48 protein-coding genes and 1 tRNA gene (2 of these 49 running past the window's edge) are annotated in these 57671 nt (G+C 61.9%); 28 read left to right on the plus strand and 21 right to left on the minus strand.

All coding sequences use genetic code 11. The features are described 5' to 3' along the window. On the minus strand, window positions 1-220 hold the start of the coding sequence (locus tag GV829_RS06775; RefSeq protein ID WP_169945167.1) for a DUF2975 domain-containing protein. It extends 296 nt beyond the left edge of the window; the window shows 220 of its 516 coding nt (coding positions 1-220); its start codon is at window positions 218-220; its stop codon lies off the left edge, out of view. A gap of 209 nt (window positions 221-429) precedes the next feature. Here GV829_RS06775 and GV829_RS06780 point away from each other — a divergent pair, with 209 nt between their 5' ends. The 4 genes from GV829_RS06780 to rpoC all read left to right on the plus strand — a co-directional run bounded on the left by GV829_RS06780 (window position 430) and on the right by rpoC (window position 10140). Then, the gene (locus GV829_RS06780) at window positions 430-780 is read left to right on the plus strand and encodes a hypothetical protein (RefSeq protein WP_169945170.1); all 351 of its coding nucleotides are present in this window, start codon (window positions 430-432) and stop codon (window positions 778-780) included. After that, complete coding sequence (locus tag GV829_RS06785; RefSeq protein WP_169945172.1) at window positions 777-1334, plus strand: hypothetical protein; 558 nt, start codon at window positions 777-779, stop codon at window positions 1332-1334. Before GV829_RS06780 ends, GV829_RS06785 begins: the two co-directional genes overlap by 4 nt. 270 nt (window positions 1335-1604) lie before the next feature. Then, complete coding sequence (rpoB, locus tag GV829_RS06790) at window positions 1605-5762, plus strand: DNA-directed RNA polymerase subunit beta (protein WP_169945175.1); 4158 nt, start codon at window positions 1605-1607, stop codon at window positions 5760-5762. Window positions 5763-5847: 85 nt separating this feature from the next. Then, the gene (rpoC, locus tag GV829_RS06795) at window positions 5848-10140 is read left to right on the plus strand and encodes a DNA-directed RNA polymerase subunit beta' (RefSeq protein ID WP_169945177.1); all 4293 of its coding nucleotides are present in this window, start codon (window positions 5848-5850) and stop codon (window positions 10138-10140) included. Window positions 10141-10266: 126 nt separating this feature from the next. Here the strand turns inward: rpoC and GV829_RS06800 are convergent, their stop codons facing one another. Next, window positions 10267-10443 carry a PspC domain-containing protein gene (locus tag GV829_RS06800; RefSeq protein ID WP_169945180.1) on the minus strand — a complete coding sequence of 59 codons (177 nt, stop codon included), beginning with the start codon at window positions 10441-10443 and terminating at the stop codon, window positions 10267-10269. Window positions 10444-10483: 40 nt separating this feature from the next. Next, the gene (locus tag GV829_RS14375) at window positions 10484-10618 is read right to left on the minus strand and encodes a hypothetical protein (protein WP_281356192.1); all 135 of its coding nucleotides are present in this window, start codon (window positions 10616-10618) and stop codon (window positions 10484-10486) included. A 226-nt stretch (window positions 10619-10844) separates the two neighbouring features. On the opposite strand from GV829_RS14375, the gene recF reads away from it, so the two are divergent. Continuing rightward, entirely contained in the window at window positions 10845-11954 is a 1110-nt protein-coding gene (gene recF, locus GV829_RS06805) for a DNA replication/repair protein RecF (RefSeq protein WP_169945182.1), read from the plus strand. 72 nt (window positions 11955-12026) lie between these two features. Then, complete coding sequence (locus GV829_RS06810; protein WP_169945185.1) at window positions 12027-14192, plus strand: TonB-dependent receptor; 2166 nt, start codon at window positions 12027-12029, stop codon at window positions 14190-14192. Between the two features lie 67 nt (window positions 14193-14259). Here GV829_RS06810 and GV829_RS06815 read toward each other — a convergent pair whose 3' ends face one another. The 6 genes from GV829_RS06815 to GV829_RS06840 form a co-directional block, all read right to left on the minus strand. Beyond that, window positions 14260-14604 carry an arsenate reductase family protein gene (locus tag GV829_RS06815; protein ID WP_169945187.1) on the minus strand — a complete coding sequence of 115 codons (345 nt, stop codon included), beginning with the start codon at window positions 14602-14604 and terminating at the stop codon, window positions 14260-14262. A gap of 5 nt (window positions 14605-14609) precedes the next feature. After that, window positions 14610-15176, minus strand: coding sequence for a gamma carbonic anhydrase family protein (locus tag GV829_RS06820; RefSeq protein ID WP_169948048.1), 567 nt, complete (start codon window positions 15174-15176; stop codon window positions 14610-14612). A 2-nt stretch (window positions 15177-15178) separates the two neighbouring features. After that, window positions 15179-17455 carry a spermidine synthase gene (locus GV829_RS06825; RefSeq protein ID WP_169945189.1) on the minus strand — a complete coding sequence of 759 codons (2277 nt, stop codon included), beginning with the start codon at window positions 17453-17455 and terminating at the stop codon, window positions 15179-15181. After that, entirely contained in the window at window positions 17452-18078 is a 627-nt protein-coding gene (locus GV829_RS06830; RefSeq protein WP_246203099.1) for a GNAT family N-acetyltransferase, read from the minus strand. The genes GV829_RS06825 and GV829_RS06830 overlap by 4 nt, the downstream gene beginning before the upstream one ends. Further along, window positions 18053-19042, minus strand: coding sequence for a porphobilinogen synthase (gene hemB, locus GV829_RS06835; RefSeq protein WP_169945191.1), 990 nt, complete (start codon window positions 19040-19042; stop codon window positions 18053-18055). The genes GV829_RS06830 and hemB overlap by 26 nt, the downstream gene beginning before the upstream one ends. 89 nt (window positions 19043-19131) lie before the next feature. After that, entirely contained in the window at window positions 19132-20670 is a 1539-nt protein-coding gene (locus tag GV829_RS06840) for a M23 family metallopeptidase (RefSeq protein WP_169945193.1), read from the minus strand. A gap of 367 nt (window positions 20671-21037) precedes the next feature. On the opposite strand from GV829_RS06840, the gene GV829_RS06845 reads away from it, so the two are divergent. From GV829_RS06845 to GV829_RS06870, 6 genes are all read left to right on the plus strand, one after another. Continuing rightward, entirely contained in the window at window positions 21038-24151 is a 3114-nt protein-coding gene (locus GV829_RS06845) for a helicase-related protein (protein ID WP_212612154.1), read from the plus strand. Window positions 24152-24189: 38 nt separating this feature from the next. Continuing rightward, complete coding sequence (locus tag GV829_RS06850; protein ID WP_425505444.1) at window positions 24190-24543, plus strand: S4 domain-containing protein; 354 nt, start codon at window positions 24190-24192, stop codon at window positions 24541-24543. Between the two features lie 92 nt (window positions 24544-24635). Continuing rightward, complete coding sequence (gene fdxA, locus GV829_RS06855) at window positions 24636-24974, plus strand: ferredoxin FdxA (RefSeq protein ID WP_169945195.1); 339 nt, start codon at window positions 24636-24638, stop codon at window positions 24972-24974. A 445-nt stretch (window positions 24975-25419) separates the two neighbouring features. Further along, window positions 25420-25950: a CarD family transcriptional regulator gene (locus GV829_RS06860; RefSeq protein WP_169945196.1), complete on the plus strand. Its 531-nt coding sequence runs from the start codon at window positions 25420-25422 to the stop codon at window positions 25948-25950. Between the two features lie 137 nt (window positions 25951-26087). Further along, window positions 26088-26834: a head GIN domain-containing protein gene (locus GV829_RS06865; protein WP_169945198.1), complete on the plus strand. Its 747-nt coding sequence runs from the start codon at window positions 26088-26090 to the stop codon at window positions 26832-26834. 70 nt (window positions 26835-26904) lie between these two features. Continuing rightward, on the plus strand, window positions 26905-27669 hold the full coding sequence (locus GV829_RS06870; RefSeq protein ID WP_169945200.1) for a GIN domain-containing protein: 765 nt from the start codon (window positions 26905-26907) through the stop codon (window positions 27667-27669). Between the two features lie 8 nt (window positions 27670-27677). Here GV829_RS06870 and GV829_RS06875 read toward each other — a convergent pair whose 3' ends face one another. Both GV829_RS06875 and GV829_RS06880 read right to left on the minus strand, forming a co-directional pair. After that, window positions 27678-29783, minus strand: coding sequence for a RelA/SpoT family protein (locus GV829_RS06875; RefSeq protein ID WP_169945202.1), 2106 nt, complete (start codon window positions 29781-29783; stop codon window positions 27678-27680). Between the two features lie 215 nt (window positions 29784-29998). Then, complete coding sequence (locus tag GV829_RS06880) at window positions 29999-30340, minus strand: CC_3452 family protein (protein ID WP_169945204.1); 342 nt, start codon at window positions 30338-30340, stop codon at window positions 29999-30001. A gap of 181 nt (window positions 30341-30521) precedes the next feature. On the opposite strand from GV829_RS06880, the gene GV829_RS06885 reads away from it, so the two are divergent. From GV829_RS06885 to GV829_RS06905, 5 genes are read left to right on the plus strand one after another with little or no spacing between them, the layout of a single operon-like run. After that, a complete protein-coding gene (locus tag GV829_RS06885; RefSeq protein ID WP_169945206.1) occupies window positions 30522-31091 on the plus strand; it encodes a winged helix-turn-helix transcriptional regulator in 570 nt (189 codons plus the stop codon). A gap of 13 nt (window positions 31092-31104) precedes the next feature. Further along, window positions 31105-32238, plus strand: coding sequence for a sensor histidine kinase (locus GV829_RS06890; protein ID WP_169945209.1), 1134 nt, complete (start codon window positions 31105-31107; stop codon window positions 32236-32238). Further along, a complete protein-coding gene (locus GV829_RS06895; RefSeq protein ID WP_169945211.1) occupies window positions 32235-33038 on the plus strand; it encodes a LytR/AlgR family response regulator transcription factor in 804 nt (267 codons plus the stop codon). The genes GV829_RS06890 and GV829_RS06895 overlap by 4 nt, the downstream gene beginning before the upstream one ends. A 57-nt stretch (window positions 33039-33095) precedes the next feature. Further along, window positions 33096-33842 (plus strand): hypothetical protein, encoded by a 747-nt coding sequence (locus tag GV829_RS06900; protein WP_169945213.1) that lies wholly within the window; start codon window positions 33096-33098, stop codon window positions 33840-33842. Between the two features lie 48 nt (window positions 33843-33890). After that, complete coding sequence (locus GV829_RS06905; RefSeq protein WP_169945215.1) at window positions 33891-34271, plus strand: YkvA family protein; 381 nt, start codon at window positions 33891-33893, stop codon at window positions 34269-34271. A 15-nt stretch (window positions 34272-34286) separates the two neighbouring features. On the opposite strand, the gene tadA is transcribed toward GV829_RS06905, so the two are convergent. Further along, window positions 34287-34742 carry a tRNA adenosine(34) deaminase TadA gene (gene tadA, locus GV829_RS06910; protein WP_169945217.1) on the minus strand — a complete coding sequence of 152 codons (456 nt, stop codon included), beginning with the start codon at window positions 34740-34742 and terminating at the stop codon, window positions 34287-34289. A gap of 111 nt (window positions 34743-34853) precedes the next feature. On the opposite strand from tadA, the gene rpmB reads away from it, so the two are divergent. Then, window positions 34854-35144, plus strand: a complete 291-nt coding sequence (gene rpmB, locus GV829_RS06915; RefSeq protein WP_169945219.1) for a 50S ribosomal protein L28 — start codon at window positions 34854-34856, stop codon at window positions 35142-35144. A gap of 136 nt (window positions 35145-35280) precedes the next feature. On the opposite strand, the gene GV829_RS06920 is transcribed toward rpmB, so the two are convergent. Further along, window positions 35281-36243 carry an esterase-like activity of phytase family protein gene (locus tag GV829_RS06920; protein ID WP_169945221.1) on the minus strand — a complete coding sequence of 321 codons (963 nt, stop codon included), beginning with the start codon at window positions 36241-36243 and terminating at the stop codon, window positions 35281-35283. 279 nt (window positions 36244-36522) lie between these two features. On the opposite strand from GV829_RS06920, the gene GV829_RS06925 reads away from it, so the two are divergent. The 3 genes from GV829_RS06925 to GV829_RS06935 all read left to right on the plus strand — a co-directional run bounded on the left by GV829_RS06925 (window position 36523) and on the right by GV829_RS06935 (window position 39029). Next, the gene (locus GV829_RS06925; RefSeq protein WP_169945223.1) at window positions 36523-36954 is read left to right on the plus strand and encodes a glycine zipper 2TM domain-containing protein; all 432 of its coding nucleotides are present in this window, start codon (window positions 36523-36525) and stop codon (window positions 36952-36954) included. 351 nt (window positions 36955-37305) lie between these two features. Then, window positions 37306-38343 (plus strand): Ppx/GppA phosphatase family protein, encoded by a 1038-nt coding sequence (locus tag GV829_RS06930; protein ID WP_246203100.1) that lies wholly within the window; start codon window positions 37306-37308, stop codon window positions 38341-38343. Beyond that, window positions 38340-39029, plus strand: coding sequence for an RlmE family RNA methyltransferase (locus GV829_RS06935; RefSeq protein WP_169945228.1), 690 nt, complete (start codon window positions 38340-38342; stop codon window positions 39027-39029). The genes GV829_RS06930 and GV829_RS06935 overlap by 4 nt, the downstream gene beginning before the upstream one ends. A gap of 690 nt (window positions 39030-39719) precedes the next feature. Here the strand turns inward: GV829_RS06935 and GV829_RS06940 are convergent. Continuing rightward, window positions 39720-39796: transfer RNA gene (locus GV829_RS06940), tRNA-Arg, on the minus strand. Between the two features lie 56 nt (window positions 39797-39852). Here GV829_RS06940 and GV829_RS06945 point away from each other — a divergent pair. Both GV829_RS06945 and GV829_RS06950 read left to right on the plus strand, forming a co-directional pair. Continuing rightward, complete coding sequence (locus GV829_RS06945) at window positions 39853-40584, plus strand: queuosine precursor transporter (protein ID WP_169945232.1); 732 nt, start codon at window positions 39853-39855, stop codon at window positions 40582-40584. A gap of 24 nt (window positions 40585-40608) precedes the next feature. After that, window positions 40609-41007 carry a hypothetical protein gene (locus tag GV829_RS06950; RefSeq protein ID WP_212612155.1) on the plus strand — a complete coding sequence of 133 codons (399 nt, stop codon included), beginning with the start codon at window positions 40609-40611 and terminating at the stop codon, window positions 41005-41007. Between the two features lie 30 nt (window positions 41008-41037). Here GV829_RS06950 and purQ read toward each other — a convergent pair whose 3' ends face one another. The 3 genes from purQ to purC are packed head-to-tail and all read right to left on the minus strand — an operon-like array spanning window position 41038 to window position 42745. Then, window positions 41038-41703 carry a phosphoribosylformylglycinamidine synthase subunit PurQ gene (purQ, locus tag GV829_RS06955; protein ID WP_169945235.1) on the minus strand — a complete coding sequence of 222 codons (666 nt, stop codon included), beginning with the start codon at window positions 41701-41703 and terminating at the stop codon, window positions 41038-41040. A 25-nt stretch (window positions 41704-41728) separates the two neighbouring features. Continuing rightward, complete coding sequence (gene purS / locus GV829_RS06960; RefSeq protein WP_169945248.1) at window positions 41729-41962, minus strand: phosphoribosylformylglycinamidine synthase subunit PurS; 234 nt, start codon at window positions 41960-41962, stop codon at window positions 41729-41731. Window positions 41963-41965: 3 nt separating this feature from the next. Further along, window positions 41966-42745 carry a phosphoribosylaminoimidazolesuccinocarboxamide synthase gene (gene purC, locus GV829_RS06965; protein WP_169945251.1) on the minus strand — a complete coding sequence of 260 codons (780 nt, stop codon included), beginning with the start codon at window positions 42743-42745 and terminating at the stop codon, window positions 41966-41968. Between the two features lie 216 nt (window positions 42746-42961). On the opposite strand from purC, the gene GV829_RS06970 reads away from it, so the two are divergent. Next, window positions 42962-43861 carry a crotonase/enoyl-CoA hydratase family protein gene (locus GV829_RS06970; RefSeq protein ID WP_169945253.1) on the plus strand — a complete coding sequence of 300 codons (900 nt, stop codon included), beginning with the start codon at window positions 42962-42964 and terminating at the stop codon, window positions 43859-43861. Between the two features lie 204 nt (window positions 43862-44065). On the opposite strand, the gene GV829_RS06975 is transcribed toward GV829_RS06970, so the two are convergent. The 4 genes from GV829_RS06975 to GV829_RS06990 form a co-directional block, all read right to left on the minus strand. After that, complete coding sequence (locus tag GV829_RS06975; RefSeq protein WP_169945255.1) at window positions 44066-44782, minus strand: class I SAM-dependent methyltransferase; 717 nt, start codon at window positions 44780-44782, stop codon at window positions 44066-44068. A gap of 92 nt (window positions 44783-44874) precedes the next feature. After that, on the minus strand, window positions 44875-46002 hold the full coding sequence (gene prfB, locus GV829_RS06980; RefSeq protein ID WP_169945257.1) for a peptide chain release factor 2: 1128 nt from the start codon (window positions 46000-46002) through the stop codon (window positions 44875-44877). Window positions 46003-46119: 117 nt separating this feature from the next. Beyond that, window positions 46120-48729, minus strand: coding sequence for a penicillin-binding protein 1A (locus GV829_RS06985; RefSeq protein ID WP_169945259.1), 2610 nt, complete (start codon window positions 48727-48729; stop codon window positions 46120-46122). A gap of 94 nt (window positions 48730-48823) precedes the next feature. After that, on the minus strand, window positions 48824-50086 hold the full coding sequence (locus tag GV829_RS06990) for an N-acetylmuramoyl-L-alanine amidase (RefSeq protein WP_246203101.1): 1263 nt from the start codon (window positions 50084-50086) through the stop codon (window positions 48824-48826). Between the two features lie 630 nt (window positions 50087-50716). On the opposite strand from GV829_RS06990, the gene GV829_RS06995 reads away from it, so the two are divergent. From GV829_RS06995 to GV829_RS07010, 4 genes are all read left to right on the plus strand, one after another. Continuing rightward, window positions 50717-53521 (plus strand): Rne/Rng family ribonuclease, encoded by a 2805-nt coding sequence (locus tag GV829_RS06995; RefSeq protein ID WP_169945263.1) that lies wholly within the window; start codon window positions 50717-50719, stop codon window positions 53519-53521. Window positions 53522-53659: 138 nt separating this feature from the next. Continuing rightward, window positions 53660-55075, plus strand: coding sequence for a M48 family metalloprotease (locus GV829_RS07000; RefSeq protein ID WP_484592838.1), 1416 nt, complete (start codon window positions 53660-53662; stop codon window positions 55073-55075). 70 nt (window positions 55076-55145) lie between these two features. Beyond that, entirely contained in the window at window positions 55146-56918 is a 1773-nt protein-coding gene (locus GV829_RS07005) for a DsbA family protein (RefSeq protein WP_169945266.1), read from the plus strand. A gap of 128 nt (window positions 56919-57046) precedes the next feature. Next, window positions 57047-57671: the 5' end (the start) of a TonB-dependent receptor gene (locus GV829_RS07010; protein WP_169945268.1), read on the plus strand. The gene runs 1586 nt beyond the window's last position; only the first 625 of its 2211 coding nucleotides appear in the window; it begins with the start codon at window positions 57047-57049; its stop codon lies beyond the right edge, outside the window.

Here is a 57671-nt window from a genome sequence, read left to right on the forward strand (position 1 = left end):
TATGGACCAGCAGGATGATGGGCGCCGTAATGATGACCACCCAACGCAGCGCAACCAGGAGAGTCTCGGCAGACAGGGCGGGATCAGAGCGGCTCAGTGAGTCTGCCATTTGGCTCGGGAAGACAAAGGCAAGAGCGCCCAAAGCGAGGAGGATAGCAATGCCCGCTATCCAGTTCAGCATATTCATGATCCGCAGGATCCAGCGGCTGGTCGTCAACATGGTCCATCTCCTTTTCTGATATGCAATATATGACATATTGAAAAACAATATGCAATACAATGAAAAACGATGTTTGCGTAGGCCTTGCGATGCAAGCAACCAATTGAACGTCAATACGAAAATCCGCGATCGGGGTTCTTCCCTTTGATTGCGGTCAATGCGCGCTGGCTGGGAACCGGCTCAAAAGCAGGTCGCAGAGGAGAGGTGGAATGAAGGCGATTCTCGGGGTTATGGCGGCTGGACTTGCGCTGTTTGCAGCGGCCGAAGGTGCATCTGCCCAGTCGGCCGACAGCTGTGTCAGCAATTGTCTGGCACGCATGCGGCAATGCGGCGCGACGGAAGAGTGTGCGGCAGAAGCACGCAGCTGCTCGCAACGCTGCACTGGCGATACGGCAGCTCGCACCTTCTATTGCCGGGCGGAGGGGCATAATGCCTATAATGATGGCATGTGCCTTGGCGACGCCGGAGACACTCTGGAAGAGCAGCGCCGCGCATGTGTCCGCCGGTTCACCAGCCAGACAGGAGGGTCGCCATCGAGCGTGACCTGCACACCACAATGAGCGCGCGCAGGCTTTTTGCCTTGGTGGGCTGCAGCCTTGCCTCCACAGCCTGCGCCCACGCGCAGGTACCGGAACCGGTGCAAGGCGAGCGAACTGTCTATGAGTTGCGGGTCACCGGCTATGGCTCACGCAGTCAGGGCGTCCGTGGCGTCCTGTTTGACGCCGCCGGGCAGGAAATCGCTGAAGATGGGGCTGGCCAGTCTGTCGATACGCCGGTCGGCCGTTTCCGCTATGTAGAATGCCGTCATCTGTGGTCGGTTTGCGGTTACTTCCGCGAGGCGGCAACTGTACCAGCCTATCCCGGACCGCCTGTCGACCCGCAAAAACATGAGGTCGTGGTCTGGCGGCTGACGGTGACGGGAATGCCCGCGCCGAACCGCTGGCAAGCCTATCTGTTCGATGATCGCATGGTTGCCGTCGGGGCACCGGAGGGCGGCATCGTTCTTGAGACACCGCTCGGCCTGTTCCGGACTCAATCAGTGTCCTTTGGCGCGGTCGGTGGCGCCGGGCCGTTGCCCGAAGAGTGGGTCAACGGGGCTCCCGCGCAACCTTGACTGTCGATTGCGCCGGTGAGCAATCGGATATGGGTCAAGCCGCTCCATGTTTGACATGAAGGGCGGTTTTCCCTAACAGCTAGCCCGTCCAGCCTGATCGGGACAGGGGTGCCGTCGCGCAGCATCCTCTCGCATGGATCAGGAAACACAGGACTTTCGCGACCGTTGATGAGCCGGGCTGATCCGAAAGGGTGAGCTGTGCGGCCCGTTTGCGCGTCGCGTTTTTGCGTTGGCGAACGACGATTTTTCAACGGGAAGGCACTCCTCCTCATGGCAACCAAGGCTCCGGCGAGCACCACGACAGCCAAGCGTATCCGCAAGCTGTTCGGCAACATCCACGAAGCGATCAGCATGCCGAATCTCATCGAGGTTCAGCGCGAAAGCTATGAGCAGTTCCTGCGCTCCGATCCGTCGATCGGCTATGTGTCGGGCCTCGAAAAAACGCTGCGCAGCGTTTTCCCGATCCGTGACTTCGCCGGCACTGCCGAGCTCGACTTTGTGCATTATGTGCTCGAAGATCCGAAGTATGACACCGAGGAATGCCGCCAGCGCGGGCTGACCTATGCCGCCCCGATGAAGGTGACGCTGCGCCTGATCGTGTTCGAAGTGGACAGCGAGACGGAAACCCGCTCGGTCCTCGATATCAAGGAACAGGACGTCTACATGGGCGACATGCCCCTGATGACGGACAATGGCACCTTCATTGTCAATGGCACCGAACGCGTCATCGTCAGCCAGATGCACCGCTCGCCGGGTGTGCTGTTCGACCATGACCGGGGCAAGACGCACGCTTCGGGCAAGTTCCTGTTCGCCGCACGCGTTATTCCTTACCGCGGCTCGTGGCTCGATTTCGAATTTGACGCCAAGGACATTGTCAATGTCCGCATTGACCGCAAGCGCAAGCTGCCGGTCACCAGCCTGCTTTATGCGCTGGGTCTGAACAGCGAGGAAATCCTCAACCACTTCTACACCACGCACACCTTTGAACGTGCGTCGGATGGCTGGAAGATTCCCTATAACGCCGAAGCATGGCGCGGTGTGAAGCCGTCGTTCGACGTCGTCGATGCCAGCACTGGAGAGGTCGTGTTCCCGACCGGCGCCAAGATCAGCCCGCGGCTCGCCAACAAGGCGGGCAAGGACGGCCTGACCACGCTGCTGATCCCGACTGAAGAAATTTTCGGCCGCTACTCGGCGTTTGACCTGATCAATGAATCGACCGGTGAGATCTACATCGAAGCCGGCGACGAAGTGACGGCTGAGAATCTCGAAAAGCTCGATAAGGCCGGCATTGACCGCCTCGAATTGCTCGACATCGACCATGTCTCGACCGGCCCGTGGATCCGCAACACGCTCAAGGTCGACAAGGCCGAGGATCGCGACCATGCGCTGAGCGACATTTACCGCGTCATGCGTCCTGGTGAACCGCCGACCCGCGAAACCGCCGAAGCGCTGTTCGAAGGCCTGTTCTTCGATGCTGACCGCTATGACCTGTCGGCGGTTGGCCGCGTCAAGCTCAACATGCGTCTTGGCCTCGATGCCGCCGACGATCACACCACGCTGCGCCGCGAGGACATCCTCGCCGTGGTCAAGGAACTGGTCGACCTCAAGGACGGCAAGGGCGAAATCGACGACATCGACAATCTCGGCAACCGCCGCGTGCGTTCTGTCGGCGAACTGCTTGAAAACCAGTATCGCGTCGGCCTGCTGCGCATGGAACGCGCGGTCAAGGAGCGCATGAGCTCGGTCGATGTCTCGACCGTCATGCCGAACGATCTGATCAACGCCAAGCCGGCGGTCGCCGCGGTGCGTGAATTCTTCGGCTCGTCGCAGCTGTCGCAGTTCATGGACCAGACCAACCCGCTGTCCGAAGTGACCCACAAGCGCCGCGTCTCGGCGCTCGGCCCGGGTGGTCTGACCCGTGAGCGCGCTGGCTTCGAAGTCCGCGACGTTCACCCGACCCACTATGGCCGCATCTGCCCGATTGAAACGCCGGAAGGCCCGAACATCGGCCTGATCAACTCGCTGTCGACCTTTGCCCGCGTCAATAAGTACGGTTTCATCGAAACGCCGTATCGCAAGGTCATCGACGGCAAAGTGACCGACGAGGTTGTCTATCTGTCCGCCATGGAAGAGCAGAAGCACACCGTCGCGCAGGCATCGGCCGAAACCAATGCCGACGGCAGCTTTGTTGAGGAATTGGTCTCCGCCCGTGAAGCAGGCGAATTTGTCATGGCGCCGCGCAACACGGTGACGCTGATGGACGTGTCGCCGAAGCAGCTGGTCTCAGTTGCTGCCTCGCTGATCCCGTTCCTCGAAAATGACGACGCCAACCGTGCGCTCATGGGCTCGAACATGCAGCGTCAGGCCGTGCCGCTGGTGCGCGCCGAGGCGCCGTTCGTCGGCACCGGCATGGAAGCGACTGTCGCCCGCGATTCGGGTGCCGCCATCGCCGCCCGCCGCGCCGGCATCGTCGACCAGGTGGACGCAACGCGTATCGTTGTCCGCGCCACCGGCGAAGTCGAAGCCGGCAAGTCGGGCGTCGACATCTATCGCCTGATGAAGTTCCAGCGGTCGAACCAGTCGACCTGCATCAACCAGCGCCCGCTGGTGAAGGTCGGCGATCTGGTCAACGCCGGTGACATCATCGCCGACGGTCCGTCGACTGAAATGGGTGAACTCGCACTTGGTCGCAACGTTCTCGTCGCCTTCATGCCTTGGAATGGCTACAACTACGAAGACTCGATCCTGATCAGCGAACGCATCGTCAAGGACGACGTCTTCACCTCGATCCATATCGAGGAATTTGAAGTCATGGCCCGCGATACCAAGCTCGGGCCGGAAGACATCACCCGCGACATTCCGAACGTCGGTGAAGAAGCGCTGCGCAACCTCGACGAGGCGGGCATCGTTTACATCGGCGCGGAAGTCGAGCCGGGCGACATCCTCGTCGGCAAGATCACACCGAAGGGCGAAAGCCCGATGACGCCGGAAGAAAAGCTGCTGCGCGCCATCTTTGGCGAAAAGGCGAGCGACGTCCGCGACACCTCACTGCGTCTGCCCCCGGGCGTTGCCGGCACTGTCGTTGAAGTCCGGGTATTCAACCGTCATGGCATCGACAAGGATGAGCGTGCCATGGCCATCGAACGCGAGGAAATCGAGCGTCTGCAAAAGGACGCCGACGACGAGCGCGGCATCCTCAACCGCGCCAGCTATGCCCGCCTGAGGGAAATGCTGGTCGGCCAGGTCGCCGCCGGTGCGCCCAAGGGCGTCAAGAAGGGCAGCGAAATCACCACCGACCTGCTCGACGAAGTCGAAAAGGCTGACTGGTGGAAGTTCGCCGTCGCCGACGACAAGGTGCAGGGCGATCTCGAGGCCGTGCGCGCCCAGTATGACGACGCGGTCAAGCTGATCAACGACAGGTTCGAGGACCGGGTTGAAAAGCTGCAGCGTGGTGACGAACTGGCGCCGGGCGTGCTCAAGATGGTCAAGGTGTTCGTCGCGGTGAAGCGCAAGCTGCAGCCAGGCGACAAAATGGCTGGCCGTCACGGTAACAAGGGCATCATCAGCCGCATCCTGCCGCAGGAAGACATGCCGTTCCTTGAAGACGGGACTCCGGTCGACTTCGTGCTCAACCCGCTCGGCGTGCCGAGCCGCATGAACGTCGGTCAGATCTTTGAAACGCACCTTGGCTGGGCCGCGCGCGGTCTCGGCAAGAAGATCGGCGAGGCACTCGATAGCTGGCGGGCGGAAAATCCGAACCCGGTCGCCGGTCAGGCGCCGGAAGCGGTTCGCGAGATCCTGCGTTCGGTCTATGGCGAGTCCTATACTGACGAGATCGACGGCCGTTCGGCCGAGCAGATTGTTGAGCTGGCTGAAAATGTCCGCGCTGGTGTGCCGATGGGCTCCCCGGTGTTCGACGGCGCGGTCGAAGCCGATGTCACCAACATGCTCAAGCTGGCCGGTCTCGATGAATCGGGTCAGGTCGACCTGTATGACGGCCGAACCGGTGACCGGTTCGACCGCAAGGTGACCGTTGGCCAGAAATATGTGCTGAAACTGCACCACCTTGTCGACGACAAGATCCACGCCCGTTCGATCGGCCCGTACAGCCTCGTCACCCAACAGCCGCTGGGCGGCAAGGCCCAGTTCGGCGGTCAGCGCTTCGGGGAAATGGAGGTCTGGGCCCTTCAGGCCTATGGCGCAGCCTACACCCTGCAGGAAATGCTCACGGTCAAGTCGGACGACGTGGTCGGCCGTACCAAGGTCTATGAGGCGATCGTCAAGGGTGACGACACGTTCGACGCCGGCATTCCGGAAAGCTTCAACGTTCTGGTCAAGGAAATGCGCTCGCTCGGCCTCAATGTTGAGCTCAAGAGCATCGACGAGATCGAGGACGGGAGCGATTCCCTGCCCGAGGCTGCCGAATAAGTGACAGTTACGCGGGTGCCGGACTCATCCGGTGCCCGCCACTGCCGCCGCTGACAGAATTTTCCCTCGACTGTGAGGACAAGACATGAACCAGATCACCAACTTCATGAACCCGGTCGCCAAGCCGGAGACGTTTGACCAGATCAAGATCGGCATCGCCTCACCTGACCGTATCCGCAGCTGGTCTTTCGGCGAGATCAAGAAGCCCGAAACGATCAATTACCGCACGTTCAAGCCCGAACGTGACGGCCTGTTCTGCGCTCGCATTTTTGGTCCGATCAAGGATTATGAGTGCCTGTGCGGCAAGTACAAGCGGATGAAGTATAAGGGCATCGTCTGCGAAAAGTGCGGTGTCGAAGTCACCGTGACCAAGGTGCGCCGTGAGCGCATGGGCCATATCGAACTGGCCGCGCCGGTTGCGCACATCTGGTTCCTGAAGTCGCTGCCGAGCCGCATCGGCCTGCTGCTTGACATGCAGCTCAAGCAACTCGAGCGCGTCCTCTATTTCGAGCAGTATATCGTTCTTGAGCCGGGCCTGACCCCACTCGAAAAGATGCAGTTGCTGACCGAAGACGAGTTGCTCGACGCGCAGGATGAATATGGCGAAGACGCTTTCTCGGCCGGCATCGGCGCCGAGGCGATCCGCGTGCTGCTCGAAAATCTCGATCTCGAGGGCGAACGGCTGGCGCTGATGGAAGAGTTGGCGACGACCAAGTCGGAGCTCAAGCCCAAGAAGATCATCAAGCGTCTGAAGGTTGTCGAGAGCTTCATTGAATCGGGCAACCGCCCCGAATGGATGATCCTCCAGGTTGTGCCGGTCATTCCGCCCGAACTGCGCCCGCTTGTGCCACTCGACGGTGGCCGCTTCGCGACGTCGGATCTGAACGATCTCTACCGCCGCGTCATCAACCGCAACAACCGCCTGAAGCGGCTGATGGAACTGCGCGCGCCGGACATTATCGTCCGCAACGAAAAGCGCATGCTGCAGGAAGCCGTTGACGCCCTGTTCGACAATGGCCGCCGTGGCCGTGTGATCACCGGCGCCAACAAGCGCCCGCTGAAGTCGCTGTCTGACATGCTCAAGGGCAAGCAGGGCCGTTTCCGCCAGAACCTGCTCGGCAAACGCGTCGACTATTCGGGCCGTTCGGTCATCGTCACCGGTCCTGAGCTCAAGCTGCACCAGTGCGGCCTGCCCAAGAAGATGGCGCTCGAGCTGTTCAAGCCGTTCATCTACGCGCGTCTCGATGCCAAGGGTCTTTCTATGACCCTGAAGCAGGCGAAGAAGTGGGTTGAAAAGGAACGCCGAGAAGTCTGGGACATCCTCGATGAGGTGATCCGCGAGCATCCGGTCATGCTCAACCGCGCCCCGACGCTGCACCGTCTCGGCATCCAGGCTTTCGAGCCGGTGCTGATCGAAGGCAAGGCGATCCAGCTGCACCCGCTTGTCTGCTCGGCCTTCAACGCCGACTTCGACGGTGACCAGATGGCCGTCCACGTGCCGCTTTCGCTGGAAGCCCAGCTCGAAGCCCGCGTGTTGATGATGTCGACCAACAACATCCTGTCACCGGCCAACGGCAAGCCGATCATCGTTCCGTCGCAGGACATGGTTCTGGGTCTCTATTATCTCAGCCTCGAGCGTGAGGGTGAGCCCGGTGAAGGCATGCTGCTCGCCGACATGGCCGAAGTGCATCATGCGCTCGACGCCGGCGCGGTTACGCTGCACAGCAAGGTCATCACCCGCGTGCCGCAGACCGACGAAGCGGGTCAGACCTATCTGAAGCGCTTTGAAACGACGCCGGGCCGCATGCTGATCGGCGAATGCCTGCCCAAGTCGCACAAGGTGCCGTTCGAAATCGTCAACCGCCTTCTCACCAAGAAGGAAATCGGTGACGTCATCGATCAGGTCTATCGCCACACCGGCCAGAAGGAGACGGTGCTGTTCGCCGACGCCATCATGGCGCTGGGCTTCCGCCACGCGTTCAAGGCCGGCATCTCGTTCGGCAAGGACGACATGATCATCCCCGACGCCAAGATTGAAATGGTCGATGAGACCAAGGCGCTGGTGAAGGATTATGAACAGCAATATCAGGACGGCCTGATCACCCAGCAGGAAAAGTACAACAAGGTGATCGACGCCTGGAGCCGTTGCGGTGACCAGGTCGCCAACGCCATGATGGACGAGATCAAGGCGACGCCGAAGGGCGACGACGGCCGTCTCGCGCCGATCAACTCGGTGTATATGATGGCGCACTCCGGTGCCCGTGGTTCGCAGACCCAGATGAAGCAGCTCGCCGGCATGCGCGGCCTGATGGCCAAGCCGTCGGGTGAGATCATCGAAACGCCGATCATCTCGAACTTCAAGGAAGGTCTGACCGTTCTTGAATATTTCAACTCGACCCACGGCGCCCGCAAGGGCTTGGCCGACACCGCACTCAAGACGGCGAACTCGGGTTACCTCACCCGCCGTCTGGTCGATGTCAGCCAGGATTGCACCATCGTCGAGGATGATTGCGGCACCGAACGCCATCTGGAAATGCGCGCCATCGTCCAGGGTGGTTCGACCATCGCCTCGCTGGGTGAGCGTATCCTCGGCCGCACGCTGGCGGAAGACATTGTCGATGCCAAGACGGGCGACGTAGTGGCACCTGCTGGACTACTGCTCGAAGAGCATCACATCGCCGCGATTGAAGCGTTGGGCATCCAGTCGGCCCAGATCCGTTCGCCGCTGGTGTGCGAAAGCAAGACCGGCGTCTGCGGCAAGTGCTACGGGCGTGACCTCGCCCGTGGTACGCCGGTGAACATCGGTGAAGCGGTCGGCGTCATCGCCGCCCAGTCGATCGGTGAACCCGGAACGCAGCTGACCATGCGTACCTTCCACATCGGTGGTGCGGCCCAGCTCAACGAACAGTCGCACCTCGAAGCGCTCGCCGATGGCACGATCCAGTATCGCGACATGCCGACGATCACTGACTCGCGCGGTCGCCGCCTCAGCCTCGCCCGTGGTGGCGAGCTGGCGATGATCGACAATGAGGGCCGTGAACGCGCCGTCCACAAGCTGCCCTATGGTGCCAACATCCTCGTGGAGGATGGTGCCACGGTGGCCCAGGGCGACCGGATTGCCGAATGGGATCCGTTCACCATGCCGGTGATCACCGAACAGCCTGGTGTGGTGCGTTATCAGGATCTGCTTGACGGCAAGACCCTGACCGAAGTGGTCGACGAAGCAACGGGTATCGCCCAGCGCGTGGTCATCGAATATCGCGCGTCGGGTCGTGGCAAGAAGGAAGACCTGCAGCCGCGTCTGACCCTGCTCGACGAAGCGTCCGGTGAGGCGGCACGCTATCTGTTGGCTTCGGGCACAACCATCTCGGTCGAGGACGGCCAGACGGTGGAAGCCGGTGACGTGCTGGCCCGTGTCAGCCGTGAAGCCGCCAAGACCCGTGACATTACCGGTGGTCTGCCGCGCGTTGCCGAACTGTTCGAAGCCCGCAAGCCCAAGGACAATTCGGTGATCGCCAAGATCAGTGGCCGTATCGAATTCCTCAAGGACTATAAGGCGAAGCGCAAATTCGCGATCGTCCCCGAGGAAGGCGATCCGGTCGAATATCTGTTGTCCAAGTCGAAGCGGATCGAAGTGCAGGAAGGTGACTTCGTCAAGAAGGGCGACACCATCGTTTCTGGTTCGCCTGACCCGCACGATATTCTGGAAGTGATGGGCATTGAGGCGCTCGCCGCCTATCTCGTCTCCGAAATCCAGGAAGTCTATCGCTTGCAGGGTGTGAAGATCAACGACAAGCACATCGAGGTGATCGTTCGCCAGATGCTGCAAAAGGTCGAGATCACTGTGGGTGGCGACACCACCCTGCTCCCGGGCGAGCAGGTTGACCGTGAGGAAATGGACGAGATCAACAGCCGTCTGGCAAAGGGTCAGCGTCCGGCCGAAGGCAAGCCGGTGCTGCTCGGCATTACCAAGGCGAGCCTGCAGACCCGGTCGTTCATCTCGGCCGCGTCCTTCCAGGAAACGACTCGTGTCCTCACCGAAGCCTCGGTGCAGGGCAAGGTCGATACGCTGATGGGTCTCAAGGAGAATGTCATCGTCGGCCGTCTCATCCCCGCCGGTACCGGTGCGGCGATGAACCGTATCCGCGTGACCGCATCGTCGCGTGACGCGGCACTGCGCGCATCAATGCGGGCGGCCAATGAGGCACATCTTGTTGCCCCTGACACGGCGGCGGAAGAGCATGCGGCTGAACTGGCACAGGGCCCGGAAGCTGCGATTGGCGATGATCCGCTGGCTGCGGTCGAAGGTCCGACCCACGGCACCGATGCTGATGCCGGTGACTATCTGAACCCGGAAGCGGCTGACGGCGAGGAATAAGCTCCTCCCGTTCTCCAAGGCCAAAAGAAAAAGCCCCGCCGGTTCAACCGGTGGGGCTTTTTTGTGGTTGGGCCGGCTGGTTGCACCGGCACCGTGGCGCGCCCTCCCCGCCGGGCGGGGAGCGCATCAATCCGCTATCAGGGCGAGGGCGAAGTAGAGCAGGATCGGGAAGCCGAAACCGAGCAATACCGAGCCAATGAAGGACAGGCGCACCAGCAACGGATCAACGTCAAAGCGGGCGGCCAGACCTGAGCAGACGCCCAGAAACTTGCGGCTTGCGCGGTCGAGTTGAAAACTGTTCATCGATTGCTCCTCTTCGGAAAGGGGGAAAGGTCGCGTCGGTTCAGGCAGCGGCGGCGGACAGGGCGGCTACCGAAGGCACTGCCGTGACGGCGAACAAAATGGTCGTCGAAAACAGGGCGATGGCAACGGCAGCGGCATAGCTGGTGGCGGCGGCGGTATCGATTTTGAACATCATGGGTCTCCTCTGAAACATGGAACCGGCGGGTGCCGGACATGCCGCATCCTTTGCAGGGACCGTGCCAATTCGAGAATCCGGCAAATTGGGGAGCTTTTGACAGCCGCACTTGCGAAATATGCGGCGAAAAAAACCAAGGTGAGGTGAAAAACACTTAATCGATGCATTCTACACATAGAAAATGCGCCGTGGCGAGGCTTGCCGCCATAGGCTAGAGCAGGGGCGCATGTTCGTCGCCCGCCTTTCCCTGACCGATTTCCGTAACCATGCGTCCAGCGAAATCGGCGCCCGGCCGGGGTTGGTCGTCCTTGCCGGACCCAATGGGGCAGGAAAAACCAACATATTGGAAGCCCTGTCACTGCTTGCGCCCGGCCGGGGGCTGCGCGGCAGTGCCTTGCCCGAGATGGTACGGGAAGGCGCCACTGACGGTTTCGCTGTCGCCGCTGATTGCCATGGCGAGGATGATGGCCTCGCGCCAATCCACATTGGCACCGGGACGCGAGGATCAGCGCCGGGTCGCCGACGGGTGCGGGTGAACGGGGCAGACGCCGCTGCGACTTCATTGGGAGAATGGTTGTCCTTTGTCTGGCTGACTCCGGCGATGGATCGCCTGTTTGTCGAAGGTGCGGGACAGCGGAGGCGCTTCCTCGATCGCATGGCTTTGGCACTGGAACCATCCCATGCCAGCCATGCAAGCCGCTATGAAGCTGCGATGCGGGCACGCACCCGCTTACTGGGTGAGGATGGTCCCTGGGATACTGTCTGGCTTTCCGCACTGGAGGCTCAGATGGCGGAGCATGGCGAGGCCCTGGATGCTGCGCGGCACAGCCTGGTGACAAGTCTTCAGTCCTGCTTGGCTGCATCGCCCGATTCGGCCTTTGCTCGACCCTCCATTGCGCTGGTTGAGGGTGATTCTTCTCCGGCCCGTCGGTGGAGAGTGGAGGAACTGGCGTCGGCACAGGCTCGTTCGCGTCAGGCGGATGCCAGGGCCGGACGGGCATTGGTGGGGCCGCACCGCGTCGATTTGCATGTGGTCCACGCCAGTAAGGGGCAGGTGGCAGCGCGCTGTTCAACCGGGGAGCAAAAGGCGCTGCTCCTCTCGATTGTGCTGGCCCATGGGGATCTGGTGGCGCGGGCACGCGGCCAGCGACCAATCCTGCTCCTTGACGAACTGGCCGCCCATCTCGACCCGCTCAGGCGCACGGCCTTGTTCGAGCGCCTGACAGCGGGCGGCGGCCAGATCTGGATGACAGGTACCGAAATGGCTTTGTTTGACGGTGTGCCGCCTGACGCGACCCGGCTCGAGGTCGCGCAGGGAGCGATTATCGGGAAATAATTGCAAAACATTCGCATTAGCGATTGCAAATGAGAACGACTCGCATTAACACCCTTCACAGAAGGGAAACCAATGACACTCTCCAAACCGAAGCCGCGCTGCCAGGCACTCGCCGGCCTGGCCATCAGCGCCCTGGCACTTGGCCATCCTCTGCCGGCCCTCGCCCAGTTGGCCAATGAGGCACCGCAAGTCACTGATGATGTGGCCTTCACTGGAGAAAATAACGACATTCTCGTCACCGCCACGCGCGAAGGCTATGCCGTTGCCAACACGTCGAGCGGCACCAAAACGGACACACCGGTTATCGACATTCCCCAGTCGATCAGCGTGCTCACCGCGCAACAGATCGAGGATCAGGCGATCCGAAGCATTGGTGACCTTGTCCGTATGGTTCCCGGCGTTTCACCGGGCCAGGGTGAAGGCAATCGCGACCAAATCACCCTGCGTGGCAATAATAGCACCGCCGATTTTTTCACCGATGGCCTGCGCGATGATGTCCAGCAGTATCGCAGCTTTTACAATGTCGAACGCGTAGAGGTGCTAAAGGGCAGCAATGCCATGATCTTTGGCCGTGGCGGTGGCGGCGGTGTCGTCAATCGTATCCTAAAAAGCCCGGATGCATCTGGCCAGTTCGGTCAGTTGAACGGTTCGATTGACAGTTTTGGGGCATGGTTCGGCACGCTCGATGTCAACGTGCCCATCGGGGAAGGTGCGGCCTTCCGGATCAATGGTCAGTATGAAGAACTCGACAACCATCGCCAGTCTTTCCAAGGCCATCGCTGGGCAGTCAACCCGACCCTGGCCTTCACCCTGGGCAGCAGCCGCATCCTGATCGGCTATGAACATGTGGAAGACCAGCGCATTGTCGACCGCGGCGTGCCGTCGCTCAACAACCGGCCGCTGGACGGTTTTGATGAAACCTTGTTCGGCGTGCTGGCCGACAATCACACCGGTTTCAACGGGGATGCCATACGCGCGCGGTCGATCCACGAACTGAGCGGGTCGCTGACCCTGTCGACCAGTTTCCTCTATGGTGACTATGACAAATATTACAGCAACGTTTTCCCCACCTCTGCGGTGCGGACCGTGGGCGGGACGCGGCAACTGGACGTACAGGCCTATCAGGATTTCACCCAGCGGGAGACGCTGATCGGTCAGGCCAACCTGACCTGGCGCACCAACATTGGCGGGATGGATCATGTGTTGCTCATCGGCGCCGAGGGAACCCGGCAGGATGGTACCAGCGAACGGATCAACGGCTATTTTGGCCCGACAGGGACCGGATCGGCGAACCGAACGCAGACCGTTGATCTGGCGGAACGGATGGTTATTCCTGCTCCACGCTTTGTCGCTGGCCCTGCCGGCAACAGCAATCGTGCGGCCAGTGTCACCCTCGATCAGGTCAGCGTCTATGCGCAGGACCAGATCAGTCTGACCGAGCAGCTGCAACTTATCGCGGGCTTGCGCTATGATCGCTTCTCGCTCGATGTCGGCAATGTCTTTACCGGCACCCGGTTCAGCCGGACCGATGAACTTTGGTCACCCCGTGCGGGGCTGTTGTTCAAACCCGACGAGAACAGCTCGCTTTATGCCAGCTGGTCGCGTAGCTATCTGCCGCAGTCAGGTGACCAGTTCAGCTCGCTCGACGCGACACTGGTGACGCTCGAGCCGGAAAAGTTCGACAATTACGAAATCGGGGCCAAGTGGAATGTCACGCCGTCTCTCTTCCTGACAGCCGCAGCCTATGTTCTCGACCGGTCGAACAGCCGAGCTGCGGGTCCAGTCCCGGGGACGATTGTCCTCACCGGACGGCAACGGACCAAGGGCGTCGAACTTGCCCTGACAGGTCGAATCCTGCCGCATTGGCAAATTTCCGCTGGATATGGCTATACCGATGCCGAAGTGCTCGACGGTGATACAGCCGGTCGCCGTGTTGCCCAGGTGCCCCGTCATTCGGCGTCCCTGTGGAATCGCTACGAGGTCAGTCATGAGCTGGCGGTCGGCCTCGGCGTCGTTCACCAGGCGCGTTACTTTGCCAATATCAGCAACACTGTGATCGTGCCGGCCTTTACCCGTGTCGATGCTGCGCTCTTCCTGCGTCTCTCCGAATCGATCGACGCCCAGCTGAATGTCGAAAATCTGTTGGGGGCGGACTATTATTCTGCCGCCCACAGTGATCAGAACATCATGCCCGGTGCGCCCACCAACGTGCGTCTCACGGTCAAGTTCGCCTTTTGACGCTTCTCCCCCCGGAGGCTCCCCTGCATCATTCCTCTCCCCGATGCAGGGGAGCAACGGCGGCGGCTCAGAGGATTTCCTGCACCTTGTCCTGCGGGCGGCACAGGCGCACGCCCTTGTCTGTTTCTACAAAGGGCCGCTCGACATAGGCGGAATGGCTGGCCATCGCGTCGAGGATGGTCGCGTCATCTGCACCGGTCAGGCCGCGTTCCTCCGCGTCAGTGCCCCGCACGCGCAGCGCCTGTCGTGGAGTCAGGCCGGCCGACTTGATCAGGCCGGCGATCCTTTCCCTGTCATACGGCTGCTCAAGGTAACGGATCACGGTCAAGTCCACACCCGGCGCTTCCTGGAGGATAGCCAGAGTTTTGCGGGATGTGCCGCAATTGGGATTGTGCCAGATCGTTGCCTTCATTCCGCTCATCCTCCGTTGATGGCTTCATTGTGCCGTTTGGCATTATGCACATAATGGGCGACCCCCAGCCGCATTTCGGCCAGTGCCATTTCCGGCAGGTCGCGCATCTTGGCGGCGGGACGCCCGCCCCACAGCTCTCCCGACGGGATCCGCTTGCCCGGAGGCAACAGCGCGCCGGCGGCCAGCATCCCGTCACTTTCGATCACGCAGCCATTCATTGTCGTGGTGGAAAGTCCGACGAAGGCGCGGTCCTGCAATATGGTGCCATGCACCATCGCCATATGACCAATCAGCACATCGTCGCCTATGATGGTGGGATAGCCGTCGGGCCGGCGCGGGTCGGGTCCGTCGCAATGGATAACGCTGCCATCCTGTACATTGGTGCGGGCGCCGATGACAATGCGGCTGACATCCGCCCGCAGAACGCAATTGTACCAAATGCTGGACTCCTCACCGATGGTGACATCGCCGACGATGACACAGCCAGGCGCTATAAAGGCACTGTCGGCAATTACCGGTCGCTTGTCATCGAGGGCGATCAGCGTGACTCCGTGGCGGCCATGGTCAGATATGATCACCGGAAAAATCCTTCGGTCATGATGAGGGGTAGAACAGACGCATAATCATCGGTCCACAGCCGCGCCTTGCGGCTCGTGTCGAGTGCTTGCCAACTGCCACGTCCACCAGCTTCGCTGGCGGATGCGGTGACCAGCCGGTCGAGTGCTGCCTGATCGCGGGCCATGGCGACCCAGATCGACCCGGTGCGTGCAAGCTCCTCGTCCTGCTCTGAGGGCTCGTCATGGCGCAGCATGGCATGCCAGCCATCCTGTTGCACCAGCGCGTTGAGGACCGGTTCCAAGTCAATGTAGCGATTGGAGATATGCACCAGCACAACGCCATCCGGCGTGATGGCGCGCTGATAGACACCAAAGGCCTCTCGCGTCAGCAGGTGGAGAGGAATGGCATCAGATGAAAAGGCGTCGATCGCCAAGAGGTTGTAGCTGTGCTGTGGCACCTCCAGCAGCTTTAACCGGGCATCGCCAAGCAGGATCGGCACGCCCTGCGCACAGCGAGGCATGAAGCTGAACTTGCCGGAATCGCGGGCAATTTCCACCATGGCCGGATCAATTTCAAAAAATGTCCATTGCTGGCCCGGCCGTCGGTAACAGGCCAAGGTGCCTGTGCCGAGGCCAACAACACCGATGGAGGCCGTTTCGCCGTACAGGCGCTGTGCCTGGCTGAATGCGAGCCCGACACCACTGGTCGGCCCATAGTAGCTGGTCGCCGTCAACGCCTGACCGGGACCGGTCAGCTGGGTCCCGTGCAATGTGGTGCCATGCGACAGCAGGCGGCGATTGGTCTCAAGATCATCGCGCACCGTATAGACACCGAAATAGCTGCGTACGCGCTGACCGGTCGTGCTCGTCTCCAATGTCGCCGCGCCGCCAAAGCCGATCATCAGAGACACCAATGTCGCAACATAGGCCAAACGCCAGCCAATCGAGGCCAGGCCAATGAAAACCAGCAAGGCGATGGCGGCCAGTTCGGGCTCACGGAACCAGCCGGTCCATGCGCGAACCAGCCATATGCCGGCCAAAACCGCGGCAAGGGCGAGTGCCAGCGCCACGATGCGATGACCCTGTGCGTTGAGTTTGAGCCAGTTGCCCCAGGGTACCAGGGGCGGCAACGGGATCAGCAATGCCGCAGCGAGCAACAGCAACGGATGCTCATAGACCCAGTCGAACAGCAGCGGTGCGATCAACGCGCAGAAGAGCCCGCCCAAAGCGCCTCCGACAGACATCACCAGATAGAATAGGGTCAGCCGGTCCGGCGCTGGCCGCAGGCTATAGAGCCGACTGTGCAGCGATACGGCCACCGTGAACAGCATGATCAGGCTGGTCGCGGCGATGACCATGCCCCCGCTGCCTTGTGACAGCATCGAAATGCCGCCGGTCAGGAACAGCATGGGCGGGGCGAGCAGGGTGAAGAACCCCTTGAACAGCGTGCCTTCGCCAAAGGCGATCGAAAAGCTGAGCAGATACAGTCCCAGCGGGATTGCCCACATCAGCGGCATCGCCATGATGTCGGTGGTCAGGTGAGTGGTGGTCGACAGCATCAGGCCCGATGGAACTGCCGACAACGCAATCCACAGGGCAATCGTCTTGGCGCCCGGCGCCGGGCTGGGCGTGCCATCGTCGTTGCCATCCGTGTCGGAAATGGCGGAGACCGGCCTCGCGGCTATAGCCCGGCTCGCCTGCACGCCGCAGGCAATCACCAGCAGCAACAGCAAGAGATAGAGGACGCTCCAACTCCAGCTTTGCCAATCGAGATACATATTGGGTTCGACCAACAGCGGATATGCGATCAGCCCGCCAAAGCTGCCAAGGTTCGAGGCCGCATAGAGTGCGTAGGGATTGGCACCGGGCGCCCCATCGGCAAACCAGCGCTGCATCAGTGGAGCCTGCGCCGATACGGCGAACAACAGGGGGCCTACCGATGCCAGCAGCAGCCAGGGAACGAACAGGAAAACCTGATTATCGCCTGGAGGGGTCAAGTTGGCGAGGCCCACCGGCAAGGAGATGATTGCCGCAAGACCCAGCAGCCCGCCATGCAACATCACCTGCCGTTTCAGGGTAAATCGGCCGATCCAGTGCGCCCAGGCATACCCACCCAGCAACAGTGCCTGATAGACCAGCATCGCGCTGTTCCATACGGCCGGCGCGCCACCGAGCTTCGGCAGCGCCATTCGCGCAACCATCGGCTGGACCATGAACAACAGGAAGGATCCGACCAGGATCGTCACGGTGAACAGCCAGCGTGACGCTGGCCGATAAGGCGTGTCTGTGCTCATGTGGTCCAATCTTCCTTGTCGATCCGGTAGACGATAATATGCTCGCTACCACCCCCGGCAAAACCGCCCGTGAAATCAAGGTCGCGCGCGCGGACCATGCCTAATCGTTGCATCAGCCCCCATGACGCGGCATTTTCCGCGACGGTAAAGGCGACGACATGCGGTGCGCCAAAACGATGAAAGGCCGCACTGAGGGTGGCCTCGGCCGCTTCCCGCGCATAGCCCAGCCCCTGGGCATCCTCGCGCAGGCGCCAGCCAATTTCATGGTCGCCAACATTGCTGGCGCCATCGCTATTGACGCGTTTCAGCCCGCAAAAGCCGAGGATGGCGCGGTCGGACTTGCGCTCTGCGATCCAGAAACAATGTCCATGGCTCGCGGCACAGGCCCGGTTACGGGCTACAAAGGCGTCAAACTCGGCGTCACTCTGTATCCCGCCCAGCCAGCGCATGACCGTCGGCGTGTTGAGATGAAACTTGAAGGGTGCACTATCCTCGTCGCGCCATTCGCGCAGGATCAGGCGCGGCGTTTCGATGACGACTTTGTCGCCATCCCGCTGCTCCCTGCTGTCCCTGCCCAGTGCCCCCACCATGCCGGCCTCAGCCGCCGAGCAGTCGGGCCGCATGGGCGGCGTGATAGGTCAAAATCCCGGAACAACCCGCCCGTTTGAAGGCAAGCAATGTTTCGAGCACCAGTGCGTCGCGTTCCCCCGCACCGGCGGCCACAGCCGCTTCGATCATCGCATATTCACCGGACACCTGATAGGCGAACACCGGTACGCCGAATTGGGCGCGCACCGCGCTGACAATATCAAGATAGGGGAGGCCGGGCTTGACCATCACGCTGTCGGCTCCCTCAGCCAGATCTAGCGCCACCTCGCGCAACGCTTCTTCCGCATTGCCGGGATCCATCTGGTAACCGCGCTTGTCACCCTTCAGCAGCCCGCGCGATCCGACCGCATCGCGGAACGGTCCATAAAAGGCGCTGGCATATTTGGCCGCGTAGCTCATGATCTGAACGTTGACGAGACCTTCGATTTCCAGTGCGCCACGAATGGCGCCGACCCGTCCGTCCATCATGTCGGAAGGCGCGACAATGTCGGCGCCGGCGCGGGCAAGGGTCAACGCCTGTTCGGCCAACACCTCTACTGTCGCGTCATTCATGACATAACCGGCATCATCGACCAGCCCGTCCTGGCCATGGCTGGTATAGGGATCCAGCGCGACATCGGCGAGTACGCCGAGATCGTCCCCCACGGCATCCTTGATCGCCCGTATCGTGGTACATGCAAGATTGTCCGGGTTCAGCGCCTCGCGCCCGTCCGCGCTGCGGCGATCGGCCGGGGTGTTGGGGAATAGGGCTATGGCCGGGATGCCCAATGTCACTGCCTCACGCGCCTGGGCGACGATCCCCTTGATGCCCCAGCGGCTAACATGGGGCAGGGAAGCGATCGGTTCCTCCCCTTCGCCCGATGTGACAAACATCGGCCAAATCAGGTCCTCAACCCCCAGCCGGTTCTCTCGATGGAGATTGCGGCTCCAGCCGGTGGTTCGGGTGCGGCGCAGGCGAAGGGCGGGATATTGGCTCATGGCTGCCTGCTATTGCCCAGCTTGTCTTGGTCGGCAAGCTTCAACGGGAGAAGAAGGCGCCCCGACCACCAAGGGGTCCATCAATGGGTTCAACGGCCGGCGGTAACAGCACGCGCAACGCCCGGTGTGTTGGGCAGTGGCGCGGCAGCCGCACGGCTTGTCGGTGCGGCGACCGCCGGCCGGGCCGCGCTGCGCAGATGGGCGTTGGGCGCGACCGATGTCAGTTCCGCAAGTCGGGCGCGGAAGGCCGCGAGGTCGGAGCCAGTGAGCACGGCGCGTGTTGTGAACTGAACGGTTGCCGGATTGATCTGGCGTCCGTTGCGGGTCAGTTCATAGTGAAGGTGAGGACCAGTCGACAGGCCCGAAGATCCGACATAGCCGATGATCTGCCCGCGCCGCACCCTCTCTCCGGAACTGACGGCGAGGCGGCTCATATGGGCATAGGCAGAGCCAAGGCCACCGGCATGCGCCAGGCGGATAAACCGGCCATAACCGCCATTGTAACCGGCGAAGCTGACCGTTCCGTCGGTAACCGCATAGACCGGGGCGCCATAGGGTGCGCCAAAGTCTATGCCTGCATGCATCCGCGTATAGCCGAGGATGGGATGGCGTCGGCCACCAAAACCGGATGTCACACGACCGGAGACCGGTTGCACCAGACCGGCGCGCTGCTGTCCAACACCAGACGCTTCATACCATTGTTCGCGACCGTCAACCTTCCAGGGCAGCATGCGCAGCCTCGGGCGACCGTTGCTGATCAAGCCGGCGTACAACAGTTTGCCAACTTCTGTCTCACCTGTTTCCGCGCGGCGATGGGCCACGATGATGTCAAATTCATCGCTGGCGTTAATGTCCCGGCTGACCGAAATCTGGCCGGCGATGGTACGCAAATAATCCTGTATCGCGCTGGGCGGGGCACCAGCAGCCCGCGCCGATCGATACAGGCTTTCGCCGACCCGACCGCGAATGCGCAGCGGCGTATCATCGACCCGAATGGCGATGCGATCCATGTGCAGCCCGCTACCTTCGCGGGAAAGTTCAAGCCGCAGGTCGAGCGCCGCACGAAAGGCGAGTGATTCCACGGGACGTGGATCGGTGCGCACGGCTCGGCGACCAAGCACAAGGTCGATCCTGGTGCCGTCGGGAATGGCAGTCAGCGGGACCGCATCGGCCACCATCGCCGCAATCCGTCCCGCTTCGCCACTGCCCACCCCTGAACGTTCGAGCAGGCGGGTAAAGCTGTCGCCCTGACCCAAAGTGGCGGTCAATTCGATGCGAGGCCGTTCCGGCGCGCTTGCTAGCGGTTGGACAACATCGGTCGCAGCCATGCGCCGGCCCGTATCGGCGCCCCATGCCAGCGGCGTGATCGTCTGTGCTCTGGCCAATTCCCAGTCATCTGACTGCATGGGCGCGGCATGGGCTTCTACGGGCCGCAGCCCCGGCCAGGCCGCTGCCGCTGTTCCGCACAGCATCGCCAGCGTGGCGAGTCCGCGCCACCACCGGCGCGAACCAATATCCTGTCCCAAATCCGGAGCCCAATCGAAATCGGCCAGCCATTCGCGCCAGCTCGTCGGCTCGTCGGCCACAGGCTTGTTGCCAAAACGGCCCGCGCCAAGCACCTGTGCCATGGCCAGGGATGCGGTGCCCTGAGGCGCCTGCTCGCCCGAATGGTCTTGATGATCTTGTCTCAACACACCCAGAGCGACCCCCGATGCGCTGTCCGCCCAACCATCATGGCGGAGAGGACCGCGAGCACATCCTTTTATTGATCGAACTCCTGTAGGCATCGATGGTTAATGTCAATTTAATGGCCGGCGAAACAGCCGTTTCCTGCGGTCACTGCTTCATTTTGCGCGCCAAAATGCGGTGACCGCGTAGACAAGGTGATCCGGCATCGCTTTCGTTTCAATGCCGAAGGTGCCAGCGTAATATTCTGTGCCAATTGGCGACCTTTTTTTGCTTGCCCCGGAGAGTTAGTCGGGCGAGTTAGAACCCATGAAGCCCCATGTTCATGCCGCGCTCAGCGCCGTCCTCGGTCCAACCAACACCGGAAAAACCCATCTCGCCGTTGAACGGATGATGGGCCACAGCAGCGGTATGATGGGCTTTCCGCTCCGATTGCTGGCCCGCGAAGTCTATGACCGCGTGGTCGCTTTGCGCGGTGAAGCCTCGGTGGCGTTGGTCACTGGTGAAGAACGTATCTGGCCGGAAACTGCCCGCTATCTGTTGTGCACTGCCGAAGCGATGCCGATCAACGCCCAGGTGCGCGACCCGGTGAATGATGCACTGCGCGATGTGGCCTTTGTCGCGCTCGATGAAGCTCAGATCGGGCAGGATCGGGAGCGCGGACATGTGTTCACCTCTCGCCTGCTGCATGCGCGGGGCCGTGAAGAAACCATGATCCTTGGTTCAGGCAGCCTGGCTCCGGCTGTGCGCACCCTGCTGCCGGAAGCGCTGATCACCACCCGCCCGCGCTTTTCGACTCTCAGCTATGACGGGCCGCGCAAATTGCAGCGACTGCCGCCGCGCAGTGTCATCGTCGCCTTTTCCGCGGAGGAGGTTTACACGATTGCCGAGGCACTGCGTCGTGTTTCGGGCGGTGCAGCTGTTGTCATGGGGGCGCTGTCGCCTGCCACGCGCAATGCCCAGGTGGCGATGTTCCAGGCAGGCGAAGTTGACTATCTCGTCGCTACCGACGCTATCGGGATGGGGTTGAACCTGGATGTCAGCCATGTCGCCTTTGCCAGCCTGAACAAATTTGATGGCGTCCGCCAACGGCGCCTTACAGTGGCAGAGATGGCCCAGATCGCTGGCCGCGCCGGTCGTCACCAGCGGGACGGAACATTCGGTTCGGTGGGTGGCGAGACGGCCTTCACTGAAGAGGAAATCCGCGCGATTGAGGAACATCATTTCCCGCCGGTCGATTGGCTGTACTGGCGCAATCCCGAACCGGACACTTCATCGATTGCCGCGCTGCTGACCGATCTGGAAGCGGCGCCACCGCATCCGGCCCTGCGTCCTGCCCCCGAATCCACTGACCTGGCGGTGTTGCGCCGTATGGCGGAAGATGCTGATGCGGTTGAACTGGTCGATGGCCCGTCCGCTGTCCGCCGCCTTTGGTCGGCCGCTTCCCTGCCTGATTTCCGCAAATCAGGGCCCGAAGCCCATGGCCGCCTCGTCGCGCGGTTGTGGCAGGATCTGGGCAAGGGCAAGGGGCATATCGATGCCGCTTGGTTCACTGGTCAGCTGCGGGCGCTCGACAATGTCGAGGGCAGTGTCGAACAATTGGCAGATCGCATCGCTGCCGTGCGTACATTCTGCTACATTGCTCATCGCCCCGACTGGCTCGCCGATCCGGCGGGCATGGCGGAAGAGGCCAGGGGCCTGGAATCGCGCCTTTCCGATGCCCTGCATCAGGCATTGACCGCTCGTTTCGTCGACAGGCGGACCACTGTACTGCTGCGCGCGTTGGGACAGGATGCGTCCAACCTGACGGTCAAGGTCAGCGAAGAAGGTCTGGTCCGAGTTGACGGGGAGGCGATTGGCCGGCTCGAAGGTTTCAGCTTCCGTGTAGATCCCTCGGCCCGTGCTGCCGACCAGCGCATGTTGTTGGCTGCTGCGGAACGGCATCTCGCTGTCGAACTTGCCTCGCGCGGGACCGCGTTGGCTTCCGCACCCGATGCCCATCTCGCGCTGGCAATCTCGGCGGATGCCATGCCGGCCATCCAGTGGCACGGATTGACTGTGGCCACGTTGACAAAGGGCAAGCACCGCCTCGCGCCCCGTATCACGTTGGACAAACCTGTGGCCGCGCTCGACAGCCATGTCGTCGCCGCGATCATCGCCCGGCTTCAGGCCTTTCTCGACAATAAAATCGGCCGCCATCTAAGGGTGTTGATCTCTATGGCGGCGCGGATGCGGGAAGCTGATGCCGCGCCCGACCTGCGCGCCATCCTTGCGGCGCTGGTAGATGCTGGCAGCCATGTGCCGCGCGAACCCTTGGACGAAGCGCTGGCCAAGTTGCCGCCTGAGGCGCGCGAAGAATTGAGGCGTTTTGGCATCCGTGTCGGCTCGTTGGACCTGTTCCACCCGGCCTTGCTCAAACCATCGCCGCTGGAATGGTTGACTGCCATTGAAGCGGCCTGGACCAATGTACCTGGATCAGTGCCGCCGCCGCCGGGCATAGCGTTGGTTGCTGCGGAGAGTGATGATCAGTCGCCGATTGCCGGTTTCCGGCGGGTGGGCAAATGGTGGCTGCGCGTCGACCTTGCCGAAAGGATCGCCTTCCACACCCATTCCATGCGCCGTAGCCAACTGGAGGCCTTTGCCACCGAGCGTCAGGCAAGAAAGGCGGGATCAACCGGACAAAAGGACCAGGATGGCAGCTCACTTGCCGGCGAGGCTGATTGCCCGGCCGATGGTGTGGCTGAGCAAAATGCGAAGCCGCCGGTTGCCGATTTGCCATCGGAAACGGACGCGCCGGCAGGGGCAGGGGCAGGGGCAGGGGCAGGGGCAGGGGCAGTGGCAGGGGCCTCGCCGGCTCCATTGGATGAACCGGTCCCTGCGCCGCCCACGTCTCAAAGGCGCCCGGAAGGCAGTTTCCGCATTGATCCGGAACTGGCTCGTTCGATTGGCCTGCCGCTTGAAGACCGGCTAGTGCTGTTGCGGCTGTTGGGGTTTGCTGCGCATGACATGCCTGCCAATCTGACAGTCGAACAGGAACCGCTGTTGTGGTGGCGATGGCATGGTCGAAAGGGCGGGCAAATGCGTCGCCAGCAGGCGCGCGCTCGCCACCTTGCCTCACCAAAGGGAAAAGAACGGCCGCCGCGCTCTGTGACCGGGCAGGATGGTGGCCGGCGCGATGGTGGCCGTCGCAATGCGGACAGGCCCGATGCCAACGACCATCGCCAACGACACAAGGACAAGGGTCAGGGCCGCTATTCCGGTTCAGGCAAATCCGGGCAGGGCGCTCCGGGCCGTTCCCAGGAGTCGGCTCGGGGCCTGCGGCCCGGCCGGACCGGCGCAAAGCAGGGCGTCAATGTGCATAGCCCCTTTGCCGCACTGGCTGGCCTGTTCGACAAAAAGGACAAAACTGAAGGCGATGCCTGACCTTCCTGCCTGTCGCCGCTGCTATTGTTTGGCCGGCAATGGTTGAACCGGTGGACCGTGGTCAGTCCGCCGCTGGGCGGGATCAGGCGGTGATGACCGGGCTGCGGATCGACAAGCTGCTCTGGTATCTGCGGCTTGCTCCGACCCGTTCGGCAGCGCAGGCTCTGGTTGCGGCTGGACACCTGCGGATTGATGGACGGCGGGTCGAACGATCGAGCGCCATTGTAAGGAACGGCTCGCTGCTGGTCATGCCCGGTCCGCCGCGTGTGCGCGTGCTTCGTCTGGTCAGCCTGCCACATCGGCGTGGGCCGCCTGCGGAAGCCGCGGCATGTTACATCGACATGGCCGTCGAGGAAGGAGACGGAAAAGCAGAATCGGCGCTGTTGACCTGATCAGCGGCTTGACGCCCACGCATGCATCGGCATAGCAGGGGTTGAACCGACGGGCCTGATAGACGGGCCTTTATCCAGGGGAGCCTTTCGCAATGACCTATGTCGTCACCGACGCCTGCATCAAATGCAAATATATGGATTGCGTAGAGGTTTGCCCCGTCGATTGCTTCTATGAAGGCGAAAACATGCTGGTGATCAATCCCAGCGAGTGCATCGATTGCGGTGTGTGCGAACCGGAATGCCCGGCCGAAGCCATTTTGCCCGATACCGAAAGCGGCCTTGAGAAGTGGCTGGAACTCAACAACAGCTTCTCCGCACAGTGGCCCAACATCACCACCAAGAAGGACAGCCCTGCCGACGCAGACGAATATAAGGGCGTCGAAGACAAATATGAGAAGTTCTTCTCGCCCGAACCGGGTGAGGGTGACTGAGCCATAGCCGACGTTCCCTAGCGAGGCGGCGATTCGGCTCCCGCCGCTGTCGTCTCATGGACAGCCTGAACCGGCTTTTTTGCCGATGGCATGACCGAAAGCTGGGCTAGATACGGCCCTGCAATGGGCAGGTGGCAGCCAAGAAGTGATGGCTGAACGGAGACTGGGCGCGCGCTAGCAATTTTCGGGCGTTTATGTTACAGGTGATTCCAACAGTGGCAGGGGGCTCGCGTTTGGGCCCGCCGCACTGCCTCCGCTTGACGAAAGTGATTGGATTGTCGTTCGAAAAGTCCCGCGTACGGACAGTGTAGCCCACATGATCGCTGCCTTGTGACGATTGGCCTGTCTCCAGGCCGGTTGCGCAGCCGATTCCGTATGAGCCGGTAGACTTCGGCGCCGACCTTCCTCTCCCACTTGCCGGCGGGTGACATGGAAAGGACAGACTATGACTGCCAAGGCGCACGCGTTCGACGTTGGCGATTATGTTGTTTACCCCAAGCATGGGGTTGGCCGGGTGATGGAGCTTCTCCACCAGGAAATCGCCGGCATGTCGCTGGAACTTTATGTCCTGCGCTTTGAGAAGGAAAAGATGACGCTGCGCGTGCCGGTCAACAAGGTTGAAAGCGTTGGCATGCGCAAACTGTCATCGGACAAGACGCTCAAGGAAGCGCTCGACATCCTCAAGACCAAGCCCAAGGTAAAGCGCACCATGTGGTCGCGGCGCGCCCAGGAATATGAAGCCAAGATCAATTCGGGCGACCTGGTGTCGATTGCCGAAGTGACGCGCGATCTGTTCCGCCCCGATGATCAACCGGAGCAGAGCTATTCCGAGCGTCAGATTTTCGAGGCGGCGTCGAGCCGTCTGGCGCGGGAAATCGCCGCGATGGAGGAAATTGACGAGAAGGCGGCGCAGGCCAAGATTCTGGAAATCCTGAACAAATATGCACCGCAGTTCCATCCGCCGGTGGGTGCCTGACCGGTATAGCCGACGTTCGCGCAGACAAGCCAAAGGGCCGCAGCGATGCGGCCCTTTTCTTTTTGCACCCTTGACGGCTACTGCCGCGTATTATACTGATAATACAGTATCGGGCAGGGGGCTGTCAGGAGATACGCATGCGCAACTGGGCAACCCTGTCGGCCATAGTGGCCATATCACTTTCGGTTTCGGCCTGTGGAGAGGTTCGCTTCGGGGATGACGGGCCTGGCACCCCCGGCACAGAAGTATCCGCGACCGGTAACACCGCAACCCGCAGCTATGCCTTGACCGGTTTCAGCGAGATTGTTGCAGCAGGGCCGGATTCGGTTGTTGTGCGCCAGGGCGATGCCTTTTCGGTTCAGGCCAGGGGTGACCGCGCCCTGCTCGACGGGCTTGTCCTCACAGTGGACGGCAATGCGCTCGAAATACGCCGCCGCAACGGTCTCAACTGGAATGGCGGTCATGCCACCATTACCGTAACCTTGCCTGCGCTCAGCGGCATCGTGGTGGCTGGTTCGGGCGACGTGACCGCAGATACATTGACCGGTGAAAGCGCCGCCGTGACTGTCGCGGGTTCAGGTGATGTCGCGCTCGCTGGCGTCGACGCGCGCAAGCTGGAAATGAGTGTCGCCGGATCGGGCAGCATCACCATCGCCGGCAAGGCGGAGGAAGTGAAATCGACGATTGCCGGCTCGGGCGACATCAGCGCCACAGCTTTCAGTGCGACCAAGGCAGATGTAAGTGTCATCGGATCGGGCGGCGTCAGCATGACCGTCACCGGTACGGCGGATGTCAGCACCGCCGGTTCGGGTGACGTCACCATCACCGGTGGTGCCACCTGTACCAGAAGCAGGATGGGCTCCGGCGAGATCAGCTGCTCTTGACCGGGCATTGGCCGGGGCCAGGGGGACATGCCGCTTGCGCCCCGCGCCACGCCCGTGCCACATCTGTGGCATGACCAAGCCCTTGTCCCTTTTCATCCTGTCGTCAGCGGTGCTGCTGTGTTGTGCGGCGCCCGTTGAGGCGCAGACACTTCAGACCAAGCGCTTTGGCCTGTCGAGTTTCGAGCGGGTCGAGGTGCAGGGTGACATGATCGTCGAGATCAGTGCCAGTCCCTCTATTTCGGCGGTGGCCGAGGGACCATCAACGGCGCTTGACACATTGTCGCTAGAGGTGCGGGAACGGACGCTGGTCATTCGCCACGCCTTTGAAGGTTCCTATGGTCAGCGGCAAGCGCATGGTCAGGGCAGTGGCCCGGTACGCGTCCGCCTGACCGCTCAGAACCTTTCTTCCGTCAGCCTCGCCGGCTCGGGCACGGTCCGGGTTGAAGGGTTGCGTGGATCTTCGATCCAGCTTGTCGTTGACGGGGCGGGCAGTATTGCCGGTTCCATCCCCGATGGTGCGGTGGTCAGCAGCCGCGCGGTCGGCAGTGGCAGCATCACCCTCAGCGGCCGGGCCCGTTCGCTCACCGCCATTACCAATGGCGCGGCCAGCATCAACGCCGCCGGACTGCCGGTCCGGGATCTGACTGTGCAGGCGGTTGGGTCAGGGGCGAGCAGTTTCGCTGCGTCTGCGACGGCCAATATATTCGCAATGGGTTCTGCCAATGTTGCGGTCAGCGGACGACCGCGCTGCACCGTACGCAATGCCGGAGCTGGCACCATTGCATGCGGTGATGATGCGAGGAGCCGCTTGCCGCAAAGCGCTGACAACCGCTGATTTCGGGGTCATGCCCGGTCAGCCGAGACCACCGCGTCAGATGCGCGCAGCGAAGACAATATACTCATCAGATGGGCGACATCCTTGACCTCCAGGTCAAGCTCAAAGCCGTGGAACCCGCCCTCACGCGTGGCCAGCCTGAGGTTCACAATATTGGCCCCGGCTCTTGCGATGATGGCTGTGATCTCTGCCAGCATCCCGGGCTGGTTGCGATTGACCACCATCAGCCGCGCTGTGCCGCCCTCGCTGTCGCGTTGCCAGCGAACGTCGATCCAGTCGGCATCTTCGCCATTGGCCAGCATGTCGCAGTCGATAGCGTGGATTTCGATGCCCTGATCGGGCCGTGACAGGCCGACGATGCGATCACCCGGCACCGGGTGGCAGCATTCGGCCAGCGTATAGGCAACGCCGGGTGTCAGCCCCTCTATGCTGATCGGCCGCGCCGGGTCGATCCGCACGCCCTCGCGTTTCAGGTCGGCGACGATGCCGGGCACCAGCGCCTCCATCACCTCACTGTCGCGCAACCGTTGCCGGCCAACCGCATAGTGCAGGTCGTCCACAGTGCCGAGCTTGAGGCGACCGAGAGCCATTCTGATCGCCTTGTCCCCGATTTTGACCGGAAGGCGGCGGACGATGTCCTCGAACAATTTTTCGCCCAGCGCGATGGTCTCATCCCGTTCCTTGTGCCGGACATGCCGCCGGATTGCCGCCCGCGCCTTGCCAGTGACGACAAAGCCCATCCATGCCGGTTCGGGATTCTGCTTGTCGCTCGTCAATATTTCGACCGTGTCGCCATTCGCCAATTGGGTGCGCAGCGGAACCAGCCGCCCATTGACCTTGGCACCCACGGTCCGGTCGCCCAGTTCGGTATGCACCGCATAGGCAAAATCGACAGGCGTTGCCCCCTTGGGCAGCTGGTGCAGCGCCCCTTTTGGGGTAAAGGCAAAGATCCGGTCCTGATACATTGCCATGCGGGTATGTTCGAGGATGTCCTCCGCATCCTGGGCAGTATCGAGGATTTCGACGAGATCGCGGATCCAACCGGCCTGCCCGTCAGGCAGCGTTCCCTGCTTGTAGGCCCAGTGCGCCGCCAGACCGAACTCGCCCTGCTTGTGCATTTCGCGGCTGCGAATCTGGATTTCGATCCGCATGTTCTCGCCACGCATCACCGTCGTATGCAGCGATTGATAACCGTTGCGCTTTGGTGTCGAAATAAAGTCCTTGAACCGGCCCGGGACCATTTTCCACTTGCGGTGCAATATGCCCAGCGCGCGGTAGCAATCGTCGGCACTGGCGGTGATCACGCGGAATGCGATGATGTCGGTGACCTGTTCGAAACTGACGTGGCGCTCCTGCATCTTGCGCCAGACAGAATAGGGGTGCTTGGCCCTTCCTGTGACCTCGGCCTCTATGCCGCTGGCTGCCAATAGCGCCCGGATTTCCTCGTTGATTTTGGCCACCCGGTCGACCCCGCCGGCGGTCAGCTTGTCGAGCTGGCCGGTGATGGTGGCATAGGCATCCGGTTCCAGCTCGCGGAATGCCAGCAACTGCATTTCGCGCATGAACTCATACATGCCGATCCGTTCCGCAAGCGGCGCGTAGATGTCCATTGTCTCACGGGCAATGCGGCGGCGCTTCTCTTCCTTGGGGATGAAGTGCAATGTGCGCATATTGTGCAGCCGGTCGGCCAGCTTGACCAACAGCACACGGATGTCATCCGACATGGCCAGCAGGAATTTGCGCAGATTTTCCGCCGCCTTTTCGCGTTCGGTCTCGGCGGCAATTTCCTTTTGCTCAATCTGGCTGAGTTTGGTCACACCATCGACCAGCCGGGCCACATCTTGGCCGAACAGCCGCTCAATCTCTTCGGGCGTGGTCAGCGTGTCTTCGAGCGTGTCGTGGAGCAGGGCGGTGATGATCGTGTCCTGATCAAGCTTGAGCTCGGTCAATATGCCCGCCACCTCAACCGGGTGGCTGAAATAGGGGTCACCACTGGCGCGCTTTTGGCTGCCATGTTTCTGGACGGTGAACACATAGGCGCGATTGAGCGCGTCCTCGTCCGCATCGGGATCATATTCCCGAACAGTCTCCACAAGTTGATATTGCCGCAACATAGCGCAAATGTGGGGCAAAGGGGTTTGGTTGCAACCTCTTTGTTGATCAACGGGCCCCTGCTTCTCGAATTTGGCGGCTGCCAGGCGATCCTGGCAGGGAATCCGGCCACAAAAAACCGCGCCTTCCCGAATGGCAGGGAAAGCGCGGTCTTTTGGAGCGGGGCGGCGTTAGAGGGGCACAGCCGAAGCCCGCTCCCCGAGAGAGATCAAACGTCTCAGCCGGCCGATTGGTTGCAACGGGCCAGCGCTTCGGCGTCAAAGGTTTCGCCATTGGCGGTGAAGCTGGTAACCGGGCCCAGTTCACGGACCAGGCGGCCGCAAATCACGCCAGGGCGGCTGGTACCGCGGGGCGCAGTGCAGTTGGTGCCTTCGCAGGCCCAGACGACACCGCCTGCAACCGTGCGCGGTTCTGCCGGTGCGGCATTCAGCGTGGCACTGTAGAAACCGGCGCGCGTCTGGGCGGTTGCGGCCGCACCTGCGAACAGGCTGGCGACAATTACAATGGCACCCGCCATGGAGGCAAAGTGCTGCAACGGAGAAAGACGAAGTGCGTTCATGGGGGGAGAGCCCTTATGTTGGTGGCTCCCGCTTTTGTGCGGGATGCCGGGTTACGTCCTTTTTGGACGGTCAACCAAATAGGTTGCGATCCGCCACCTAGTGTCGTAGGTTGCGCATTGCAACCCTTTAATCGCAAAAAAATGGCTTGGGCTGCAACAATAATCAGGGCAGACTGAGCAGATGGGCATGTTGCGAGAACCATTGGCGGAAATTGGCGAGTGCGGCCTGCCGTCGGCGCTTGAGGTGATGGGTGAACGCTGGTCGTTCATGATTCTCCGCGCCGCGCTCAATGGCGTCCATCATTTTGAGGAATTTCAGAATGAACTGGGCATCGCCCGCAACATATTGTCCAACCGTCTGCAACGGCTGGTAGCGCACGGCATCCTTCAACGGACCGTGATGGAATGTGACCGGCGGAAGGTCATGTATCAGCTGACCGAAAAGGGCTCAGACCTGTTGCCGGCCATGGTCGCTCTGCGCCAGTGGGGAGAGAAATGGGGATCAGGCGTGCCCTCGACCCCGGTTCTCGTTGATGTCTGCGACCTGCAACCCATTTTGCCGGTGTCGATTCAGGCCCATGATGGTCGCACATTGGGCAAGCATGACCTGTGCTGGATGCACGCGCACGAAATCCGGCCGATTGGCGCGCGCGACGGTTCATCGCCCCGTCCCGCAAGGCCCAATGTCTCAGATGTTGAGGACTGCGTCATGGTGGATGCGCATGGCGCGCGCCTGGCAGCGCGGGGCTGACTCACGGCCTGCCATGGCAACTCTTCTGAAAAGCCCTGCGGCTCAGCCTTTTTTTGATGACAAGGTACGCGCATTCTGGACGCTCCAGACATTGGGCTGGAGCGGGTGGTTCGTGCTGCGCGGGGCATCCGGCCTTGCCAATGGCCAGGATTTGTATTTTCTCGTTCCATTGCTGGTTTCGGGCATCACCGGATTCTCGCTGACCGTCACCCTGTCGGTTGTTTTCCGTGCGCTGATGCAACAGCGGGCGCTGATCATGTGGCCGCTCGCCGGCCTGACCGTGGCGATAGCGACCGTCTTTTACAGCTTCATCGACGCGTCGATGGTCGCGATCCAGCCTCGCGGTACCGAGGCGGGTTTTACGACATTGTTTTTAGGTGCTTTTTATCTTGACGCCGTGACATTGGCCGCCTGGTCCTCGCTCTACTTCGCCATCAACTACTTCCTTCGTGTCGAACAACAGATTGACCAGCTTGCTCGTCTGGAAAGCCAGGCCACCGCCTCTCAGCTCGCCATGCTGCGCTACCAGATCAATCCCCATTTCCTGTTCAACACACTCAACAGCATCTCCACCCTGGTGCTTCTCAAGCAAACTGAGCAGGCCAACGCCATGCTGTCCCGCCTGTCGGCTTTCCTCCGCTACACGCTGGTCAATGAACCGACGGCGGAAGTGACGCTGGCGCAGGAGGTGGAGACGCTCAAACTCTATCTCGATATTGAAAAGATGCGGTTCGAGGAGCGCTTGCGAGTGCGCTTTGACGTGGATCCCCGTGTTTCGGAGGCGCGTCTGCCCTCGTTGTTGCTGCAACCCATCATCGAAAACGCCATCAAATATGCCGTGACCCCTTCGGAGGAGGGAGCCGACATTGTGCTGACCGCGCATCTTGTCGGTCAAAATGTTCGGATCGTCGTGTCTGACTCCGGCGGAGGCTTGAATCCGGATATAACCGTCACCACCACCTCAACTGGTGTCGGGCTCGCAAATATCCGTGATCGTTTGGCGCAGGCCTATGGCGAGCAGCACCGGTTCGACGCGCGAGAAGCCCCGGGTGGGGGTTTCACAGTGACAGTCGAATTGCCTTTCGCCGTCGCGCCAGTTCTGGCCGATATGCCGACTGTGGAAACGAAAGCCAGTCAGACCGCATGACCATCCGCACCATCATCGTTGATGACGAAAGTCTTGCCATTCAGGGGCTGACCCTGCGGCTTGAGCCCTTTACCGACGTTGAGATTGTCGACACGGCGCAAAATGGCCGCGAAGCCATACGCAAGATCAAGACGCACAAGCCCGACCTTGTCTTTCTCGATATCCAGATGCCCGGTTTTGACGGTTTCTCGGTGGTCCAGGGTTTGATGGACATTGAACCGCCGCTATTCGTCTTTGTTACTGCCTATTCGGACCACGCGATCAAGGCGTTCGAGGCCCAGGCTGTTGACTATCTGATGAAGCCGGTTGAGCCGCAGAGGCTGGCCGATGCCCTCGACCGTGTCCGGCGTCGTCTGGCCGACAAGCGCGCCGGGGAGGAGGCTGAGCGACTCAAGGAAGTGCTAGCCGAAGTCGCGCCCGAAGCTGTCGATCAGATCACGTCGGACGAACCTGATGTGCACAACACCAACCGCTTTGAAAAGCTGATCAACATCAAGGATCGCGGCCAGATTTTCCGCGTCGATGTCGACAGCATCGAACGCATTGACGCGGCCGGCGACTATATGTGCATCTACACCGCCGACAATTCACTGATCCTGCGCGAAACCATGAAGGACCTGGAAAAGCGGCTCGATCCCCGTGTGTTCCAGCGCGTCCACCGCTCGACCATCGTCAATCTGGGGCAGGTCCGCCAGGTCAAGCCGCACACCAATGGCGAATGTTTCCTGATTCTTGAATCGGGCGCCCAGGTCAAGGTCAGCCGCAGCTATCGTGAAGTTGTCGCCCGCTTCGTCCACTGACCTGGATCTTTGCTTGACGCAGCGAGGCGTCAGGCCATTATTGGACCTGTCTCGGACATGACAGCCAGATGGGGGCACGCGATGATCGACATCGTGGTGGACGGGAAACGCATCAACTGGGCAGGTAAGAAGGCCAAGACCTTCTATGAGAAGGCGGGCAAGGGCTTAGTTGTCCCCTCTGAACCGAGCGGATTTGGACCGCCGGTTGTGGCGGCACAGTTGAGCAAGGCAGATTCGCTTGAGCCCGTGCGCCGCGCGGCCCATCAGTTGCAGCGGAGTATCGCCCAGATGCACGGGCCGCTTATGGCCCTCGCTGATGACATGGCGATTATCTTCACCACCGGAGCGCGCCTGCGGGGGGACCAGATCAAAAGTCTGTGGCAGCACGGTCGATTTGTGGTCAATGACCATATCTATGCGACCAGTCGTGGAGGCGCGACGATTGCCAGCGAGCGCCTTTCCCACATTCGCCACGATACTGTGTCGGGCTATGCCAAGCATGAACCCGGTGGCCTCGAATTCATCATTCTTCACGAGTTCATGCACATGACCGAAGCCGGTATTGCGGTGTTCGCCGATGAATTTGCCGCTTATGCTAAGGCCAGCGGTGACCAACCCGGCAAACGTTATGATGATGGCAGCATTCATTTTCGGCGGACCGAACAATTTGTGAATGCGGCTGCGCGTGAACTGATGCGCGCGGCGGGGCTCAAATTGCCGCTGCAGACCAAGTCAGAGCCGCCTGACAGCTATTCGAAAGACAATATGCCGCCCTATGGTTACGAGATGGAAGCCATCCATTGAGCAGCTGATCTGCTGGCATCGGTCGCAAGGGCATGGCATGGCACGTCCATGACCCTGATTGACCGCATCCGTTCATGGGCGCACGCTCTCAAACGCGACACGCTGGCGCTTTGGATTGCCGCACGCAGTCCGGATACACCGTTCATCGCCAAACTCGTCGCAGCGGCGGTTGCTGCCTATGCCTTCAGCCCGATAGACCTGATTCCCGACTTTATTCCCGTCATCGGCCTGCTCGATGACATCATCCTGATTCCGCTCGGTATCGAACTGGCGTTGCGACTCATCCCGCACGAGCTGATGGAGCGTTTCCGTGCCGAGGCCGAAGCCCGCGAGAATGAACCGCGCAGTTTGGTGGCCGGTGCAATCATTGTCGCCGTCTGGCTGGCCTTTCTCCTGTGGCTCAGCTGGGAATTGCTCAAATATCATTGATGATTTGGCGGGCGTTCAGCGCCGTTCGCCGAAAAACTCTCGCAAAATGGCGGCTGCTTCGGTTGCCATGATGCCGCCATAGACTTCGGGCTGATGATGAACCGTCGGTTGGGTGAACAGGCGCGGACCATTGTCCACCGCGCCGCCTTTTGGATCATCCGCGGCATAATAAAGGCGGCTTATCCGCGCATGGGCAATGGCACCGGCGCACATGGCACAGGGCTCCAGCGTCACCCACAGGTCGCAACCGGTCAGCCGTTCGTCGCCAAGTGCCTTAGCTGCTGCCCGCATCGCAATGATCTCGGCATGGGCTGTCGGATCCTTGTGGCTGCGCGGGGCATTGGCGCCTTCTCCGACGACGCGCCCGTCCTTGACCACCACCGCACCTACCGGCACTTCACCGTCTTGCGCCGCAGCCTTGGCGAGCTCGACGGCGCGTGCCATATGAGGAAAAGGTACAGGGTGCGTCATCGATTTGTCCCTTATCGTGCCTCGTCCTACTTGTCGCGCTTGACGAATCTGTCTGCGGCGGTTAGGCGCACGGCCTTTCCCGGACAAAATACAGCCAAGGGTTATTGAGACATGTCGCGCGTTTGCGAACTTACCGGCAAGGGCCGTCAGGTGGGCCACAATGTGTCCCACGCCAACAACAAGACCAAGCGCACGTTCCTGCCGAACCTGCACAATGTCACGTTGATCTCCGACACGCTGGGTCAGAGCTTCAAGCTGCGCGTTTCGACGCATGGCCTGCGCTCGGTCGAGCATAACGGCGGTCTCGACAACTGGCTGCTGAAGACCAAGGACGACCTCCTGTCGACCAAGGCCCGCCGCCTGAAGCGCGACATTGCCAAGAAGCAGGCTGCCGCCGCCTGATCTGGCCGGGCACCTTGGGTGCCTGTACCGTTCACACCATAGCTGATCGGCCCGGTCACCTTGTGTGCGCCGGGCTTTTCGCTTGCGCGCCCTTGTGACCTTTGATCAACCGGGCCTGTCTGGCCCGGAACCCTCATCAGGGGACTGCAGCAAAACCGGGCCGCGCGGTCGGCATGGCATCGCGTGGCAACAGTAATCTCAGCAACAAGGTGCGTTGCCACTTTGTCAGATTGTCGTCGGAAATCATCCAGATGACGGCGCCTTCCGGGCTGTCTTCGACGGCCAGCCCCTCAAAATTCTCGGTCACCAGCGGCGGGCTGAACAGGGCCAATGTCTGGCTCCGCCAGATGCCACCTGTGCGAATCGTGTCGACATGCGCGACTGACAGGGTGGATACGAATCCGTCGACCAGGGACAGGCGCCGTTGCAGCAACAGAATGCGGCCATCGGGCAATTGGGCCGCGTCTGTCACCCGCCCGCGGCCCTGGGCATCATAGGCGAACTGGATGGGTTCCGCGTTCGGCGACTCCACCGGATCGGTAGGGAACAACAAGGCCGCTGTCCCACCTCCGCCCCGTGCACCGGTCGTCTCGGAAAGGATCAGGAATCGGCCGTCGATAAGTCGTACCATCGCTTCGGCGCCACCATTGGCATGCCAGCGGCGCATGGCAGCGGGCGCCACATGACCGTCCGACCGGGCAAAGCCCCGACTGAACCGCCAGATCTGATTGCTATGCTCATAGGCGGCCCAAAATTGTCCGCGGGCGCGATCGGCGGTCAACGCTTCCATGTCACGGTCGACCTTGAAATTGCCTTTGCCCGGCCCGGCGGGTGGCGGGGCGATGAACTGGCGGTCGATGCGGCCGTCACGGCCCAGCGTGAACCCGGCCAGCAAGCCCGTGTCACTGGCCAGCAGGAACCTTCGCTCATCGAGCAGCGCCATCGCCGAATATCCGCCAAAGCCGGTGTTGGCCGAATCAATCTCCCAGGCTTCGGTAATGATCAGTGTCCCGACCCGGCGATCGCTGGACCGGTCAGAATCGATGGCGACGGGTCTGGCACTGATCAGTTGGCTGTCGTTGCGTTGTGGCGGACGCAAGGATGCAAAGGGCGTCGGCAGCAAGACGAGCGCAATGAGAAAAAGCACAGAAATGCGGGCCCAGCGACTGATATGCGGGACAGGTCGGGAGGTTTGCACCTGATGGGCGATAGGCGTGCCCGCTAGTCTCGGCAAGCATTGCTCCCTGAACCTTAGGCAACAAAGTCGTTCAGGAAGCGATCAACTCTCACTGTGCATAAAGGCTTCAAGACAGGGGTGAACCACTTTTGGCGTTCACCCCGGGCCTGTGAAAACATAGTGGGACCAAGGAGCACGACCATGAAGAAATCGATACTCAGCATCGTTGCCGCCGCGACCATCGCCTCTGGTTTTGCTTCGGTTCCGACCGTCGCCGCTGCCCAATATTATGATCGCGGCGGTTATGAAGACCGTTATCGCGACCGTTATGACCGCCGCGAATATCGCCGTGATCAGCGCCGCGAGCATCGCCGGGACTATCGCCGGGGTGACTATTACCGGGGCGGCTATGATCGCGGCCATTACAATGATCGTGGCTATTATGATGGCCGTGGCTATCGTGGTTGTTCGGATGGCAGCGGCGGCACGATCATTGGCGGGGTCGCCGGTGCTCTCGCTGGCCGTGAACTGGCCGGGCGTCGCGGAGACCGCACAGCCGGTGCCATCATTGGCGGTGCCATCGGTGCCCTTGCCGGCCGCGCCATCGATCGCAGCGACAATCGCTGCCGCTGATCATCGATCAAAGGGGGGCTTGCCCGCCCCCCGATGCGCGTCTCGCGCTGCTGACCTGTTCCACCTTGCAGCCCGCCGTTCATTCGGCGGGCTTGTCACTTTGGCCACCAAGCCCTAGCATCATGTCCAAGTACCGCGTCGGCATCTCCCGGCGTGGAGAGCATAAATGAGTGGCGAGCGACAATGGCGGACCAGGGCAACTCCGGCCCCGCTCCCGCTCCAGGCAGTCGGCGGCGGTTCCGGGGGAACGGCGGCGGACGACGGAGCGGCGTGGGCAAGGGCACCCGGACATCGGGTGTGAATGGACCAATTGGCCGGTCGCCGGCGCCACATGCGCCTGCGCAAGCGCCCATGTCCGTGCCGGACGAGGGGCAGGCCCGATTTCCCCGTCGGCCCACTTTTGCCGCACTCGATCTCGGTACCAACAACTGCCGCCTGCTCATCGCCCGTCCGGACGGGCCTGATTTCATCATCGTTGATGCGTTCTCCCGTATTGTCCGTCTGGGAGAGGGGCTCGCCGCCTCCGGCCGGATCAGTGACGCGGCGATGGACCGTGCGGTCGATGCACTGGCCATCTGTGCCGACAAGCTCCGCCGCCGCCGCGTGCTCCTTTCGCGCGCCGTGGCGACAGAGGCGTGCCGCCGCGCGGTCAACGGACGCGAATTCATCGACCGGGTGCGTGATGAAACCGGCATCGTCCTCGACATCATATCGGCGGAGGAAGAGGCAAGGCTCGCCGTGCTCGGCTGTCACCAACTGCTCAGCCCCGGTGAAGGCCCGGCGCTGATCTTTGACATTGGCGGTGGCTCGACCGAACTGGTCCTGCTCGATGACAGCGGTGGTGATCCGGTCATTCTCGACTGGCAGAGCGTGCCGTGGGGCGTTGTCACCCTGACCGAGGCGGAACGCCACGACAGCGACGATCCTTGCGCCCGTGTCGCCGCCTATGAGGCGATGCGCCGCCATGTCCGCACCTCGTTCCTCGCCTTTGCCGACCGCATTTCCCGCCGCTGGCCGGGGCCGAGCGGGTCTGGGTTGCGGTTGCTCGGCACCAGCGGCACGGTAACGACGCTGGCCAGCTTGTTCCTCGACCTCCCCTCCTATGACCGGTCAAAGGTTGATGGCCTCAACGTCGCCACCAGCGACATGCGCGCCGTGTGCGAACAACTGGCCTCCATGTCGCTCAGCCAGCGCGAACAGCTCGCCTGTGTCGGGCGGGAGCGCGCCGATCTGGTCGTTGCCGGCTGCGCGGTGCTTGAGGAGATCTGCGATATCTGGCCGGCACCGGCGCTTGATGTGGCTGACCGCGGCATCCGCGAAGGCGTGCTCCGTCAGATGATGCGGGCCCATGCCCAGGGCGGGCACACAGGATCAGGAGCGGGCGCATGAGCACCGGCACACGCGGCAGTGCGGGCCGTACCCGCGTCAAGACGGCTCGCCGCCGTACCGCGCAATCAACCCGCTGGCTCTCGCGCCAGCTCAATGACCCCTATGTCAAACGCGCCAAGGCTGAGGGCTATCGCAGCCGCGCCGCCTACAAGCTGATCGAGCTTGACGAGAAATTCAGTCTGCTCAAGGGCGTGCGCGCCGTGGTTGATCTCGGCATCGCGCCGGGCGGCTGGTCACAGGTTGTCCGCCGCCTTGCCCCGCAAGCCGCCATCGTTGGCATCGACCTGTTGCCAGTCGATCCGATTGAGGGGGTCACCATCTTCCAGATGGATTTCATGGACGATGCTGCACCCGGCAAGCTGATGGAAACGCTCGGCCGTGCGCCGGATTTCGTTATGTCCGACATGGCGGCGAACACTGTTGGCCACCAACAGACCGATCATTTGCGTACCCTGGGCCTCGCCGAAGCCGCCGCCGAATTCGCCATAGAGGTGCTCGCTCCCGGCGGCACCTTCATCGCCAAGGTCTTTCAGGGCGGCACCGACCGCCAACTCCTCACCCGCCTCAAACAGGAATTCGTTACCGTCAAACACGCCAAACCCCCGTCGAGCCGCAAGGGCAGTCCTGAACTGTTCGTCGTGGCACAGGGGAAAAAACCAAGGGCGGCGGACGAGCGCGAGGGCTAGGCTGCCCGGTGAGCGGAACTGCCAGGTCAGCGCTATGCGGTTCTGGACCCCGATTTTCGTCGGGGTACCCGCACCGCTCGGGAGGGAGGCAAGAAAGAACAAAAGTGGATCAAATTCCGCTTTCCTACATGGCATAGAGTGTGAGACCCTCCCGCCATGCTGGCGATCTTGGTCTTTTGGCTGCAACTGCTTTCCTTCCCCCTTGATGGGGGAAGGTTGCGGAGCCTTGCCAGCTTGCTGGTCCGGCCGAGTTGGACGAGGGTGAATGGCGTCGCCTCTGCGACCGTCTCCGAGGGACAAGGTGCCGCACTGTATTGCTGTATTAGGTTTACACATCACCTCAAAAAACAGCCCTGAAACCCGCAGGCGGGCGTTGAATCACCCCTCTGGAGTGTAAACCAGTGTCAACCGGATATTGTCCCGTTGCGGCGTCCCGCCGCCCGGATTTGCGCGCCCATGGCGTGTCGACCCCGATGATTTTTCCCGTCACTCGGCGTCGACTGCTGACCTGGGAGAATTGGAAGTTGTCCATCCGGCAGGATTCGTCCCCTCCGTCGGCGGAGCCGACAAACGGAGGACTCGCAGGTTCGCTGTACTGGGGAAGAGTTGGCGCGCCCGGCAGGATTCGAACCGCCCGTCGGCGGAGCCGACAAACGGAGGACTCGCAGGTTCGCTGTACTGGGGAAGAGTTGGCGCGCCCGGCAGGATTCGAACCTGCGACCACCCGCTTAGAAGGCGGGTGCTCTATCCAGCTGAGCTACGGGCGCCCGGCGCTTTCCCTAGCGCGCTTTGCAGCAAACGGAAACATGGTTAGACAGGCGTCATGAGCGAAACATCCTCCACCGCCCCGATCCGCGCCATCCGCGCTTCGGAGGTCAGCGGCAAGCCCTTGCGCTACTATGATTTTGTCATGGCGGCCTTTGTCGCGGTGCTGCTGCTCTCCAACGTCATCGGCGCGGCCAAGCTCAGCGAAGTCGGCGGTTTTGTCTTTGGTGCTGGCATCCTGTTTTTCCCGATCAGCTATGTGCTGGGCGACATATTGACCGAGGTTTACGGCTATGCCCGCGCCCGTCGCGTCATCTGGGCGGGTTTCGTCGGCTTGCTGTTCATGGCGCTGATGAGCTGGGCGGTCGTCGCCATGCCGCCTGCGCCGGGCTGGGAGGGGCAGGGTGCCTATGAACAGGTGTTTGGGCAGGTGTGGCGCATTGTGATCGCCTCAATCACCGCCTTTTGGGTCGGGGAATTCGTCAACAGCTATGTCCTCGCCCGCATGAAGGTCTGGACCAGCGGGCGCATGCTATGGACACGCACCATCGGCTCGACCATCGTTGGTCAGGGGTTTGATAGCCTGATTTTCTACCCGGTCGCCTTTTATGGCACCTGGTCGAACGAACAACTTGTCACCGTGATGGTGACCAACTGGGCACTGAAGGTGGCATGGGAAGCGGCGCTTACGCCGGTTACCTATGTCGTCGTCAACACACTCAAGCGACGCGAAGGCCTCGACCTGTACGACGAGGATACGGACTTCTCGCCGTTCCACGCCAAGGTTTGAGCTGGACTAGCCGAACAGAGCATCGTGCCAGAGACTATCATCATGGACTTCCAGCAGTGGAAGCTAGGCGTCATTGAGGCCACCGACCTCGCCAAGGATGCGCTGCACATCCACATCGGGCTTATGGCCTTTGTCCTTGCCCGCCTTTGCTGGCGCTGGCGGGGCGGCTGGTTCGTCGCCTGGCTCATTGCGCTGGCCTTTGCCGTGGGCGGGGAGTGGCTCGACATCCGCGCCGAACAGGCAGAGGGCGCGCTCCAGCCCAAGGCTGCGCATTGGCATGACATATGGAACACGATGGTTTGGCCGACCATCCTTTTGCTTGTCGGGCGGTGGTTGCACCCCCGGTCCAAACCACCGAAGGGGGGGATCCTTGAGGCTGCCGAGAGTTACCCGGAAAAGGAGGAAAGGATAGCGGCCAAATGACCCTGTCCGAGGCGTTCCGGCTGTGCTTGGCTAGGCAATAACGCCCAGCAGTCCTTCGAACATGGCGAGGCCGTCGCGGTTGCCATGCGCGTCCTCGATGGCGCGTTCGGGATGCGGCATCATGCCCAGCACGTTGCCCTTGGCATTCAGCACACCGGCGATGTCGCGGGCTGAACCATTGACACTGTCGGCATAGCGGAATGCCACCCGGCCTTCGGCTTCAATCCGGTCGAGCGTTTCGGGGTCCGCGACGTAGTTGCCGTCATGATGAGCGACCGGGATCGTAACACTCTGACCCGCCTGATAACGACTTGTGAAAATGCTCCGGTTGTTCTCGACCTTCAGCGGCACGTCGCGGCAGACGAAATTGAGACCGGCATTGCGCATCAGCGCGCCTGGCAGCAGGCCCGCCTCGGTCAGCACCTGAAACCCGTTGCAAACGCCAAGGACCGGCACGCCGCGCCCCGCAGCGGCAATCACTGCCGCCATGATCGGACTGCGCGCTGCCATCGCCCCGGAGCGCAGATAGTCGCCATAGGAAAAGCCACCGGGCAGGGCGATGAAATCCGTTCCTGCCGGGAGATCGGTAACGCGGTGCCAGACCATCGCCGGGGCGCGGCCGGTCACCAACTCGATGGCGCTGGCCATGTCGCGGTCGCAGTTGGAACCCGGAAAGACAATGACGGCGGCAGTCATGCGGTGCGCTCCTGGAATCGGTCAGTCAGCTGACGCCGACGATGCGGTAATTCTCGATGACCGTGTTGGCCAACAGCTTTTCGCACATCGAACGGACATCAGCGGCGCTGGTACCATCGGCCAAGTCGAGTTCGATGTAGCGGCCGGCGCGAACGTCGTTGACGCCTGCAAAGCCTAGGCTGCCGAGCGCATGCTGAATGGCGCGTCCCTGCGGATCGAGCACGCCGGGCTTGAGCGTGACGAACACTTCGACCTTCATGGTTTACTTCCCCTTGTTCTTGCGATGCTCTTCTAGGTCGAGCACTGGAGAATCCAATCCTTCGGGCAGCAGGCCGAGGCGGCGTGCCACTTCCTGATAGGCTTCGGTTTCTCCGCCCAAGTCGCGACGAAAGCGATCCTTGTCGAGCTTTTCGCTTGTCGCCATGTCCCACAGGCGGCAACCGTCCGGGCTGATCTCATCGGCAAGGATGATGCGACTCCAGTCGCCGTCAAAAAGGCGCCCGAACTCCATCTTGAAATCGACGAGGCGGATACCGACGCCGGCGAACATGCCACAAAGGAAATCATTCACCCGGATGGCGAGGTCCTGCATGTCATGCAGCTCGTCCTGGGTGCACCAGTTGAAACAGGCGATGTGTTCCTCTGCGATCAGCGGATCGCCCAGCGCGTCATCCTTGTAATAATATTCTATCAGCGTGCGCGGCAACGGGGTGCCTTCCTCGATGCCGAGGCGCTTCGAAATGCTCCCTGCCGCGACGTTGCGGACGACAACTTCGATCGGCACGATTTCCACCTGTCGTACCAACTGCTCGCGCATGTTGAGCCGCTTGATGAAATGGGTCGGTACACCGATGTGTCCGAGCAGGGTGAAGATATGCTCGGAGATACGATTGTTCAGCACACCCTTACCGTTGATTGTGCCGCGCTTTTGCGCGTTGAAGGCGGTTGCGTCATCCTTGAAATATTGAATAAGCGTGCCGGGTTCGGGACCCTCGTAGAGGATCTTGGCCTTGCCTTCGTAAATCTGGCGACGACGTGCCATGGGCAGCGGTGTCCTTGTTGCCGCCGTCCAGAAAGGTGCTCGGCGGGCGTGAAAATATCGAGCCCCGGCCGGGCAAGCGAGGCATCGCTGCACCGGGCCGGGGCGTCGGGCAGCCCTTAACGCAAAGCCGGCACTGGCGCAATTGCCGGGTTGCACCGCATCGCGAGCATGGCAGTTTGTAGCGACGTCAGGATGAAAGCACCGAAAGGGAGAGAAATGGCCGAACCGACCCAGATCAGGATCAGCCGCGAAGGCGCGGTCATGATCATCACCTTGTACCGGCCGGAGGCGATGAACGCCTTTACAGCGGTGATGAAAGACGAAATGATCGCCGCGCTCGACGAGGCCGACAATGATGACAGCATTCGCGCGGTGATTGTTACCGGGCAGGGCGAACGGGCCTTTTGCGCTGGGGCTGACCTTTCGGCAGGCGCGGAAACATTCGACTATGACAAGCGGGTGGAGAGCGATTCGCCCGTCCAGCCGGATGGAAGCATCAATTGGAGCCATGATCTGGTCCGTGACAGCGGGGGCGAACTGAGCCTGCGTATCTTTGCCGCCAAGAAGCCGGTGATCGGCGCGATCAACGGTGCGGCGGTCGGCATTGGCGTAACGATGCAGATGCCGATGGACATGCGTCTCGCGTCGACCAAGGCGCGCTTTGGCTTTGTCTTTGCCCGCCGGGGCATTGTACCCGAGGCGGCGTCGAGCTGGTTCCTGCCGCGCCTCGTGGGCCTGCCGACCGCGCTCGACTGGTGCATGTCGGGGCGGATTTTCGGTGCTGATGAGGCGCTGGCGGCCGGTTTGGTGCAATCGGTTCATGAGCCTGAAGACCTGTTGCCCGCTGCGCTGGCGCTGGCGGAAAAGCTCACCGCCGACAGTGCGCCGGTCTCGATCGCCGCGACCCGCCACATGCTTTGGCGCATGGCGGGTGCGTCGCATCCCAATGTCGCCCACCGCTGGGACAGCCGGATGATTTTTGCACGCGGACGAATGGGAGACGCAAAGGAAGGTGTCGTCAGCTTCCTAGAGAAACGACCGGCAAAATTCACCGACAGTGTGGCGAAAGATTACCCAGTGTTCGAGCCGTTCGACATCGATCCGGGCTATGAGTGACATGGTGAGGTGCTGTCGGGCACGAAGCGCCATGTAGAGGAGCAGTTAGAGCCACCATGCAGGTGCTCTTATTCAATAGAAGTCTGATTTTACAATGGTTTAATGACTCGATCTCCACTAAAGGGACGTGTCCCGTTCATTGGGGGTCGAGTCCTGGACAGGCCGGGCTAGGCCGGCAAGCGGACCGTGTCCCGGTCCCGACCGTCAGATGTTGTTGCACACACGGATATCCCCCGGTGCGGGCCGTGTGCGCGCCCGCACGAACCGGGCGAGATATCCCCCGGCATTGGGCTTTTCGATGAATTCGACGGGCCGGTAGCCCACCGCCTGAAACTCACAGATCAGCAAGGGCAGCGGCGTGCCATGCTGGGCAATCGGGCGGTTGCCGTCGACGACGATCACTTCGCCATCACCGCGCAGCGCGGGCCACAGTCGCCAGAGGAAGGCGTAGGGTTCCTCAATCTCATGATACATATGAACCATCAGCACGCGGTCAAAGCTGTTGGCCGGCAGTTTCGGATCGTCCGGAGCGCCGAGTTTGATCGCTACATTGTCGAGCCGTTCACGGTTGATCCGCACGCCGAGCTTTTCAATCGCTGCAGGCAATATGTCCTGTGCGAGGACACGACCACCCGGCCCGACCCGTTCCGACAGCCGAACGGTGTAATAGCCGTCCCCGGCGCCAATATCCGCCACCCACATACCGGGCTCTATGCCGGCATTGGACATGACATCGTCTGCCTCACCGAGCCGGTCACGAACATCCTCATCAGCCCAGCGTGTCGAAACCGTGGGCGCCACCGGACGGTTTGCGCGCGGAAATTCAGAAGCGCTGCCCGGCCGATCTTCGCCAAACGGCCATTGGTCACAGCCCGAGAGCAGAAAGGCAGACAGAAAGAGGAGGCAGACAGATGGCTTCACGTGACAACCAGTCCCTCACCGGCCGACAGGCGCGGTCGGGGAGTCAATTAGAGCCAAAGCACCATCCGGGGCAAGCACCGGAGGGTGGATGATCAATCCACATCCTCGACATCCACCTTTTCACCTGTGACGCGCTGGGCCAATGCGGCAGCCATGAAGGGGTCAAGGGCACCGTCAAGCACATCGCCGGGCGCGGTCGAGGTGACACCGGTGCGCAGATCCTTGACCAGCTGGTAGGGCTGCAGAACGTAACTGCGGATCTGGTGTCCCCAGCCGATGTCGGTCTTGGCGGCATGTTCCGCGCTGGCTGCTTCTTCCCGCTTACGCAGTTCGGCCTCGTAGATGCGCGCCTTCAGCATGTTCATCGCCTCGGCCTTGTTCTTGTGCTGGCTACGCTGGTTTTGGCAGGCAACGATTATCCCGGTCGGAATATGGGTGATACGGACGGCGGAGTCGGTTGTGTTGACGTGCTGTCCACCCGCCCCCGAAGCTCGGTACGTGTCGATCTTGAGGTCGCTTTCAGAGACCTCCACAACAATATTGTCGTCAATCACCGGATAGACACCGACGCTCGAAAAACTGGTGTGGCGGCGCGCCGAGCTGTCGTAGGGACTGATGCGCACGAGCCGGTGGACACCCGTTTCGGTCTTGGCAAAGCCATAGGCATTTTCGCCTTTGATCAGCAAAGTGGCCGATTTGATACCGGCCTGTTCGCCCGACTGATGTTCAACCAGTTCGACCTTCATCCCGCGCCGTTCGGCCCAGCGTTGATACATGCGCAGCAGCATTTCCGCCCAGTCCTGGCTTTCCGTGCCGCCGGCCCCCGCGTGGATTTCCAGGTAAGTGTCGTTGCCGTCGGCTTCTCCGGCAAGCAATGCTTTGGTCTTGTCCTCATCCGCCCGTGCGGCAAGCGCGGCAAGGGCGGCGACGGCGTCATCGACGAGCGCTTCGTCTCCCTCCGCTTCGGCCATTTCGGCCAGTTCCACCGTATCCGCCATTTCCTGTTCAATGGCCAGGGTTGCGCCAATGGCCTCGTCTAGCCGCCGACGTTCACGCATCACTTCCTGTGCCGCCTTGGGATCATTCCATAGCGAGGCGTCCTCGACCCGGGCGTTCAATTCGGCCAGCCGGACATTGGCGACGTCCCAGTCGAGGAAACGGCGCAGCAGGGCCGTGGCGGCCTTGATGCGATCGACATGGGCTTGCGCTTCAGCGCGCATGGGACACTCCTGCTTGGTCTATACTATAAATCGGAACGCCGGCAGATAAGAAGATGGGCGGCGCCTGTCCATCGCTGAACAGTGTTATGTGGCTGGGCAAGGCGACGGAACAGCCGATCAGTAGATGCCGCCTTGACCCTGCCGATCAAGAAAATCCTCGTCCCGATCGGCCCTGCGCGCGGCTGGGCGATCGCTGGTTGCGCGTTCACGACGCCGCTCGGTAGCGGGACGCTCTTCGTCAATCTCCTCGCTGCGGGCTGTGCGGCGCGGCTCGGTTTCGGGCTTGAACGCTTCCCAGATAACCGGCGATTCAAAGCCGCCGGCGGGCCAAGCGCCGAATACACGCCGACCGGAACGGCGTTCGATGCGGACCATCCTAATTCCTTCGGGGGCAAGGAAAGGGACCGGGGGCTGGCCACGCGTGGCGGCGCGGGCATATTCCTTGAAGATCGGCGCCGCCATTGTGCCACCGGCGGCATAACCGCCGAGATTGCGGGGACGGTCATAGCCGAGATAGACGCCAGCGACCCAGTCCGGGGTCCCGCCGATGAACCAGACGTCGGTCGGCCCGGTGGTTGTCCCGGTTTTGCCGAACAACGGGCGGTTGAGGTCCCGCAGGACCTTTGCTGTACCGCGCTGTATCACGCCTTCCAGCATGTGGACGGTTTGATAAGCGGTCAGCGGGTCCATCAGCTGGCGTCCGCTTGGCGAGAACCGCGGCATCGGCCGTCCGTCCCAGTCCTGGGCATTGCAACCCTGGCAGGGGCGCCAGTTTGCAGGGAAAATGACCTTGCCACGCCGATCCTGAACATAGTCGATCAGGCGAGGCGTGAGAGATCGGCCATGATTGACCAGGACGGCATAGGCATTGGTCAATTTCGACACGGTCGTTTCACCTGCCCCCAGCGCAAACGCCAGATAGGGGCGATATTCACCGATCCCCAGGCGCTTGTAGGTGGCCACAACCTTGTCCATGCCGATCTGATTTGCGGTGGCCACCGTCATCAGGTTACGCGACTGTTCAAGTCCCCAGCGCATTGTCTGTGGGCCTGCCGCGCCGCCGCCGGAATTGCGGAAGCATTTACGGCCAAGCGTGGCGCTTTGATCGACACATAATGGGCCATCGACGATGATCGAGGCCGGTGTCATTTCATTGTCGAGCGCTGTCGCATAAACGAAAGGTTTGATTGTGGAACCCGGCTGGCGTTCGGCCTGGGTGGCGCGGTTGAAGCTTTGCAGGCGTGAATCAAAGCCGCCCTGCATGGCGTAGACGCGTCCCGAATGGGTGCTTTGCGCGATGAAGCCGCCCGAGATACCGGGAACGGTGCGCAACGTGTAGACATTGCCGCTGACCCGTTTGACGAGGATGATGTCCCCCGGTTTCATCGCATTATAGGCACTGCCGCCGCTGCGCGCCGCCATGGCGGCATAACCCGACGGAAGGAGGCCGGTTTCGCCATCCGGGAAGCCGATGCTGGCATCGCCGCCCGCCTTTTCAAGAACAACCGCGACGCGCCAGTCGTCAAAATCGACACCAAGGCCGGAAGATTGCAGGCGCCCTTTCCAGCTGTCGAGCGGGATGGTGGCCAGCGGTCCCGACCAGCCGCGATTCCCATGATAGCGCAGCATGGCATTGCGCATCGCCCGTTCGGCGACATCCTGCAACTCTCCATTATAGGCGGTGCGAACCCAGAGCCCGCCGCCATAGACACTGTGGGGTCCATCATCTGCATTTTCGCCGAAGCGGGTGATCAGCTCTCGGCGGACTTCTTCCATATAATAGCCGCCGACATCCTTGAACTGGGAGCCGCGGCGGGCGACAAGACCAAGGGGTGCGGCGGCCGCGGCGGCACGTTGCTGTTCAGTGATCCAGCCAGCACGCAGCATTTCCCGCAGTACATAGGCGCGGCGGTTGAGTGCCGCCTGTTCCTGACCCCGGCGGCCATATTTTTCAGGTGCCTTGGGCAAGGTGGCAAGAAAGGCCATTTCGGGCAGAGTCAGTTCGCCGACATCCTTGTCGAAATAGGCACGGGCGGCGGCCTGAACGCCATAGGATTGGCGGCCGAGCGGGATTTCGTTGAGATAGAGTTCAAGGATTTGCTGCTTGGTCAGCACGCTTTCGATGCGATAGGCCAGCAGTATCTCCCGAAATTTGCGGGATATGGAATATTCGTCGCCCAGCAGGATGTTCTTGGCAACCTGTTGGGTGATGGTCGAACCCCCACGGGCCCGCTGGCCCGAGCCCAATTTGGTGACATAATCGACGACTGCGCCGAAAATGCCGGGGTAATCGACGCCGCCATGTTCCCAGAAAGTGCGGTCTTCTGCGGCGAGAAAAGCGCGCACCAGCAAAGGCGGGAATTCGTCATAGTCCAGCTGCACACGCCGTTCACGGGCAAAGCTGTGCGTCGGCACCCCTTCAACATCGCGCACGATGGTTGGCAGCGGCGGTTCATAGGTCAACAGGCGGTCTGCGCTGGGAAGATCGCGGATGACAAGCAGCCAGAGCAGGAACAGGCCAAACAGGCCCACGCAGCTGCTCCAGACAAGCCAGCGGAACCAGCGTCGATGCCAGTTGCGGCTGAACCAGTCCCGCACTCCGCCAAACAGCGACCGACCGGCATCAGCCACTCCATCGGCTTCGCGGGTCAGGCGCAGGCGAAGGGATTTCCCCTTGGACACGGTGCTGGCGCTGCCGGTATCGGGTGTCGGGCTGGTGTCAGACATAGACCACCGCCTCTAGCATGAAATCGCTGGCCTGCCAGCGGCCTATTGCAACTGCCTGATCTGGCAGGCGCAATGACCTCGTGTGGCGGGTGGATCAGCGCGCGGCGCCGCGTCCTGCACTGGCAACAGCCGCTTCGCGTGCCGCAATCTGTCTGGCGAAATGGGTCAGTACGGCTTGCCGGATACCCCGAGCGATATTCTGCTGTCCTTCGCGACTGGCAATGCGGGCTGCGTCTGCCTCGTTGGTGATGAACCCGGTTTCGACCAGCACGGATGGCATGTCAGGCGCCTTGAGGACAACAAAGCCGGCGAAGCGGTGCGAATCCGTGCGGAAGGGAATGGTGCCGGCTGCCGCGCGCTGAAGGGTGCGGGCAAAATCGGCGGAGAGGTTCATCGTTTCGCGCTGGGTCAGGTCAATCAGGATGGACCGGACATCGTCACTGCGGCCACCAAGATCAATGCCGTTGAGGATGTTGGCGCGGTTTTCCCGCGCGGCCAGGCGTGCCGCCTCGCGGTCGGACGCGACTTCGGACAGGGTATAGATGGAAGCGCCGGTGGCATGTTCATTCTCCGCCGCATCGGCGTGTATTGAGATGAACAGGTTGGCATTGAGGCGCCGGGCGAGGCCATAACGTTCCTCGAGTACCAGATAGCGGTCGTCTTCGCGCGTCAGGGCAACGCGGACCCGGCCTGTTGCGACCAGCGCGTCGCGGGTTGCCCGCGCAATGGCCAGCGTAACTTCTTCTTCGCGCAGCCTGCCGTCACGCGACAGGGCTCCCGGGTCATGGCCCCCGTGGCCGGCGTCGATCACGACCAGTGGCAGGCGACTGTCTGCCGGGCCATAGACGCGGGGCAGGCCGAGGCCACGGGCAGGGCCGATGGGCACGGATACCTGATAAGGCCGGTTCTCCCGCCGGGCCATCGCCAGCGTCGGCGTACCGGAGACGGGTGACGCGATCAGCCGCTCACCGCGCCGGACCGCGTCGACAAACTGGCTGACCGAAGCGGAGCGAAGCGCGACCGTTATGCTGCGGCCATCGGGTGAGAAGCGCACGGTGTTGATGACGGCAGGCTGACCGAGATCCAGAACAAGGCGCAGCGTATCGGAACCAAAGCGGCCCTGGCGGACCCGGAGCACATCTCCGCTGCTGTCCATCACCGGACGTCCGGGTGAGGCGCCGGCAATATCGATGGCGAGGCGACGCGGACCATCGAGCGCAAAGCTGGCGGCTTCTCCCACCGGCCCGTCGAAACGGAGGGTAAGTTCACCATCTTCGAGTCGCGCAGACTGCAGGGAACCCGCCTCAGCAGGGGACCATCCGGTCAAACAAAACAGGGCGAGCAACAGTTGGAGCACTGGTGCCTTATGCCGCCATTTTCCCTCTGAGGTCCAGATAGGCATTCGAATCCCCTTTGCGACCCGGGCCCGGTTCGACCAAGGTGAAGGGAGCATTAGCCACAAGGGACCAATTGGTTCTGAAGGAAGGCAGTTAACGTGCTGTCATCCATTTTTGCATACCATGAGGGCAGTTCGGGCCCTTACCCAATGGTCAACCGGACGTCTGCCGCCAGCACGGTGCCGATTGGACAGGGGGGGATGCTTTTTGTTGCCCCGCCCCCATGGCGGTGCTAGCACCCAAGTCACCAGTCGACCGGCGCCATCGAGGGCGTCGCCGGATTGGCCATAAGAATTGCGACTTCCGGCCGGAGCGATGGGCTCCCCCGGTAAGTCCAGACCAGGTTGAATGCCAAATGAGCAACACGCTTTCCTTCTGCGACCGCCCCGAAAGGGCAGGCGCGGATGGTTTTGCTGCGTGGCTGATCGGCTTTGACTCGCTTCACACCGCTTCCGGTCTGTCCGGACGCGGCCAACACCCTGAAACCGGGACCTTCTTCGCGACGCAAACCCTGCCGTCGCGCCTGTCCCCTGCCTATCGCGCGGCCGCCAGTGCATCTGACGCCGGCCGCCGCGCCCGGAGTAAAATGAATGACAACGCGCATGTTGATCGACGCGCGGCACCGGGAAGAGACCCGTGTCGCCGTCATCAAGGGAAACCGAATCGAGGAATTTGATTTCGAGTCCGCAGAGCACAAGCAGCTCAAGGGCAATATTTATCTGGCCAAGGTGACGAGGGTCGAGCCTTCTCTGCAGGCGGCGTTCGTCGAATATGGCGGCAACCGCCATGGCTTTCTGGCCTTCAGCGAAATCCACCCCGACTATTACCAGATTCCCAAGGAGGACCGTGAGGCCCTGTTGAGGGAAGAGGCTGAACATGCGGCTGCCGAGGCTGCGATGCGGGCCGAGGATGAAGTTGAATCGCTTGAGGGCGAAATTGAGGACATCCAGCCGCCGGCGCCGCTCGATGAAGACGGCTATGCCGATGAGGACGAAGATCAGGACCATTCAGCTGACCATGAGGATGGTCATGATGATGGCGAGGAATCGCGTGAGGACGGCGATGATGAGGGCGCCCGTTCCGGCGACGGCCGTGGCCGTGAGCGGGGTCGTCGTGGCCGCCGTCGTGGCGGGCGCAGTGATCGTGAACGCAGCGACCGTGACGAAGCTGTCGATTTCCGCCGGTCATTGCATCGCCGTTACAAAATTCAGGACGTCATCCGCCGTCGGCAGGTGCTGCTGGTCCAGGTGGTCAAGGAAGAGCGCGGGTCCAAGGGTGCGGCTCTGACCACCTATCTGAGCCTGGCCGGCCGCTATTGCGTCTTGATGCCGAATTCGAGCCATGGCGGCGGCATCAGCCGCAAGATTTCCAATGGCGCCGATCGCAAGCGACTCAAGACAATCATCGACGAGCTTGGCTTGCCGCCGTCGATGGGCTGCATTGTCCGTACTGCTGGCCTTGAACGCACGAAGACCGAGATCAAGCGCGATTTCGACTATCTCGCCCGGCTGTGGGACGAGATACGCGAGCGCACGCTCAAAAGTGCAGCCCCCGCCCTGATCCATTCTGACAGTGACCTGATCAAGCGCGCGATCCGCGACATTTACAATAGCGGCATCGAGGAAGTGTCGGTCGAGGGCGATGAAGGCTATCGCGCGGCCAAGGATTTCATGAAGTTGCTGATGCCGAGCCATGCACGGCGGGTGAAGCAATATGCCGACCCGGTGCCGCTGTTCCAGCGATATGGCGTCGAGGATCAGCTTGGTGCCATGTATCAGCCAGTCGTGCCGCTGAAGTCCGGTGGCTATCTGGTTATCAACCCGACCGAGGCGCTGGTGTCGATCGACATCAACTCGGGGCGGTCGACGCGCGAGCACAATATCGAGCAGACAGCGGTCAGCACCAACCTGGAAGCGGCCTATGAGATAGCGCGCCAGCTGCGCTTGCGCGACATGGCCGGTCTGGTGGTCATCGACTTCATCGACATGGAAGTCGGCGGGAACGTCCGCAAAGTCGAACGGGCGATGCGCGATGCACTGAAGAACGACCGTGCCCGCATCCAGGTGGGTCGCATTTCCGGCTTTGGCCTGATGGAAATGAGCCGCCAGCGGCTGCGCACCGGTGTTCTGGAAGCATCGACGCGTGCCTGCCCACATTGCGAGGGCACGGGCCTGGTCCGCACGGCTTCGTCCGCCGGTCTGTCGGCTTTGCGCCTGCTGGAGGAAGAGGCAGCGCGGGGTCGCGGCTCGCGTCTTGTGCTGCGCGCCAGCCAGGAAGCGGCCTTTTATGTGCTGAACAACAAGCGGGCCGAACTGTCCGAAATTGAGCAGCGTTATGGCGTGAGCATCGAGGTCCAGTCCGATGGCCAGACTGAAGGGGCGCGGATGACGGTGGACGTCAGCGGGCCGCCGCCTGCCAATTTGCCACGATTTGCCCCGATCATCGATGAGGATGAAGAGGAAGACCTGCCCCTCGACGCCGATGATGAGGGTGATGGCGATGGCGAGGAGCAGCGCGAATCACGTGGTGAGCGTGAGCGGGGCGAGGGTCGCGAAGGCAGTCGCCGTCGCCGCGGTCGTCGTCGGCGCGGTCGCCGGGATGCCGAAGGCCGCGAGGGTGAACCCCAGCGTGAGCGTGATGCCGAGCAGGATGAGGATCGCGAAGCGGGTGAAGTCGATGAGGCCGATCAGGCCGCATCGGGTGAGGCCGGTGACGAGCGGCCAGCGCGCGATGAAGGTGAAGGCGGCCGTCGCCGCCGTCGCGGACGCCGCGGCGGGCGTGGACGTCGCGGTGACCGGGGCGAAGACCGCGGTGAGACCGTGCTCGCCGAAGCAGGGGAAGAGGTTGACCAGCAGACAGCAGCTGACATGGTGGAGCCGGTTGCCGATGCCGAACCCGCGACGGACGAAGTCCCCGCCGCCAAGCCAAAGCGCGCATCGCGCAGCCGCAAGAAGGTGACCGAACCGGTCGCCGAGGCAGCTGTTGAGGAACAGGCTGAAGCCAGCGAAGCGGTGAGCAGCGAATCGACCGACGTTGCCGACGCCGCACCCGCCAAGCCCAAGCGAGCGAGCCGCAGCCGCAAGAAGGCGGAACCGGAAGCGGTTGCCGAGGCAAGCGCACCGGTCGAGGTCGACGCGGATGCTCCGATCGCCGAGGCGCCGGTCAAGCCCAAGCGGGCAAGCCGCAGCCGCAAGGCCGCAGCAGCCGATGTGGCCGCCGAGGCAAGCCTTTCCGCCGAGATCGCTGCAAGCGATACCGTTACGGCAGCCGATAGTGGAGCGAGTGAGATGGTTTCAATTGAAACTGTTGCGCCATCGGCGGAAGATGGCAAGAATGAGGCTTCCGAGGGCGGCGAGCGCCGCCGCGGTTGGTGGCAGCGAACCTTTGGTTCCTGACCATCAATGAACGGCGCGTCATCCTGTCGGGGGGCAGGGTGACGCGCCACTTCATGCCCGGTTCAGTTGCACAAGTGACAGAGGGGCTATGGAGAGAAGTTTGCGATGACATCGCCCTATCCGCTGCCCCCCGGCCTGATGGTCTGTTTCGCCATGATCAATAGCGGTCGCCAGAAGTTGGTCGGCAGCATCCGGATGATGCTGTTTGCTGCAATCGCCATGGTGATGTCGGCCAGCCCCGTGCAGGCACAACAGATATTGCGTGATGCCGAAACTGAGGCGTTGCTTAACGAAATGGCAGAGCCGCTGATTCGTGCATCGGGTCTGAGGCCGGCAGATGTGCGCATTGTTCTGATTGGCGATCGCAGCATCAATGCGTTCGTTGCGGGTGGCCAGATCGTTTATATCCATAGCGGCCTGATCGAGGCGGCGGACAACGCCAATGAGGTCCAAGGCGTGATTGCCCATGAATTGGGGCATATTGCCGGCGGCCATGTCGTGCGCACTGATGGCGCCCAAAAGGCCACGACCATAGCATTGGTGTCGATGTTGTTGGGCGCCGTTGCGATGGCGGCTGGAGGCGGTGAAGCCGGTGCCGGAATCATGGCGGCGGGCCAACAGGCGGCCTTGGGTAGCTATCTTGCCTATTCGCGCACGCAGGAAGCCACTGCCGACGCCGCAGGCGCGCGTTATCTGTCGGCAGCTGGCATCAGCGGGCGCGGCAGCGTTGCCTTTTTTGAAACGCTGCTCAATCAGGAGATGCGGTACAATATACCGCAGGATGATGATCAGGCCTATCGGCGGACCCACCCGATGTCAGGCGATCGCATACGATTCCTGCGTGATACCTACATGGCCGACCCGGCATGGGACACACCGACGCCGCCTGCGCTTGAAGCCCGGTTTCAGCGGGTCAAGGCCAAGTTGGGAGGCTTTATCAATGACCCCCAACTGACGCTGCGCCGTTTTCCCGAGAGTGATCAGTCGGCGAGCGCCCGCTATGCCCGCGCCTATGCCTGGCACAAGAGCGCCCATCCCGAACGGGCGATGGCGGAGGCCGCAGCGCTGGTGGCGATGGCGCCTGACGATCCCTATTTCCTGGAACTGCAAGGGCAGGTGCTGCTCGAATCGGGCCGGCCGGCGGAGGCTTTGCTGCCACTGCGACGGGCCTTTGAACGGTCAAATGCCCAACCGCTGATCGCTGCCATGCTTGGCCATGCGCTGATCGCCACCGAGGACAACGCCAACTTCGCCGAAGCGGAAAGTGTCCTGCGCACTGCCGTCAATCGTGACAATGACAATCCCTTCGCCTGGTATCAGCTCGGAATTGTCTATGCACATGAAGGGGATGAGGCGCGCGCCGCGCTTGCCACGGCTGAACGCTACTCAATGACGGGCCAGGCCGGCCTGGCGCTGATGAGCGCGGAAGCAGCGCTGGGCGGACTGCCCGAACATTCGCCGGACTGGCTACGGGCGCAGGATATTGCACTGGTCGCGCGTGCGCGCTTGGAGGAAGAGCGAAGGCGGGCTAGACGTAATCCCAATCGAGGCTGATGCAGCGAGGCACAGCAGGGGACGGATTTCCCACAGCAGAATGGGAAGTCCGGCCCACCCTGGGGGACGCATGAGCAATAGCAATGACGAACAGGGCGGCAGCCCTAACGCGGCAAGCGAGCATTATCAGCCTTGGTTGCGCAATCAGGCGGGCGGTCAGCAGAGCGTGCCCGGCACCGTTGCCAGACCAGAACCGTTGCCGACGGTTCCCGCCGGAGGTGCGGGACCTGCCGATGCTGAAGCCGTGTTCGCAGCGCAGGCTGCACAGCAACGGCAGCGCCCGGCAACGTTGAGCGCTGATGAGCTGCTGGCAAAGCCGATCGCCATCCCGCCACAGTCGGGCGAGGGTCCTGGATTGCGGCAGCAGGTCGGTGATGTCGGAACACGGATTGCCGGAGCGTTGGGTGCCTTTACTGACCGGACCATCGCATTAGGTCGCAAGGCCGATGTGCCGTCGAGACTGGCGCGGCTTGAGTTGGGACGTCGGGCCCGGGATGCGGGCAGTGCCGCAGCCCGGATCATCGGCAAGGGTGCTGCCGGTACAGGAGAAGCGGCCAAAGCCGCGATGGATGCGGCGAGCCGGGCCGGTGAAGCCGCTGCGCCCAAGATCAAGGCGGCTGCGAGTGCCGCGAAGGACGGGCTGGCCAAGGGGGCCAGTGCGGCGGGGGCTGGCATTGGCGGGGCAGCGCGCAAGGTTGCCGACGCTACAGCATTGCCGATGGCGTCACGGACAGGCACGGGCAAGGGTGAGCCGGCAGTGGAATCGCAGCTTGACCGGCTCCTCGAACAGGAAGCGGCGGCGCCAAGACCGGCCCGTCCTTCCCCGGCCTTGCCACTGTTTGCCGAACCGGTGGCCGAGATCGTGCCACCAGCGGTCACACCACCGGCCCTGCCGGTTGATGTTGCCCCTGCACCTGCTGACAGGCCGGTCATGGCGAAGCCATCCGTGCCACCGAAGAGCATCGCCAGTAATGCGGCAGGCACGGCCTATGCCGGGCTGGGCGCTGGATCAGACTCCGCGAATGGCGGCACGATGGCCGGTAGCAGTGGTGGTCGCGGCAGCGGGCAAGGCGTCGGACGCAGCGATGGCGATGGACCATCAGCACCCGCAGCTGGATCACTGGCAGACTGGGCGCGGCATCCGGCGACCTGGGTACTGGGCGGGATAGCCTTGCTCGGCGCCGGTTTCGGGGCTGGCGCGATGTGGAGCGGCCCGGGTATCAACCGCGAAGCGACTGAACGCACCATTCAGGACTATCTGCTCAATAATCCGCAGATCATCCCGCAAGCGATGGAGAAATTGCAGAGCGATCGGCAAGCGTTGGCGGTCAATCAGCTGCGTGAGCGGATTGAAGCGCCCTTTTCCGGTGCATGGGCGGGAGCGGCGGATGGCGATGTCGTTTTGACCGTGTTTACCGATTATGCCTGTACATTCTGCCGGGCGAGCGTTCCCGACATAGACCGGCTGTTGCGCGAGGATCGCAAGCTGAAGGTCGTGTTCCGGGAACTTCCACTTCTTTCGCGGGACAGCGAGGCCGCCGCGCGTCTGGCGCTCGTTGCTGCTCGGCGGGGTCGCTACATGTCCATGCATCGCGCCTTGTTTGAAACCGGCACGCCGGACAGCAGCGCACGGATCAGGGCCGCGGAATCGTTGGAGGTGCCGGCGGACAATGAGCAGCTGAACGATCCGGCCATCACACGCGAGCTGGAGAATAACATCGCCATTGCCCGCGAACTGGGCTTTAACGGCACACCGAGCTGGGTTGTCGGCAACAAGCTGCTGACCGGGGCGGTGGGCTATGACCAGTTGCGCGCGGCGGTGGCAGAGGCTCGGGCGGACTGACCTGAGCCAATCCGCGGCAGCGCAAGAAATGTCAAAACGGGATGCAAGTGCGGCTAAAGCCAGAATGACGGTGCTCGCCTAAACTTCTCTTCAAATGGGTCAAATGAGCCCAGTTGCGGGAGAGTGACATGGCAGGCTTTACGTATCGGCAGTTGATGCTGGCAGCCCTTGCAGCTTCGAGTTCGACGATTGCACTGGCGCAGGAAGCCGAGGTTGCGGCGGCTGATGGCGACATTGTTGTAACGGCGCAGCGGCGCGAACAGTCGCTGCTCGACGTGCCGCTGGCGGTCTCGGCATTGTCGGGCGACGCGATGGCTGACCGTGGCATCACCAATTCCGCGCAACTGGGCGCAGCGGTGCCCAACCTCCAGATCAACAGCCCGTTCGGCAACACCCAGCCCAACTTCTCGCTGCGCGGGATCGGTGTCGCCAACGAATATAACTCTAACCAGGCGTCGCCGGTCGGTGTCTATCTGGACGATGTCTACATTGCGCCGCGCACCAGCCACGGCATGGGCCTGTTCGACCTGGAGCGGATCGAGGTGCTGCGCGGGCCGCAGGGCACGCTGTTCGGCCGCAACACCACGGGCGGGGCGATCAACTTCATCACCCGCCGCCCCGACCTGTCGGGCAGCGAGGGCTATCTTCAGATCGGCTATGCCAATTACAACACCTTCACGGCGCAAGCCGCGCTTGAGACAACCTTGTCAGAGGATGTTGCCGGCCTGCGTATCGCGGTCAATTATGCCAATG

This window comes from Sphingomonas lacunae, assembly GCF_012979535.1.
In the GTDB taxonomy this organism is placed as follows: Bacteria; Pseudomonadota; Alphaproteobacteria; order Sphingomonadales; family Sphingomonadaceae; genus Sphingopyxis; species Sphingopyxis lacunae.

Excerpts from the sequence above, each read along its gene's own strand:
- GV829_RS06780 (WP_169945170.1), top strand. The coding sequence starts at position 430 with ATGAAGGCGATTCTCGGGGTTATGGCGGCTGGACTTGCGCTGTTTGCA.
- GV829_RS06785 (WP_169945172.1), top strand. The coding sequence starts at position 777 with ATGAGCGCGCGCAGGCTTTTTGCCTTGGTGGGCTGCAGCCTTGCCTCC.
- rpoB (WP_169945175.1), top strand. The coding sequence starts at position 1,605 with ATGGCAACCAAGGCTCCGGCGAGCACCACGACAGCCAAGCGTATCCGC.
- rpoC (WP_169945177.1), top strand. The coding sequence starts at position 5,848 with ATGAACCAGATCACCAACTTCATGAACCCGGTCGCCAAGCCGGAGACG.
- GV829_RS06800 (WP_169945180.1), bottom strand. The coding sequence starts at position 10,443 with ATGAACAGTTTTCAACTCGACCGCGCAAGCCGCAAGTTTCTGGGCGTC.
- GV829_RS14375 (WP_281356192.1), bottom strand. The coding sequence starts at position 10,618 with ATGATGTTCAAAATCGATACCGCCGCCGCCACCAGCTATGCCGCTGCC.
- recF (WP_169945182.1), top strand. The coding sequence starts at position 10,845 with ATGTTCGTCGCCCGCCTTTCCCTGACCGATTTCCGTAACCATGCGTCC.
- GV829_RS06810 (WP_169945185.1), top strand. The coding sequence starts at position 12,027 with ATGACACTCTCCAAACCGAAGCCGCGCTGCCAGGCACTCGCCGGCCTG.
- GV829_RS06815 (WP_169945187.1), bottom strand. The coding sequence starts at position 14,604 with ATGAAGGCAACGATCTGGCACAATCCCAATTGCGGCACATCCCGCAAA.
- GV829_RS06825 (WP_169945189.1), bottom strand. The coding sequence starts at position 17,455 with ATGAGCACAGACACGCCTTATCGGCCAGCGTCACGCTGGCTGTTCACC.
- GV829_RS06830 (WP_246203099.1), bottom strand. The coding sequence starts at position 18,078 with ATGCGGCCCGACTGCTCGGCGGCTGAGGCCGGCATGGTGGGGGCACTG.
- hemB (WP_169945191.1), bottom strand. The coding sequence starts at position 19,042 with ATGAGCCAATATCCCGCCCTTCGCCTGCGCCGCACCCGAACCACCGGC.
- GV829_RS06840 (WP_169945193.1), bottom strand. The coding sequence starts at position 20,670 with ATGGCACAGGTGCTTGGCGCGGGCCGTTTTGGCAACAAGCCTGTGGCC.
- GV829_RS06845 (WP_212612154.1), top strand. The coding sequence starts at position 21,038 with ATGAAGCCCCATGTTCATGCCGCGCTCAGCGCCGTCCTCGGTCCAACC.
- GV829_RS06850 (WP_425505444.1), top strand. The coding sequence starts at position 24,190 with ATGGTTGAACCGGTGGACCGTGGTCAGTCCGCCGCTGGGCGGGATCAG.
- fdxA (WP_169945195.1), top strand. The coding sequence starts at position 24,636 with ATGACCTATGTCGTCACCGACGCCTGCATCAAATGCAAATATATGGAT.
- GV829_RS06860 (WP_169945196.1), top strand. The coding sequence starts at position 25,420 with ATGACTGCCAAGGCGCACGCGTTCGACGTTGGCGATTATGTTGTTTAC.
- GV829_RS06865 (WP_169945198.1), top strand. The coding sequence starts at position 26,088 with ATGCGCAACTGGGCAACCCTGTCGGCCATAGTGGCCATATCACTTTCG.
- GV829_RS06870 (WP_169945200.1), top strand. The coding sequence starts at position 26,905 with ATGACCAAGCCCTTGTCCCTTTTCATCCTGTCGTCAGCGGTGCTGCTG.
- GV829_RS06875 (WP_169945202.1), bottom strand. The coding sequence starts at position 29,783 with ATGTTGCGGCAATATCAACTTGTGGAGACTGTTCGGGAATATGATCCC.
- GV829_RS06880 (WP_169945204.1), bottom strand. The coding sequence starts at position 30,340 with ATGAACGCACTTCGTCTTTCTCCGTTGCAGCACTTTGCCTCCATGGCG.
- GV829_RS06885 (WP_169945206.1), top strand. The coding sequence starts at position 30,522 with ATGGGCATGTTGCGAGAACCATTGGCGGAAATTGGCGAGTGCGGCCTG.
- GV829_RS06890 (WP_169945209.1), top strand. The coding sequence starts at position 31,105 with ATGGCAACTCTTCTGAAAAGCCCTGCGGCTCAGCCTTTTTTTGATGAC.
- GV829_RS06895 (WP_169945211.1), top strand. The coding sequence starts at position 32,235 with ATGACCATCCGCACCATCATCGTTGATGACGAAAGTCTTGCCATTCAG.
- GV829_RS06900 (WP_169945213.1), top strand. The coding sequence starts at position 33,096 with ATGACAGCCAGATGGGGGCACGCGATGATCGACATCGTGGTGGACGGG.
- GV829_RS06905 (WP_169945215.1), top strand. The coding sequence starts at position 33,891 with ATGACCCTGATTGACCGCATCCGTTCATGGGCGCACGCTCTCAAACGC.
- tadA (WP_169945217.1), bottom strand. The coding sequence starts at position 34,742 with ATGACGCACCCTGTACCTTTTCCTCATATGGCACGCGCCGTCGAGCTC.
- rpmB (WP_169945219.1), top strand. The coding sequence starts at position 34,854 with ATGTCGCGCGTTTGCGAACTTACCGGCAAGGGCCGTCAGGTGGGCCAC.
- GV829_RS06925 (WP_169945223.1), top strand. The coding sequence starts at position 36,523 with ATGAAGAAATCGATACTCAGCATCGTTGCCGCCGCGACCATCGCCTCT.
- GV829_RS06930 (WP_246203100.1), top strand. The coding sequence starts at position 37,306 with ATGTCCGTGCCGGACGAGGGGCAGGCCCGATTTCCCCGTCGGCCCACT.
- GV829_RS06935 (WP_169945228.1), top strand. The coding sequence starts at position 38,340 with ATGAGCACCGGCACACGCGGCAGTGCGGGCCGTACCCGCGTCAAGACG.
- GV829_RS06945 (WP_169945232.1), top strand. The coding sequence starts at position 39,853 with ATGAGCGAAACATCCTCCACCGCCCCGATCCGCGCCATCCGCGCTTCG.
- purQ (WP_169945235.1), bottom strand. The coding sequence starts at position 41,703 with ATGACTGCCGCCGTCATTGTCTTTCCGGGTTCCAACTGCGACCGCGAC.
- purS (WP_169945248.1), bottom strand. The coding sequence starts at position 41,962 with ATGAAGGTCGAAGTGTTCGTCACGCTCAAGCCCGGCGTGCTCGATCCG.
- purC (WP_169945251.1), bottom strand. The coding sequence starts at position 42,745 with ATGGCACGTCGTCGCCAGATTTACGAAGGCAAGGCCAAGATCCTCTAC.
- GV829_RS06970 (WP_169945253.1), top strand. The coding sequence starts at position 42,962 with ATGGCCGAACCGACCCAGATCAGGATCAGCCGCGAAGGCGCGGTCATG.
- prfB (WP_169945257.1), bottom strand. The coding sequence starts at position 46,002 with ATGCGCGCTGAAGCGCAAGCCCATGTCGATCGCATCAAGGCCGCCACG.
- GV829_RS06985 (WP_169945259.1), bottom strand. The coding sequence starts at position 48,729 with ATGTCTGACACCAGCCCGACACCCGATACCGGCAGCGCCAGCACCGTG.
- GV829_RS06995 (WP_169945263.1), top strand. The coding sequence starts at position 50,717 with ATGACAACGCGCATGTTGATCGACGCGCGGCACCGGGAAGAGACCCGT.
- GV829_RS07000 (WP_484592838.1), top strand. The coding sequence starts at position 53,660 with ATGGTCTGTTTCGCCATGATCAATAGCGGTCGCCAGAAGTTGGTCGGC.
- GV829_RS07005 (WP_169945266.1), top strand. The coding sequence starts at position 55,146 with ATGAGCAATAGCAATGACGAACAGGGCGGCAGCCCTAACGCGGCAAGC.